Here is a 57,671-nt window from a genome sequence, read left to right as displayed (position 1 = left end):
GGAAACGCCTTTTTACTTAGCGTTAACAATTGTGATATAATGGAACTGCAAAGGAGGAGTGCCCTATGAATTTAGCTATTCGAGGTCAACAAATCGAGGTTACTGACGCTTTGAAGGACTATGTCGACAAGAAGCTCAGCAGGCTTGAGAAGTATTTCGATGCACCCCCCGCCTCAGAAGGAAATGTGACACTTGGAGTTACTCGAGGTTTGCACAGCGTGGAGGTAACGATTCCGCTTCCTGGAGTGATGCTCCGGGCCGAAGACCGCAGCAATGACATGTATGCATCCATTGATGCCGTCGTGGACAAGCTGGAACGCCAAATCCGCAAACACAAGACCAAGCTCAACCGCAAGTTCCGCCAGGAAGGAAGCCTGAAGATGCTGTTCACGGAAGAAGCCGCGACCGGTACCACCGGCCTGCTGCCGACGATGACGGAGGAAGAGCACGACGATCTGGAAGTGGTCCGCACGAAGCGCTTCACCTTGAAGCCGATGGACGTGGAAGAAGCCATTTTGCAGATGAACATGGTCGGACATAATTTCTTTGTTTTTTCGAACATTGATACTCAGGAAGTGAATGTTGTTTACAAACGGAATGATGGAAAATACGGTTTGATCGAACAAAATGAAGGCAGCACGTATTAACTAATGACGGTCCGTTGTAATAATTTTCATAATGATGTAAATATTTAATGAATTTCATGTAAAAAAAGAGCCCCTATCCTGCAACGGATTGGGCTCTTCTTGCGTATATAGATAGAGGCGGTTTGTAAGGCTGGTAAGTTGTTGCGGCATCTCTTACAAACTGTTACAATTTATGCAAACCCGTTTTTATCATCATTACCGGTTTAAATACGATTAGAATGAACTTCAAGCAGTTACATTTTGTCTGTATGAAGTCGATTCTGTCCGGATCAATTTCAACAAGCAGCAGATTTTCAATACTCCTGTATGAATCGATTCTTTATGAATCCATATCATCCAGCCGTTGTCTGTGTGAATTGGTTCATCAAGAGTCTATTTCATTTGAACATAACCCTGAAATAACTGAAGTTGATTCTAACAATTGTTTTGCGCGAAAGGGGTTAACCATGCTAGGTATTGTTAAAAAAATCTTCGGTGACGTCAACGATCGTGATGTCAAGCGTCTGATGAAGACGGTCGATCAGATTAACAAAATAGAACCGGAATTCGTCGCTCTCTCTGATGAGCAGCTGCAAGCCAAGACGGAGGAGTTCCGCCAGCGTCTGGAAAAAGGGGAAACCCTCGACGATCTCCTTCCTGAAGCGTTTGCCACCGTACGCGAAGCCTCCAAGCGTGTACTAGGTAAGCGTCATTACGACGTTCAGCTGGTTGGCGGTATGGCACTGCACGAAGGCAGAATTGCCGAGATGAAGACGGGTGAAGGTAAGACCCTGGTCGGTACCCTCCCGGTATATTTGAACGCTCTGCTTGGACAGGGTGTGCACGTCGTAACCGTCAACGACTATCTCGCTCAGCGGGACAGCGCGGAGATGGGGCAAATTTACGAATTCCTGGGCATGACGGTCGGGGTCAACCTGAGCGGCATGGACCATTCGGATAAACAAGTGGCGTATGCCTGCGACATCACGTACGGTACGAACAACGAGTTCGGTTTTGACTACCTGCGTGACAACATGGTGCTGTATAAGGAACAAATGGTACAGCGTCCGCTGTACTTCTGTACGATTGACGAAGTGGACTCGATCCTGATCGACGAAGCGCGGACCCCGCTGATTATCTCGGGACAAGCCCAGAAATCCACCGAGCTGTATTATGTGGCCGACCGCTTTGTGAAGCAGCTGCAGAAGGAAGAGGACTATACCGTTGATATCAAGGTCAAATCCGTTGCTTTGACGGAAAAGGGTGTTGCCAAAGCGGAACGCGCTTTTGGAATCGAGAACCTTTACGACCATAGCCACATTACGCTGAACCATCACATCGTTCAAGCACTGAAGGCGAACGTCATCATGCGCCGCGACGTCGACTACGTCGTGACGGAGGACGAAGTGGTTATCGTCGACGAATTTACGGGCCGCCTGATGGCCGGACGCCGTTACAGCGACGGTCTGCACCAGGCGATCGAAGCGAAGGAAGCCATCGAGGTTCAGAACGAGAGCATGACGCTCGCGACAATCACCTTCCAGAACTACTTCCGGATGTACCGCAAGCTGGCCGGCATGACCGGTACGGCGAAGACGGAGGAAGAAGAATTCAAGAAAATTTACGGCCTGGAAGTGCTTCAGGTGCCAACGAACAAGCCGAACCAGCGGGCGGATATGCCGGACATCGTGTATAAGAGCGTGAACGGCAAGTTTAAGGCGGTTGTCGACGAAATCGTCGAACGCCATAAAAAGAACCAGCCGGTGCTGGTCGGTACGGTATCCATCGAGAACTCCGAGCTGGTTTCGGAAATGCTGAAGCGCAAAGGCATCAAGCACCAGGTGCTGAACGCCAAATACCATGCCGAGGAAGCGGACATTATTTCCCGCGCCGGTCAGCCGGGAACGGTAACCATTGCCACGAACATGGCCGGACGGGGTACGGATATTTTGCTGGGTGACGGTGTGTCTGATGTGGGCGGTCTGCATATCATTGGTACGGAGCGCCACGAATCCCGCCGGATCGATAACCAGCTTCGCGGCCGTGCCGGACGCCAGGGTGACCCGGGTTCGACGCAGTTCTACCTGTCGCTGGGCGACGAGCTCATGAAGCGGTTCGGTGCGGACAACGTACTGAACATGATGGAACGCCTCGGTTTCGAGGAAGACCAGCCGATTGAGAGCAAGATGATCACCCGTGCGGTCGAATCCGCGCAAAAACGCGTCGAAGGCAACAACTTCGACCTGCGGAAGGTCGTACTCCAATACGACGACGTCATGAACCAGCAGCGGGAGATCATTTACAAGCAGCGCCGTGAAATCATGGAATCCGACAACATCAAGGATATCGTCATGGAGATGATCAAGCCGGTCATTGACCGTGCGGTGGAAGTGCACTGTTCCGACGATATTCCGGAAAACTGGGAGCTCCAGGAAGTGGCTGATTACGTGAACAGCAAGCTCCTTGACGAAGGCTCGATTACCCGCGACGATCTGTGGGGCAAAGAGGTTGAGGAGATTGAAGAGTTCATCTTCGATAAGGTGACGAAGAAGTACGACGAACGTGAAGAACGGATCGGTTCCGAGCTGGTGCGCGAGTTCGAGAAAGTAATCGTGCTCCGCTCCGTCGACAGCAAGTGGATGGACCACATCGACGCGATGGATCAGCTCCGTCAAGGTATCCACCTCCGTGCATACGGCGGTACGGATCCACTCCGCGAATACCAATTCGAGGGCTTCGAGATGTTCAACACGATGACGGCCAGCATCCAGGAGGAAGTGGCCATGTACGTGATGAAGGCCCATATCGAAGCGAACCAGGAGCGCCAGGCGGTTGTGGAAGAGAGCAAAGTTTCCACGAATGGCGAGCCGACCGAGAAGAAGCCGGTTCAAGTCGGCGATCAGATCGGACGCAACGATTTGTGCCCTTGCGGCAGCGGCAAGAAATACAAACACTGCCACGGTCAAGAAGCATAAGATAGTATCGAAGTAACTTCTACAACAATTCATACAACAGCCGTTTCTTAGGCAACCCTAAGAAACGGAGCCAGAACTCCCTTAAACCGGGAGACCCAAGCGGGTGCTGCTCTGAAGAAGAGGGCGGCCGCAGGGTCTTTCCGCTTAAGGGAGTTTATGTCGATAAAGAGGTGAAGAGTAAACCATGTTAGATCCAAGCGTTAAGCACGACCTGCGGGAAATCGCAACGAAACTCACCAATCTTAGGGGGTCTCTTTGACTTAGATCTGAAGCAGGAAATGATCTTAAACTTCGAAGAGAAAATGTCGGCTCCCGACTTTTGGGATGACAACGAAAAAGCTCAATCGGTTATTGCGGAAATGAACGCGGTCAAATCATCGGTTGACGAGTATGAGAAGCTGCAGCAGGAATACGACGACGCCTCGATGATGGCGGAGCTGGCCGACGAGGAAGGCGACGAATCACTGGCCGCCGAAATCGCGGATGCGGTGGAGTCGTTAACCAAGAAGCTGGATGATTTCGAGCTCAAGCTGCTGCTGAACCAGCCTTACGATAAAATGAACGCCATTCTCGAGCTGCATCCAGGCGCCGGCGGGACCGAGTCCCAGGATTGGGGACAGATGCTGCTGCGGATGTACACCCGCTGGGCAGAGAAACATGGCTTCAAAGTCGAAACCCTGGACTACCTGCCAGGGGACGAAGCCGGGATCAAGAGCGTTACCCTGTTGATCAAAGGCTTTAACGCTTACGGCTATCTGAAAACCGAAAAAGGCGTGCACCGTTTGGTGCGTATCTCGCCGTTCGACTCGTCGGGACGCCGCCATACGTCGTTCGTCTCCTGCGATGTCGTCCCGGAGATTACCGAGGACGTCGACGTGGAGATCCGGACAGAGGATCTCAAGATCGATACGTACCGGGCCAGTGGCGCCGGCGGTCAGCACATTAACACGACAGACTCCGCGGTCCGGATTACCCACATCCCGACGGGCGTGGTGGTGACCTGTCAGAACGAACGCTCGCAGATCAAAAACCGGGAGCGTGCGATGACGATGCTTCGATCGAAGCTGTACGAACGCAAACTCGAAGAGCAGCGAAAACAGCTGGATGAAATCCGAGGGGAACAGTCGGATATTGCCTGGGGCAGCCAGATTCGCTCCTACGTGTTTCACCCCTATAGTATGGTAAAGGACCACCGCACCTCAGTGGAAACCGGCAATGTCGGCGCTGTTATGGACGGGGACCTGGATCCGTTCATCGACGGTTATTTGCGCAGTCAAATTAAGGTGGAAACCGAATAAAACCAAGTGAATTCCTACACGCTATTTGTGTAGGAATTTTTTGGTGTAAAGGACTGATTTTAGCATTCGTCATGCTTGGCTGCTTCATGGCCGATTTATTTTAGTTAAGGAGAGAAAAACGTAATGTCTCAGAAGTCATCGAACCGCAGAAAGGCATCGCTGCCCATGAGCGGACCCCAGCGCCACGTGGTGGATACGCTGCTCATCATTATCGGTTCCTTTATTATCGCTTTAGGATTTAATTTGTTTTTCCTGCCGAACGGGATTGCTTCCGGCGGGGTATCCGGGATTTCCGTGTTGGCTGAGGCCTGGTTTGGCATGGAGCCGGCCTTTACCCAGTGGGCCCTCAACATCCCGTTGTTTATCATGGGCGTCCTGCTCCTCGGAAAAAATTATGGCATCCGCTCGCTGCTGGGCAGCGTGGTGCTGCCTTTGTTCGTCTTTTTGACGAAGGACTGGCCGCTGCCGACGAGCAACCCGCTGCTCGCCTCGATTTATGGCGGAATCGCCGTGGGACTCGGGATCGGGATCGTGTACCGGGGACGGGGCTCCACTGGCGGACTGACGACGCTGGCCCAGATTATCCAAAAGTACAGCGGACTCAGCTTTTCCCTGAGCGTCGTGATCCTGGACGGATCGGTCATTGTTTTAGCCGCCTGCACGCTGTCGCTGGAGAAGGCGCTGTACGCGCTGGTGGGACTGTATGTCACCGGCAAGGTGATCGACGCTATTGAGCTGGGCTTTAATTACTCGAAGGTGGCTTATATCATCTCAGACCATATCGAGCCGATAACGGCGGCGGTGCTGAAAGACCTGGACCGTGGCTGTACCAAGCTGAACGCCACCGGCGGTTATACCGGAACGGACCGGACCGTGCTGATGGTCGTCATCGGACAGAGCGAGACGACGCGGCTAAAGACGCTGGTGCAGTCGGTGGATCCGGAGGCTTTTGTCATCATCACCAATGCGCATGAGGTGCTGGGTGAAGGCTTTAAGCTGCAGGGCAGCTGATCTGTACTCGGATTTTCCCAGCCTTACGTGAGCCAACTCATTCGGAAAATGGATAAAAAATAGCCAACTCATCGGAGTTGGTTATTTTTTATGGGCGTTTATAACATCATTGATTTTTATATAAGAAGACCGGCAAACCTTTTATTATGGTCAGCGTTATGTATTATGGGTTTCGAAATACAGTACTAAGCTGCAGACAAGGGTGTAGATGCCTCAACAGAATTGATTACTTTAATTTAAACAATAAAATACATTTTTTAAACTTTTTGGATATTAATGATTATATAATTAAGTAGTATAAATCAACTAGAGAAAGTGAGAGGATTAACATTAACAAAGTCGCGTTGTTTTCAGCATCAATTCTAATATTGGGTTCTCTTGTTGCTTGCAATAATGAACAGAACAGTTCCTCAACGGGTCAGGATAAAACAACAAGCGCTCAGGTAACAACGCAACCTGGTCAAGAAAATAAGGAGAGTAATGAGGGGACGACCCAGGAGACTAAATTTTGGTCATCAGCAAACAAAGAAGTAAAGCTTTCCGAAACAACAGATGGAGTCATTGTAGACGTTAACGGCAGCCAAAAGAAATTCGATTGGAAAATACTTAGTGGAGTATCTGAACCCAAAGTGTCGTATGTTGATCTCACAGGGGATGGCAAAGAAGAAGCAGTCATCATTCTTGTTACGGGACATGGTACTAATTTAGATACGAATGAAGCCCATGTTTTAAACGGAGAAAACCTTACGGAAATAAAGATACAAAGTGCTGAGGAAATTCTTGCGGATTTGGAAACCGAAGTTAACCAAAAGGGCGATGAACTGCTAATTAAGGCTAAAGCTCAAGGGAAAGAATACAAATTCAGTAAAAAAGTCAGTGATTTAAAGTTAGTTAATCCAGATGATAAATTTGAAAACAAACTTTACTTTGGTGATATGATTTTAAATAATGTAAAGGATCAGAAACTGGCAGTTGATATAGGCGGATTTGTTAAACCCACTAATGGCGTGCTGCCTGAATACGTATGCACTGTTCATGTAACGTATAAATATGACCAAGCCCTAAATGAGTTTGTTGCAGATCAAATCGAAATTACCAATCCTTATGAATAAAAAAGAAGCTGGCCCAAAATGGTCAGCTTCTTTTGCATATTAAAGATTAGTGTTGGTAATTGAAAAACATGTGTTCACCTTTCAGGATTTTAGAAGTAACAACTACCCATGTGCCGCTCATTTTATATAAGAGCTTCCCATTTTCAGTTTTGGAATTCGCATTGAAAAGATCGACTTGGGTATAAAACAGTTTATCGCCGATTGGGTTTGCGAGGGTACCGACATTTTGAGCGACGGAAACACAGTTTTTCCAAACTTGACTTGATGTATCTGGTTTGAGGCATTTTGCCAAGTTAGGATCAGTTTCATTGAAACAAGAGAAGGCTGATGGATAAAGTACAACCTCTTCGACAGTATTCAGATTTTTGAATTCGTATGTTGTATCATTCTTTCGGTTGATAACAACCCATGCAACACCAACACGCGATTCCGAGTCATTTTCAGTTTCGCCATAAAGTGTTCTAGCCAACAAATCGACGCTGTCCCGTCCGTAAAGCTGATTTCTCGAAGTAAGTGGATCACCAATTGCCATAAATATTACCTCCTATAAAGTGAAAGTGTAGTTCGTCTTAGCGGCGTCTCACTATATAAAGAGATATGGAGCAAATGATGTACAACCAACCTCTGTTTCTTTTAATCGAACGTTTCCCGTATAGTGCAACAAATCGTTAGCTCTGGTGCTTACACCGAAAAGTAGCACATTACACGGGAAATAGATGCATTATTCCACTTATCCATTTGAAAGAAGCATTATTCGCGGATATTAGATGCACTTTTGCGGCTATTGGGAAGATTGAAGGTGGAATATATATATACCATTGAAAAGGGAGGGATGAACAGATGGTCAAGCTTAGACCGGAAATCGCAAACCAGGGGAATTACGGGATCGACGCGCCAACCGTCATTCGGAATTTGGCCTGGATCGGCGCACTGCCGCTCATTGCCGCCATCCTGCTCCTGCGTTTGCATGGGATGCTCTGGTCCATCGCGGCGGGATTGCTTTTGCTCGGTGGCCTGTTTTGTTGGCTGGAGGCTCTTCTGATGCTGTGGAGCAGCAAGCGGGGAAAAGGGATCATCATCCGGAATCTCATCGAACAGCTGGATATTGGTAAACGTGACAGGATCCTGGATGTGGGATGCGGCAGAGGTTTCGTGCTGAACTCTCTGGCCAAGCAGATCCCTGGCGGGAAAGTCATAGGCATCGATATTTGGAATCCCCGTGACCAGTCGGGGAATGACCCGAAGGTTACGCTGCATAATGCGGAGCTGGAAGGCGTAAGAAGCCGGGTGGAAGTGATCCATGCGGATGCGCGGGGGCTCCCGTTTGACAACGGCACGTTCGATAAGGTCGTTTCCAGCCTGGCGATTCATAATATTCAAGGGCCGGAAGAGAGACGCAAGGCTATCGAAGAAATGGTGCGGGTGTTAAAAAGGGGTGGCCAAGCAGCGATCCTGGATTTTCAGCATACTCGGGAATATGCGCAGTTTATGGCCGATTCCGGCATGCGGGATGTGCGGATATCCGCATTGTATGTTCAAATGTTCCCGCCTGTCCGCATCGTTACCGGCATCAAAAAGTAAACTCCGAAACAGACATAAATGCTGCGAATGGCGAGAGACATGTCATCTTTCAATAGGAATGAATCTGAACGGACCTTTGAGATGGGTCTTTTTTTATGGTAAATAGAAGGATTCATAGGTTTCGATGATGAAGTATCGGAGTGGATAAGCCCTTACAGGATAAGGGAAATTCGTTCCAAAGTGTTGTATTTATATAAAAGCGGTCGTATAATAATACATAATTATTCATGATTTATACAGAAGCGGCAATAGAGAGGGGAACGCGGGAATGGGAGAACACGGTACTGGGGAGAAGGTAAAAATAGCGATCGTCGGTTCGACCGGTTACGGCGGGGTTGAGCTGATCCGGCTGCTGCAGGGGCATCCCAATGCAGTCATTACGTCAGTGATTTCATCATCGAGCGCGGGAACGCCGATTTCGGAAGGCTTTCCGCATTTAACGGACATTATCGTGCAAAATTTGGACGGTACCGATCCGAAGGAAATCGCCGCCAAGGCGGATGTCGTCTTTACGGCTACCCCTTCGGGCGTCAGCTCCAAACTGGTACCGGGCCTGCTGGAAGCGGGGCTTAAAGTCATTGATTTGTCCGGGGATTTCCGGATCAAGGACGGCGCCACGTACGAAAAATGGTATAAGCACACCGCGCCGGATGCGGCTTATTTGGACAAAGCCGTTTTCGGTTTGTGCGAACTGTTTGGGGAAGAGGTCGCCGGCAAGGACTTTATTTCCAATCCCGGCTGTTACCCGACAGCTACCTTGCTCGGTCTGGTTCCGGCCATCAGCGCCGGCTGGATCGACCCGAACAGCATCATCATCGATGCCAAGTCCGGCGTATCGGGCTCGGGACGCGGAACGAGCTTAACGTCGCATTTTGCGGAAATCAATGAAAATTTCAAAGCTTACAAAGTGAATAAGCATCAGCATATCCCGGAAATTGAGCAGGTGCTTGGCCAAGTGGCCGGCGAGCAGGTGACGGTGACGTTTACGACCCAGCTGGTGCCGATGACCCGGGGTATTATGAGCACGATGTATGCGAACTTGAACGGCGTGTATAATGACGAAGATTTTGTGGAGCTGTACCGGCAGTATTACCATGGACGGCCGTTCGTGCGCGTGCGCGATACGGGCATTTGGCCGGCGACGAAGGAAGTGTTGGGCTCCAATTATTGCGATATCGGTTTTGCGGCGGATCCCCGGACGGGCCGGGTCACCATTATTTCGGTCATAGACAATATCGTCAAAGGTGCGGCTGGCCAGGCGATTCAGAACCTGAATCTGATGATGGGATGGGAGGAAAATCTCGGACTCGGCTATACTCCGGTGTATCCGTAAGCGGGATGAACATAGACATGGGACAATTAACGACGTTTACGCAGGTGAAGGACGGATCGATCGTCACGCCCAAAGGTTTTTCCGCGGGGGGCGTACACTGCGGTCTGAAGAAGACGGATCGCCATGACCTTGGCGCGATTCTGTGCGAGGTGCCGGCCGTCGCTTCGGCCGTGTACACCACCAATGTATTTCAGGCGGCACCGCTGAAGGTGACGCGCGAGAGCCTGCAGAACGGCACGCTGCAGGCTGTCATCGTTAACAGCGGCAACGCCAACGCGTGCACCGGGCAGCAGGGCGAAGCCGATGCCTATGACATGCGGGCGGCCGCAGCCCGCCATCTCGGCGTGGCGGAGCAGGACGTGGCTGTCGCGTCCACGGGCGTGATCGGCGAGCTGCTCAAGATGGACCGCGTGAACGCAGGCATCGAATCGCTGCCGCCGCGGCTCAGCAGCGCAGCAATGGGCGCGGAGGACTTCTCGCAGGCGATCCTCACCACGGACCTCGTGAAGAAGGAAGCCTGCGTATCGGTGTTGGTGGACGGCAAAGAGGTGACGATTGGCGGCGCGGCCAAAGGTTCGGGGATGATTCATCCGAACATGGCGACGATGCTCGCTTTTATGACGACGGACGCGGCTATTGACCAGGAAGCACTGCAGCAGCTGATGCGGCAGGCGACGGACGTAACGTTCAACATGATTACGGTGGACGGCGACACGAGCACGAACGACATGCTGATCGCCATGGCCAGCGGGCTGGCGGGGAACGCGGTGCTGACACCGGCGCATCCTGACTGGGGGCCGTTTGCCGAAGGGTTCACGTATGTGTGCCGAAGCTTGGCCCAAGCGATTGCGCGGGACGGCGAAGGCGCGACGAAGCTGGTCGAGGTTAGCGTCGCCGGCGCAGTCAGCGACCTGTCGGCACGGGCGATTGCCAAGACGGTGATCGGCTCGAGCCTGGTGAAATCGGCCGTGTTCGGCGCCGATGCCAACTGGGGACGGATCATCGCTGCCGTCGGACGCGCGGGCGAGCCGGTAAATCCGGAGACGGTCGACATCCGGCTGGGCGATATCAGCGTGTTGGAACAATCGCGTCCGGTCGCTTTTGATGAAGATAAAGCTTTGGTTTACTTGAAAGGGGACACCGTCCGCATCGTCGTGGATCTGCACGGCGGGGCAGGGCAAGCCACTGCCTGGGGCTGCGATTTGACTTATGACTACGTACGGATCAATGCGGCTTACCGGACATAAGGCGAAGGCAGCTGCAGGGGAGAGTGAATGCATATGAAGACGCTGGAGAATGAGCAGGGCTCCCATATAGGAGCGGATGGCCAGCAGACTTTTGTCATGAAGTGCGGGGGAAGCACGCTGGCGGCGCTGCCGGATTCCTTCTTTGAGGATCTGAAGCAGCTGCAGCAGCAGGGCGTGCAGCCGGTTATCGTCCATGGGGGCGGGCCGGCCATTTCGGATAATCTCGCCAAGCTGGGCATCGAAACGGAATTCGTGAACGGCCTGCGCAAGACGACCGAGGACGTCCTCGACGTCGTGGAGATGGTGCTGGCCGGAACGATCAACAAGCAGATCGTGCGGCGAATCCAGAGCACGGGCGGCCGGGCTCTTGGCCTGTCGGGAGTCGACGGGGGACTAATCCAGGCCGAGCCGGTGGCGAATGCGTCCGAGGTTGGCCATGTCGGCGATGTTACCTACGTGGAATCGGCGATCGTTAAAGGCATTACGGCCATGGGCTATATGCCGGTGATCGCACCGGTCGGGGTGGACGCGTCCGGGCAGCGTTACAACATTAACGCCGATACCGCGGCAGGTGCCGTCGCTTCCCACCTGGGGGTCGACCGGATGATTGTGGTCACGGACGTGCCCGGCATCATGAAAGCCGTGGACGGCAAGAAGCAGGTGCTGCCGTCGGTGACGGTGCAGCAAATCGAAGACATGATCGCCAGCGGCGATATTTACGGCGGCATGATTCCGAAGGTTCGGGCCGCGGTGAGCTGCATCCAGGGAGACGTGCAGGAAGTCGTCATCGTGGACGGCAGCGAACCCCGAGTACTGAGCAGGGTGCTGCAGGGCGAAGTGTTGGGTACCCGCATCGTGCGGGATTAAAATAAAGGCATGACGATATGATACAGGGGCACAGGGATGAACCTGCGGCTCCGGGAGAAGGAGTGATTAGGGATGAGTGCAAGCGAACAGGCAAGCTCATTGTTTCAAACGTACGCCAGATATCCGATCAGCCTGGTAAAAGGGCAAGGGAGCTGGCTGTGGGACGACAAGGGGAACAAATACCTCGATTTTATGTGCGGTCTGGCGGTGACCAATCTGGGCCATGCGCCGCAGAAAGTGACCGAGAAGCTGAAAGCCCAGCTGGATGAGCTGTGGCATGTATCGAACCTGTTCCACATTCCGAATCAGGAGAAAGTGGCCTCCCTGCTGACCGCTAACAGCTGCGCGGATGCGGTGTTCTTCTGCAACAGCGGCGCGGAAGCGAACGAAGCGGCTATCAAGCTGGCCCGCCGTTATCATCAGAAAGTGAAAGGCACCGGACGCTTCGAAATGATCACGTTCCATCAATCCTTCCACGGACGCACGCTGGCTACCCTGACGGCTACCGGCCAGGACAAGGTGAAGGACGGCTTCCTGCCGCTGCCTGCCGGCTTCAAGAGCGTACCGCTGCATGATCTGGACGCGCTGAAAGCGGCCATCGGCCCGGATACGGCAGCGATCATGATCGAGATGGTGCTGGCGGAAGGAGGCGTGCTCGTCGTGCAGCCGGACTTCTTGAAGGAAGTGAAGGCGCTGTGCGAGCAGCACGGACTTCTGCTCATCATCGACGAGGTACAGACCGGCATGGGACGTACAGGCAAGCTGTTCGCTCATGAGCATTACGGCATCGAGCCGGATATTTTCACGCTCGCCAAAGGCATCGCCAGCGGGTTCCCGGCTGGGGCGATGCTCGGTAAAGGCTATTTGAAAGATGCGTTTACGCCGGGCAGCCACGCCTCCACCTTCGGCGGTACACCGATCGCGACGGCGGCGATGATCGCCACGATCGAGACGATTCTCGAGGACCAGCTGCCGCAGCGCGCCGCGGACATGGGCGAGTATTTGATCCAGCAGCTGAACGAGAAGGTGGCTGTGCATCCTTTTGTCAATGAAGTGCGCGGCTTAGGGCTGCTCATCGGCATCGAATGCAGGGAGCCGGTGAACGACATCGTGCTGGAAGGGCAGAAACGCGGCCTGCTGTTCGTGACCGCCGGACCGAACGTGATCCGCCTGCTTCCGAACCTGTATATTACCAAAGAAGAAATCGATCAGGCCGTCGGCATGATTGCCGAGCTGATCCATGATCATACCGCTGTGAACAAAGCGTAGCAGGGCAGCATTAGAGCATGCAATGACAAAGGAGGACGTAACGATGTTGAGCCAAACCGGGCTGCTGCAGGATATCGACCTGAAGGGAAGAGACCTGCTGGAGCTCGACGATTATACGCCGGAAGAAATTCAGTACTTGATCGATCTGGCGATCGAACTCAAGCGCAAGCAGAAGAACGGCGAGGAATACCAGCCGCTGAAGGGTAAAACGATCGGACTTATTTTCGAAAAATCGTCCACCCGTACCCGGGTGTCGTTCGAAGTGGGGGCGTTCCAGCTCGGAGCCCACGCGCTCTTTTTAAGCAAAAACGATATTCAGCTCGGACGCGGGGAAATTATCAGCGATACGGCGCAGGTGCTGTCGCGTTACCTGGACGGCATCATGATCCGCACCTTCGGGCATCACAATGTGACGGATCTGGCGAAATACGCCTCCGTTCCCGTGATTAACGGCCTGAGCGATCTGGCGCATCCGTGCCAGGTGCTGGCGGACTACCAGACGATCTATGAGCAAAAAGGCCAGCTGAAAGGCCTGAAGCTCGCCTACATCGGCGACGGCAACAACATGGCCCATTCCTTGATGATCGGCGGCGCCAAGCTGGGCGTGAACGTATCGATCGCAAGTCCGGAAGGGTACACCCCAGATCCGGCCGTAGTGAAGGCAAGCCAAGAGATTGCCAAGGAGAGCGGTGCGCAGATCGTGGTTACGAACAGTCCGGAAGAAGCGGTGAAGGACGCGGACGTCATTTATACCGACGTATGGGCCAGCATGGGCTTTGAGGAAGAGCAGAAGGTCCGCGAGGCGGCGTTCAAAAATTATCAAGTCGACGAGAAGCTGGCGCAGCTGGCGAAGGCAGACTATCTGTTCATGCACTGCCTGCCGGCACACCGTGGGGAAGAAGTGAGCGAAGGGGTCATCGACGGCAAAAACTCGGTCATTTTCGACCAGGCCGAAAACCGTCTGCATGCGCAAAAAGCGCTGATGGCCGCATTGATGGGGTAAACCTATTGGACTCGGATGTATCGGTGCCGGATAGCCCGGAGGTTTGGATATCCGGTTCCTCAGTTTTTTAGATTAGTCAGGAGAGGGAGTTAAGACATGGCAAAGGAAAAAATCGTACTTGCGTATTCCGGAGGTCTGGATACGTCGGTCATTCTGAAATGGCTCAAGGAAACGTATGATGCCGAAATCATCGCGTTTACGGCCGATATCGGGCAGAGGGAAGAGCTGGACGGCTTGGAGGAAAAGGCACTGGCTACTGGCGCCTCGAAAGTATACATCGACGATCTGCAGGACGAATTCGCCCAGGATTTCATCTTCCCGATGTTCCAATCGGGAGCGCTGTATGAGGGGCAGTACCTGCTCGGCACGAGCATTGCGCGCCCGCTGATCGCCAAGCGTATGGTGGACATCGCCCGCGCGGAAGGCGCGACCGCGATTGCGCACGGAGCAACAGGGAAAGGGAACGACCAGGTGCGTTTCGAGCTGGCGGCTGCGGCCTTGGCTCCGGACATCAAAGTCATCGCTCCATGGCGGCTTGAGGAGTTCCGTAACGAGTTCCCGGGACGCGCGGAAATGATCGCTTTTGCCGAGAAGCACGGCATTCCGGTCACCGCCTCAGCGGCGAAGCCTTATTCGATGGACCGCAATTTGCTGCATATCAGTTATGAGAGCGGCGTGTTGGAGGATCCTTGGTTCGATGCCAGCGCGCCTGAAAATAAAGACATGTACCTGCTCAGCGTTTCCCCTGAGGATGCGCCGAACGAAGCGGAATACGTGGAGCTCGATTTTGTACAGGGGAACTGCGTCGCCATTAACGGCGAAAAGCTGAACCCGCTGGCCGTGATGGATCGTCTCAACGAGCTCGGCGGCAAACACGGCATCGGCCGCGTGGATATGGTGGAGAACCGTTTCGTCGGCATGAAGAGCCGCGGCGTATATGAAACGCCAGGAGGCACGATCCTGTTCACTGCGCACCGCAAAATGGAGTCGATCACGATGGACCGCGAAGTGATGAACCTGCGCGACAGCCTGATCACCCGTTACAGCACGCTCGTGTACAACGGTTTCTGGTTCGCACCGGAACGTTTGGCACTGCAGGCGCTCGTGACCGAAAGCCAGAAGAACGTGACCGGTACGGTACGCGTGAAGCTGTACAAGGGCAATATCATCGCCGCTGGCGTGAAGAGCCCGGTCAGCCTGTACAACCCGGACATCGCCACGATGGAAGCCGATCCGACCCAAGCGTACGATCAAGGGGATGCTACCGGCTTTATCCATCTGAACGCCCTGCGTCTTAAAGTCGGCACAGGCGTCGAACAAAGCAAGTAATTTTTCATGATATAATCAACAGCAAAAGCATGTCGTAGGGGGGCCGTTCCTTGTCGGTCACGGGAAGGAGCGGCCCTCTGCTGTCAAGCAAGAGGGGAGAGAACGATAGTGGGCAAACTGTGGGGAGGGCGCTTTACAAAGCAAACCAACCATCTGGTAGACGAATATACGGCTTCGATCGGTTTTGACCAGGCGCTCGCCGAGGAGGATATTCAAGGCAGCCTGGCACATGTGACGATGCTGGGCAAATGCGGAATCGTTCCGCAGGAGGACGTGGAGACGATCAAGGCGGGGCTGCAAACCGTGCTGGAAAAAATCCGCCGCGGCGACATCGAGTTTTCGGTAGCGGACGAGGATATCCATATGAACGTGGAAAAAAATCTGATTGCCGAGATCGGCCCGGTTGGAGGCAAGCTGCATACGGGACGCAGCCGGAACGATCAGGTGGCGACCGATATGCACCTGTATTTGCGCAAGCGGGTCGTCGAGCTGGCCGGTATGCTGCATGAGCTGCAAAAATCGCTGATCGGACAAGCCCGGGACAACCTGGATACGATCATCCCGGGATATACGCATCTGCAGCGGGCGCAGCCGATTCTGTTCGCCCATCATCTGATGGCGTACGTCTCCATGTTCCAGCGCGATATCGAGCGGCTCATGGACAGCTACAAGCGCATTAACGTCCTGCCGCTCGGCGCCGGCGCCCTGGCCGGGACGACGTTCCCGATCGACCGCCATTTCGTGGCGGAGCAGCTGCAATTTGACCGGGTCTACGAGAACAGTCTGGATGCGGTAAGCGACCGCGATTTTATCGTGGAGTTCCTGTCCCACGCGTCCATCATCATGATGCATCTCTCCCGCCTGTCCGAAGAGCTGGTGCTGTGGAGCAGCACGGAATTTAACTTTATCGAGCTGGACGACGCCTTCTGTACCGGCAGCAGCATCATGCCGCAGAAGAAAAACCCGGACGTGCCGGAGCTCGTTCGCGGTAAAACCGGCCGCGTGTACGGCAACTTGATGGGTCTCCTGACCGTCCTCAAGTCGCTGCCTTTGGCGTACAACAAGGATATGCAGGAAGACAAGGAAGGCATGTTCGACACAGTGGCCACGCTGGAAGGGGCCCTGCAGCTGTTTGCGCCGATGATCGCCACGATGAAGGTGAACAAGGGCCGCATGCGCGAAGCGGTCAACCAGGACTTCTCGAACGCGACGGACATCGCCGACTTCCTCGTCGGCAAAGGGCTGCCGTTCCGCCAGGCGCATGAAGTCATCGGCAAGACGGTACTGTACTGCATCCAGCAGGGCAAATATTTGCTCGACCTGACGCTGGAAGAATTCCAGCAGTTCTCGCCGCTGTTCGACGACACCATCTATCGGGTGCTGCAGCCGGAGACCGTCGTGAACGCCCGTAATGTGTACGGAGGCACGGCGACGGATCAGGTGGCTGAAGCGATTAAGCGCGGCGAAGTGCTGCTCAGCATGACGGAGCAGTGGCTTGCCGAGCATGTGTAACGATCGCCATAACAGGTTTGGTTGAGCCGGGTTCGGCTTCAGGCAAATTGTAAGCATGGATTCGAAAATAGCAGGCAATAAAAAGGCGCTTCCCTTTGGAGGCGTCTTTTTTTCGTTCGGTCCCTCTTATTTTCATTTGCCGTATTTACAACGTAACAATGTTATGTTACATTATTTCTGCGAGGAGGATGTGCAATGAACGATGAAGAGATTTCCAAAAAGGATCTCTTGGAGCTGACTGGGATTTCCTATGGACAGCTGTACCGCTGGAAGCGGAAAAACCTCATTCCCGAGGAATGGTTTATCCGCAAGTCTTCCTTTACGGGACAGGAGACCTTTTTTCCGAAGCAAAAAATACTGCAGCGCATAGACCGCATTATCAATATGAAGGACGGCTTGTCCCTCGACGAGCTGGCCGATGTGTTTTCGCCGAGCTCCGGCGAAATATCGATGACCCATGGCGAACTCCTGAAACGTAACATTGTTACAAGTCTGACGCTGGATTTGTTCGAACAGGAGCTGGGGAAGCAGGATGCGCTGACGTTCGCCGACATTTTCTCGGTCTATGTTCTGGAGAAGCTGCTGAAGAGCGGAGAGATCACCCGGGAAGAAGGCAAAATGCTGCTTTCCCTGATGCGGGAACATTACGCCAAGGTGGCAAGCAAACCGTGCGAGCTGGCGCTCGTCCGCAAAATGGGTGTGCCGCTGCTCCTGCTGGTCGAGACTACTGAGCATTTATATGTGGACCGGGATGCCAAGTGGGTGTTCCGCCTGCCTTTAAGAGGCTGTATCGAGGAATTGAAATTGAAAATCAACCAATCGGAGGTTTGAGGCGATGGAGCGGGAACAAAGACATGACATGTCGATGTCGGGCATCGGGACGGTGGCGTCCGGCGTGTATAAAACGGTAAGGATTGATGGGATCAGCCGGATCAATGGTGATATAGACTGCATTGCGCTGGATTCCAACGGCACCCTGAGCATTTCGGGTTCAGTGCTGGGGGAAACGGTCAAGATCAACGGGACGATGACGATTGACGGCGATTTATCGACCGAGCGTCTGGTTATGGACGGCATGGGAACCGTCAAAGAGATGACAAACTGCAGCGAATCGGCTACGATCAACGGCAAGGTTACCCTGGATAAGGGGCTCAACAGCGAGAAGGTGGAAGTGTCGGGCAGCCTGAAATCGAGAGGGGACGTCCAGTGCGAGGTGCTTTCGGTTCATGGCGGGTTTGCGGTGGATGGGCTACTGAACGCAGGCTTGATCGACTTGAAGATGAGCTTGCCCAGCAAGGCTAAGGAAATCGGCGGGGATCACATTACGGTGCGCAGATTGAAGAAGACGTCCATTCTGCAGCAGTTGGCCCAGGTCTTCAACAACCGCCTGAAAGCGGATCTCATTGAGGGGGACTTCGTGGACCTGGAATATACGGAAGCGGATATCGTCCGCGGCAGCGAAGTGCGGATCGGCCCCGGCTGCAAAATCGGCAGGGTCGAATACAAGGTCGACCTTAAGCGGGACGGAGACGCTCAAATCGGATCGACGAAGCGGATTTGAAAAAGGCTCTGAAGCCGACTGGCTAAGCAGAAAAGATCAATAGATCCAACACAGATGCATGAGGAAACATTCAAGGAATGCCCGGACGACCGGGTATTCATAAGGAGGAAGAGGTCATGACGACAAATGGAAACCGCCACGGGCTTGGCGATATGAAAATTACGGGCAGCGGCAGCTCGGGGGGCGGATCTTTTAACCAGGTCAAAATTATGGGTGACGCGGAAATCAGCAGCACGGCGGACTGCGGGCTGTTTAAATGCCTGGGCACGGCACAGGTGAACGGCTCCCTGATCACGGAAACGGCATCCATCAACGGATCGCTGAACGTCCGGGAGAACCTTCAGGGCGGACTGCTGAAGTCTCAGGGCGAGGTAAGAGTGTCCGGGGATCTGCAGTTGAAAAGCGTCAGCATCAACGGCGAACTTGATGTCGGCGGCAATGTGTCTTCGGATTTCGTCAAGATCAACGGTGGCCTCCGGGCGGCATCCGGCCAGACGGAGGAACTGCTCGTGCGGGGCGTGGTGGAAATCCCGGGCATGCTGAACAGCGAACAAGTCGAGATCAAGATGTATGGACCGAGCCGGATCGGGGAACTCGTGGGTGCCAAGATCACCGTCAAGAAAGGGCTGGGGATTCCCTTGATCGGCAAGATGACTTCCCATTACGACGGAGGGGAGCTCAGCGCGGAGAGCATAGAAGGCGACGTTGTTTATCTTGAGAACACCAAAGCTGACGTCGTTCGGGGCAGAAGGGTGAACATCGGCAGCGGGTGCGAGATCGGACTGGTGGAATATAAAGACGAATTCAAGCAGGACACGGCGGCAAGCGTTGGCCGGTTTGTCCGGCTGGGATAGGGTATTTTAAAAACAATATAAAGGGGTAGTGCGTAGCATGGCAGTGAAAAAGAACAGGCTGGGTCTGATCGTCGCCGGTCTGCTGCTCGGCGTGCTGATCGCGGCGATGGACAACACGATCGTCTCCACCGCAATGGGGACGATCGTCGGCGAGCTGGGCGGTCTGGACCAATTCGTCTGGGTCACCTCCGCCTATATGGTGGCAGAGATGGCCGGTATGCCGATCTTCGGCAAATTGTCCGATATGTATGGAAGGAAAAGATTTTTTGTGTTCGGGATCATCATGTTCTTGCTAGGTTCCGTTTTGTGCGGGACGGCGCACAGCATTACCGAGCTGAGCATTTACCGGGCGATTCAGGGAATCGGCGGCGGGGCGCTGGTGCCGATTGCGTTTACGATCGTGTTTGATATTTTCCCGGTCGAGTCCAGAGGTAAGATGGCGGGCATGTTCGGCGCCGTTTTCGGGGTGTCGAGCTTGTTCGGACCGCTTCTCGGGGCGTATATCACCGATTATCTGGAGTGGCGCTGGATTTTTTACATTAACCTGCCTTTGGGCATCGTAGCCTTTTTGCTGGTGGTGCTGTTCTATCATGAGTCTCATGAGCACTCCAAGCAGAAGATCGACATTTGGGGAGCAGCTACGCTGGTGGGCTCCGTGGTCAGTCTCATGTTTGCGTTGGAGCTGGGCGGCAGCAAATACGCCTGGGATTCGCCGGTCATTATCGGACTGTTCGCCGCGTTTGCCGTGCTGCTGATCATATTCCTGGCTGTGGAGGCCAAGGTGGCCGAACCGATCGTGTCCTATGACATGTTCCGCAAAAGGCTGTTCGCCTTCAGCAGTGCAGCGGCCTTGTTCTATGGAGCGGCTTTCATTACCGCAGCGGTGTATATTCCGATTTTCGTGCAAGGGGTCATGGGTGGAAATGCGACTAACTCCGGATTGATACTACTTCCGATGACGCTCAGTTCCGTGGTAGCCTCGCAGGTAGGGGGCATGCTGTCCTCCAAAATGTCGTTCCGCAGCATCATGATCCTTTCGGCAGTCATTTTCGGCGGCGGCATGCTGCTGCTCGGCACGATTACGCCGGAGACGACACGGACGATGCTGTCCATCTATATGCTGGTAGCCGGCTTTGGGATGGGATTTTCGTTCTCCGTACTTGGGATGTCGGCTATCCAGGGCGTGGACGCCAGACAGCGGGGCTCGGCCAACTCGACGATTTCCTTCCTGCGCTCGCTGGGGATGACGGTGGGAATTACGATCTTCGGCATCATTCAGCGCAATGACTTCAATGACCGGCTGAGCAGCACCCTGGGCGGGGCTTCCGGTCAGAATATGCCGGCCACGATGGATCCGCAGCAGATGCTTTCGCCGGAGCGAAGAGCGCTCATTCCGGCACCGATCATGGAGAAAATCAGCAGCGCGCTCTCCGTTTCCGTAGACCACGCCTTCCTGTGGGCGGTCATACCGGCGGTGCTTGCCCTGGTTTCGGTCTCCCTGATGGGCGGATCACGGCTCCAGATGTCCCAGATGGGACCGGGAGCGCGCAAGGATGGGGCGCATCACTAGTGAAAGCATGATTTCAACCTTCCTGCATGGAAGTGAAGAAGCTGGGGCGAGCCCTGGCTTTTTCTTTTGCTTTTAGTAAGTACGTATTTGTCAGGTTCACGATGTTGTATGTATCTATGTAGCTCTAGTCCTTAGCGGAGTGATCAGATAAACCAAGGATTCGCTTCTTGAAGCAGCCGAAACAACGAGAGGTTTTAAAGGGCCTGCATATCGAAGACGGATCCATTCGCCGTCGATTACACGCATGATGTCCTGCATATATTTTCCGTTAAAAGCAATACGAAAGGCTTCCCCTTCAAAGTCCAGTACAGGAATGGTTTCAAGAACATCACCGACTTCCGGCGTATTGGAGCTTAATTCCAAGGAATGGAGTGATCCCTTCAGCAGAACGGCTTGTCCACCCGCAACCAGATTGACCCGTTCGATCGATTTGAGAAAAGCTGCTGCAGAAATCCGTACTTCTGTTGTATATGTGGCGTTGATCATGGTTTCCATGAATGGGAAGGATCCGCTAATCAGAGGAATGTATGCCGTGAGATCTTGATTCTGCATCATCATCCGGTGATTACTGAAGGAGATCCGCAGTTTCTCTCCGGCCAGCAGTTTGGAGGCATCCTTTAAATACGCGGCAGGTATGACCGCCTCCACGTCATTGCTCGCATGGCCTTCAAGCCGGGTTGTCCAGGATGCCAAGCGCACACCGTCAGTAGCAACCAACTGCATAGAGCCATTTTTAATGTGCAATAGGGCCCCTGTTAATACAGGTCTGGCTTCATTCGATTTGGCGGATGCAAAAACGACTCGAAAGTGTTGGGCAAGAGATGCTTTCTTTCAACGCCAGGCGAATCAACCCGCCTAAAACGGGGTATAAAAGTGTAAAAGAAGCGAAAAGGAGTGAGCGTCATGAAAATCATTATTACGCAGGCGGAAGCGGTAGAGAAAGGCATCTGGGGCGAAGTCATGAAGATGTTCGGCGTCGAGGCCGAGGAGGAAGTGTGGCCGAGCGAGGAATACATTTTGACAGAAGAGCAGGCTCGCCGGATCGGGATCATTCAGTAAAATTCACATCTTAATGTGTAGAAAAAAAGGGTGTCTCCAGCGGTTTCGTTAAACCGGCGGAGGCACCCTTGCTTTGTTTGGATTATAGCTAAATATCCATTATTCCCTTCAACAGCATTAGAAGTTCGGCCCGCTTAAGCCGTCTTCCACGATTTGCTCTTCGGAGCCTGGAGTATTGTTACCTTCTCCCGAGTCCTCGGTATGAACTGCGATCAGCCGGCTTTGCGGGCGGTACGTGTCGTGGGAAATACGTTTACGCGAAACTTCCTTGCCGTTGACCTTCTTGATTTGATAAGTCTCGACGACATAACCGGGTTTGCCGCTCTGCAGGATCTCCTGGCCGCCCACAGGAAGGGTCGGATTCTGCACGAACTTCTCGGTGACAGGGAGGGTTTCGACCGTGCGGGACTCGATGTCGTAGGAGACATTTTTCGGGAAGGTGCCAAAAAATTTGACGATCAGGTTCCGGTCTTCGACGGCGGCCTGAATCAGCAGCGATTTGCCGGTATTGTTCCGGAAGCGGAAGTTAATCGAGCCTTCGGCAAACGTGGCGTCCTGTCCTTTCGGCAAGTAGCTGACCGGCAGGGAGTGGTTACGCCGTTCGACGATTTCGAGTCCGGTCCGGACCGCCGCATTATACACCGTGCTGGATACCTGGCAGATGCCTCCGCCTACCCCGGGAACCAGCTTCCCGTTCAGGATGACCGGCGCCTCGCGGAACCCGTATTTCTCTTCCGCCTCGGCAATGACCTTGCTGTAATCAAATACGTCCCCCGGCTTCAGCACCATCCCGTTCACCGCCTTAGCGGCGGCATCGACGTTGTATACCCTTCCCGGCCCGCTCGAGCCGAGTCCAGTGGAGAACTCGATGATTTTCCGCTCGATTCCTTCTTCCTTAAGATTGCCAATCGTTACGTTCGGCACCATTCGGTACAGGGGAAGGTCCAGGCTGAGCTTGGGCTTTTCACCGCCGGCAATCAGGGAGAAGTCCTTAGGGATCAGCGCCGTCATCTGCTCCTTGAGCGTGTTCCAGTCAATCCGTGAGACCGAAACCTCCGGCGTGTACACGACCTCATCTTTGCCTGTAATCCGCCGCGTGGCTTCCACTGGAAGCCCAAAATGCTCCTGCTCCCACTCGGGAGTGAATTTCTCCTTCAGCACGGAAATGTCCCAGTGGGGCACGATGTTCCAGTCCGTTTGAAATTGCCAGCGGTATTGGAGCTGGTCCAGCCAGCTTCCTTCATGCAGTTTCGCAACCGCCTCTTTAAAGGCGTCCGCTTCAAACGAGACTCCGGCTTCCTTCAGCGCCAGCTGGGTATCCGGGAAGCCTTTGGCATCCACGGACAGCGTCAAAGGAATGCTCTCCATCTGCTTGAGCCGGGCGTCCAGCAGCTTCAGCGCTTCATCCGTCTTTTTGCCTCCGAGCGGGTAACCGGCAACCTGGACCTTATCCGGAAGGGTGTTTTGTCCGATATAAAGATGTACCCACCCGGCGGTGACGGAACCGATCAGCAGGATGCTGGCGATAATGATCAGGCTTAAATGAACTTTTTTCATAGGGTTCCCACCTTTTTCGCTTCGTCTTCATCGTGATTGATGCTATCCTTCCATATATATGTAGGCAAAGTGGAAAAATTTCGGGTACTCAAAAGGTAACAATTTTGTTACAATGAAACACATCGTGATGATTCCTACGTTTTTTTAAAGGAATTAGCTGGAATGTGTCGAATTTATAATGGCTAATTATGTAATTAGGAAGTGATGAACGAAGTGATTGAAATGCAGGACGTGTGGAAGACCTACCAGAATGGAACCCATGCATTGCAAGGCGTATCGGTCAAAATCGATCGCAATGAATTCGTATACGTTGTCGGACCGTCCGGCGCAGGCAAATCGACATTTATGAAGCTTATCTATAGAGAAGAAGTGCCGACCAAAGGGCAGATCTCTGTGAACGGTTTTAATATCGGCAAGCTGAAACAGCGGAAAATTCCATATGTCCGCCGGAATATCGGCGTCATATTTCAGGATTTCCGCCTTCTTCCGACGCTGTCGGCATACGAAAACGTGGCTTTTGCCATGGAAGTCATCGAATCGCCGAAGCGGCAGATGAAAAAGCGCGTGATGGAGGTGCTGGAGCTGGTCGGACTGAAGTCCAAAGCCGCCCGCCTTCCGGCCCAGCTGTCCGGGGGAGAGCAGCAGCGGATCGCGATCGCCAGAGCCATCGTGAACAGCCCGGCGGTCATTATTGCGGACGAGCCTACCGGCAACCTGGACCCCGAAACCTCCTGGGGCATCATGCAGCTCCTCGATGAGATCAATTTCCGCGGAACGACCATCGTCATGGCCACCCACAACAAAGAGATCGTGAACACGATGCGCAAACGCGTCATCGCGATCGAGCACGGCAACATTGTTCGCGACCAGCAGAGAGGGGAATACGGATATGACTTTTAACACCTTCTTGCGGCATTTGCGGGTCGGGTTTAACAGCATATTCCGCAACGGGTGGATGTCCGTGGCATCCGTTACCTCCATCGTGGTGTCCCTGTTCGTGCTCGGGGTATTTATCATTTTGGTGCTCAATGTCAACGCTTTGGCCGACAAGGCCGATAAACAGGTGCAGATTCGCGCCTATCTGAACCTGAACGTCGATCAGAAGCTGCGTGAGAAGGTTCAGAACGAAATCTCCGCAATGCCGGAGGTCAGTAAGGTGCAGTTCATTTCCAAAGAGCAGGGTCTCATCGATTTCCGCAACAGTATGGGAGACGAGGGGAAGGACCTGCTGGAAGGCTTCAGCAAGGATAACAACCCGCTTCCGGACACGATTATGATCGATGTGATCGAGCCGACGACGGTTCCGTTCGTCGCCCAGAAGATTGAGGCGCTGAACACGAGCCATACGGAGCAGCCGATCATGAAAGTGAAATACGGCAAAGGCACGATCGAAACGCTGTTCAAAGTTACGCGCTTGGTGCGTAATATCGGGTTTATTTTCGTGGGCGGCCTGGCCGTCATGTCGATGTTCCTGATCTCCAACACCATTCGCGTCACGATTCTCGCCCGCCGCCGGGAAATCGGCATCATGAAGCTGGTCGGGGCGACGAATTATTTTATCCGCTGGCCGTTTTTCGTGGAGGGCACCCTGATCGGGCTGATCGGGTCCGTCATCACGGTGGCGCTGCTGTTCGTCGGTTATGACCGTCTGGCCGCCTCTATCGGCTCGGATTTCACGCTTCAGGTGTCACTTCTCCCGCTGAGCCAGCTGTGGCAGTGGGGAGGATTATTGATTGTTCTCGGCGTGCTGATCGGCATGTGGGGAACGACCCTATCTATTCGCAAATTTTTGAAGGTATAAGAACAAGGACGGACGATTAGCAGCTGACGGAAAGTCTTGGTTATACAGGAGAAACTTTTGGAAAAGGACGGGGAACGCAAGTTGAAAAAGATCGCCACATGTTTGGCCGTAGTTTTGATCGCAGCGGCTGTATTTCAGCCCTCGGAAGGTCTGGCAAAGAAGAAAACGGTCGATGAGATCGACCATGAACTGAAGGTGCTGCAGCAGCAGGCGCAGTCCGCCAAGCAGCAGAAGAGCAAGGCGGAAGCCCAAAAGCAGGAAGCGCAGCATTACAAAAATAAAACGACCCAAAACCTGCAATATGTCATGGACCAGATTAATACGGTGAGCAACACGATGACCAAATTGACGGTTCAAATCGACGACACGCAGGACAAGCTCCATCAGACCGCGACCGAGCTGGATGCCGCCGAAGACCGGATCCAGGCGCGGGAGAAAATGCTGGAATCGCGGGTACGCCTCATGTATACCGACGGCAACGTATCCTACTTGGAGGTGCTGCTCTCTTCGACCAGCTTCTCCGATTTCCTGGAACGGGCCGACGCGCTCAAGGAATTCGTGGACCAGGATAAGGATTTGCTGGAGCAGCACAAGAAGGACAAGGCGTTGGTGCTGGCCAAGAAGAAGGAACTGGAGTCGGATTACGCCAAGGCCAAGGATTTGTATGCCCAGATGGAAGACCAGAAGGCGATCCTGGCCGAGAATGAGAAACAGAAGCAAATACTGATCGCGCAGTACGACCAGAAGATTGAAGAATCCGACGACACCAGTGAAGAGCAGGATCAACTGCTCGTCTCGCTCGTCAGCAAGCGTGCTTCCCTGCAGCAGGAGAAGAACAAGCTGAAGGCCGAAGAAGCGGCAAGAAAGGCGGCGGCAGCCAAAGCGGCCGCTGCGAAGAGAGCAGCTGCAGCAGCAGCGGCTGCGGCCAAGAAGAAGGCCACTACGACGTCGGTCGAAAGCTCGGGCGGCTTCTCGGGTAGCGGCGGACCGCTGTATATGCCGGTGAGCGGAGCCCGCATTTCTTCGTCTTTCGGCCGAAGAGTCCATCCGGTCACGGGTGAAGTCGGTAAGATGCATAAAGGGGTGGACCTGGCCGTTCCGCAGGGAACGCCGATCCACGCTGCTGAGACAGGAACCGTTACGCTGGCCGAATGGTGGAGCGGTTACGGGTACTGCGTCATCATTGATCATGGGGACGGAATGTGGACCCTCTATGGACATATACGTGAGGGCGGTATTAAAGTAAAGGTAGGCGAGCATGTCAGCCGCGGTCAGGTGATTGCAGAATCCGGCGCAACGGGACAAGTCACAGGACCTCACCTTCATTTTGAAGTCCGTCAGAATGGAACGCCTGTAGACCCGATGCCGTATCTGTAGACCGTATAAATATTCCGTACAAGCCGAACATATACTAGGATGGTTAAGTCTGGTCATTCGAGGTTCGGCCGGAAAATAAAAGGCGGTGAAACTTACTTTGAAGAAACGTACGGTCGCATTGTTGGTCGTCGTTGGTATGCTCCTGGGAAGCGTACTGACCCTCGCGTTAACAAGCGCAAGTTTTGCGAATCAGGCGTCGACGGGCCAAGGCGTGTTAGCCAGCGTGGTCAGCGGCGGCTTGAAGCAGGATGAAGCGAAGAAAATCGGTACGGCTCTGGATCTCATCCAAGGCAATTATTATGAGAATGTGGACCGGAGCAAACTGGTGGACGGCGCCATCAATGGCATGATGGAATCGTTGGAAGATCCGTACTCAACTTATATGGGTAAGCAAACGGCACAGGAATTTGAGGAGAGCATCGAGGGGTCGTTCAGCGGCATCGGCGCCGAAGTGTCCTCGGAAGACGGCAATGTTGTGATCGTGTCTCCGATCAAGGGATCGCCTGCGGAAAAGGCAGGGCTCCGGGCCAAGGACATCATCCTGACGGTGAACGGAGAATCGCTGAGCGGCCTTGAGCTGAACGATGCGGTCTCGAAGATCCGTGGTCCGAAAGGCAGCGAGGCGAAGCTGACGGTCCGCCGCAGCGGTGCATCGGCGCCGCTCAAGTATACCATCGTGCGCGACGATGTCGACCTTGAGACCGTCAACGCCCACATGGAACCGGGCAAGGTAGGCGTTATTGAAATTACCCAGTTCTCTCTGAACACGGGCGACCGTTTCAAGGAAGAGCTGGCGAAGCTCGAGAGCCAAGGCATGAAGGGCCTTGTGATTGATGTCCGGAACAATCCCGGCGGCGTGTTATCCGTCGTGATCGATATCGCCGAGCAATTCGTGCCGAAGGGCAAGCTGATCGTTCAGGTCGAAGACAAGAACAAGAAGCGCGAGAAGAGCGAGTCCAAGGGGTCGGGCAAAGATTATCCGATCACCCTCTTGATGAATAAGGGAAGCGCCAGCGCATCCGAAATTCTGGCAGGCGCCTTGCAGCAGTCGGCCGGAGCCAAGCTGATCGGTGAAAACTCCTTTGGTAAAGGAACCGTTCAAACGAGCTTCGACAAGCAAATGGGCGATGGCAGCCTGCTGAAGATTACGATCGCGAAATGGCTGACGCCAAACGGCAGCTGGATCCACAAGAAGGGAATCAAGCCGGATATTGCGGTGGACCAGCCGGATTACTTCTCGGTGGCTCCGATCAACAAGGACAAATCGCTGGAGTACAACATGAATAACACCGACGTGAAGAGTGCCCAGATTATGCTGGACGGCCTTGGCTACAAGCCTGGACGCAAAGACGGATTCTTTGATGAGAAGACCTTGTCGGCCGTCAAGTCGTTCCAGAGCAGCGCGAAGCTGAGCGCAAACGGCGTCATTGACGCGAAGACGGCGGAAGCGCTCGAGAACGCTCTGATCGAGCACATCCGCGATCCGAAATATGATAATCAATTGAACCGCGGGATCGACGAGGTACGGAAGGAAATTGCCGCTACCGCGTCGAATCGTTAAGAAGGCTGATCTTTAGCCTTCTTTTTTTCTTGCGTCTGATGTCTGTCCTGGATATGCGTAAATGTCATAGGGAAGGAGCGTGGTGACGGATTGGATGTCGCATTGGAACTGCTGTGGAAGTTAGGAGATGCGTTGCTACAGCTGCTGACGCAGCCGTTTTATTATATTTCGATCATTTTGATGGCGCTGGTGTACCGCAGGCAGGTGCTGCTGGAGAGAAAACTGTTCTCCGTCCGGCTGCACAGCTGGGGTCTGCAGACATGGCGGACCTTTTGGGGCGGTCTGCTGGCCGGGATTGGCGTCTCGGTTGCAGCAGCGTTTTTGGGAATATCGCTGACCACGGAAGCGGTCATCTGCATTTGGGTGGTGGCCATCGTCCTGCTGCTGTTCCGGGTAAGGTATTTGTGTTTTGCCTACGCTATCGGAATTTTGGGCGTGATTCAGTTTATTATGGGGCTGTTTTCTTCCTGGAGTCCGGACGGGTTCCTCAGAACGGTGAAGGATACGGTAGCGGGTTTGGATATTCCTGCCCTGCTTGCTCTGGTCGCGGTGCTGCATTTGGCCGAGGCGCTGCTCATCCGCCTGCAGGGGGCGTCTTTTGCCAACCCCCTCTTTATTGAAGGGAAGCGAGGCAAGCTCGTCGGAGGCTATCAGATGCAGGTCTTCTGGCCGATCCCTCTGTTTCTGCTGATACCGGGGGCCTCCGACGCGGCTCTGCCCTGGACGCCTTTGTTTGGCGGAAACGGATGGAGCGGCGGATTCAGCATGATGGCGCTGCCTGTGGTGATCGGCTTCAGCGAAATGACGCAGAGCCTGCTTCCGCAGGTAAAGGCGGAGCGGACCTTCAAACGCCTCCTTATATACGGGGTCGTTCTGCTGGCATTCAGCATCCTGTCGGCTTGGTGGAGCCCGCTCGCCCTTGTGGCGGCTTTGATTGCCTTCGTGCTTCATGAAGGGCTGGCCTGGTACAGCCGGTATGAGGAGCAGCACCGGAGCCCGGTATTTGTCCATCCTGCGCAGGGGCTGAAAGTGCTGGCCGTTATTCCGGGAAGCCCTGCCGAAGAGTTGGGCATTGCGGCCGGCGAATCGATTATGAAGGTCAACGGCATAGCCATCCGGTCCAAAGAACAGCTGCATCTGGCCATCCGTAAGAACCCGGCCTTCTGCAAGCTGGAAGTGCAGAACCTGCAGGGCGAGAGCAAATTCCTGCAGCGGGCGATCTACGACGGGGACCATCATCAGATGGGCGTCATTCTGGCTCCGGATCCGGATGCCGGCGTGGCGCTGGTGTTGAAGCCGGTCAATCTTTTCCAGCTGATCGGCATGAAAATCCATGCCCGCAGCAAGTCGTCCTCATCTGCATCACCGGATGCGAGGGAAGCGGATATGTAAGGTGTGAATGCAAAAAGCGTGGGAGCTTCTGAGCTCCCACGCTTTTTTTGTGTGTTATGAAGAGGCCATCCGGGCTTGCCCCAAGCAGGGTCCGGATCATTCCTGAAGCTGGCGGAGAACGATGATCTCCACCCGGCGGTTCTTCTGCCTTCCGGCTTCGGTGCTGTTATCCCCGACCGGACGCGTGTCGCCGTATCCGGCGTACTGGAATTCATCCGGGTTCAGCTGCTTCTGATCGAGGAAAAACCGCAGGACTGACAGCGCCCGGGCTCCGGACAGCTCCCAATTGTCCTTATAACCCGAGACATGCACGATCGGCAGATTGTCGGTGTGCCCCTCAATGCTGATCACCGTGCTCAGATTTTTAAACAAGCTTGCAAGCTTGTCCAGCACCGGTGCCGAACCGGGCTTTAGATCGGCTTTGCCGATATCGAACAAAAATTGATCACTCAGCGTAATCGAAATGCCTTGAGGCTCGTCCGCCACGAAAATCTGGTCCTGCAGCCGGTTATCCTTCACATACTGCGAGATGACCTGCATCAGGTTCTGGAGCTCCTGCTCCTGCTTGCGGAAGGCGAGCTCCCGCTCACTCAGTTCCTGAGATCCGCTTTCCTGTGGTTTTTTGGCCGTGTCGGGATTTCGGTGCGTATTCTTGTCCGCTGTGCCGGTGATGCCGGATCCTTTCTCAAGGATCGAATCGCCGTTTTTGAACGTATGCTGCAGGGATTGGGTGATCGCTTCGTATTTCTCTACGTCCAGCCGGCTCATCGCGAACATCATGACGAAAAAGATCAAGAGCAGCGTGATCAGGTCAGCGTACGTGATCAGCCACCGGTCCCGGCCGCCGTCTCCTTCGCCTTTCCTGCGGCCCTGGCGTCTATTCCGCTGTCTCATCGAAGAATTCCTCCTTCACGGCAGGGGCATGATAGCTGTCCACCGGTGTGAAGGAAACGAGCTTTTTACGCACCATATTGGGGTGCTCGCCGTTCTGAATCGCCAGAATGCCCTGCATTAAAAGTTCCATTTGCTGAATTTCATCGGCGCTGCGGGACTTAATTTTCGACGCAATGGGTAAAAAGATAATATTGGCACTGGCCACGCCGTATAACGTAGCGGTAAAAGCAACCGCAATCGACGGCCCGAGATCGGTCGGCTCGGACAGGCTGCCGAGGACGTGAATCAGCCCCATGACGGTGCCGATGATGCCCATGGTCGGGGCATAACCGCCGGCGGATTCGAATATTTTGGCGTAGTTTTCGTGCTTTTGCTCCACGGCGTCCATTTCGAGCTCCATGATCTGTTTGATCTGGGATTCTTCCGTTCCGTCGACGACCAGCTGAATGCCTTCGCGAAGAAACGAGTTGTGATGGTCCATCGCCATTCTTTCAAGAGAGAGCACCCCGTTGCGTCTGGCGGCCGTCGACATGCCGACCAGATCTTCGATCAGCTGATTCGTATCTTCGGACGGTTTGCTGAAGGCAAAACGCAGCGCTTTGGGAATGGTTTTGAGACGGTGAAGCGGAAAGCTGACAACGACAGCGGCAAAGGTTCCCCCGAATACGATCAGGGCGGCCGCTGCCTGCATTAATCCATTAATCTGACCTCCTTCCCATAAAAAGCCACCTACTAGCGCGGCAAGTCCCGCCAGGATGCCCAGTATTGTTGTGATTTCCATGTTGTGCTATCACTCCTGTTCATGAGTTAGGGTTTGCATACGGCACTTGATCAGAGTATAATAGACGGGAACAAATATTCTTATTTCAACAATGATTTCCTATAGCTTATATCGGGAAATCTCGACATATTGTTTAGAATATCTATTTTAGATGATAAGGGTGATGTTGGGCAATGAGTGATATTGTCGTCAGTACCAAGTCGTTTGAGCTTGAGTCGGAATACACACCACAGGGCGACCAGCCCAAGGCCATTAACGAGCTGGTGGAAGGCCTGGAGCACGAGAAGAAGCATCAGACGCTACTTGGTGCGACCGGTACAGGCAAGACCTTTACCATTGCGCAGACCATCGCCAAGGTGAACCGGCCGACGCTGGTCATCGCGCATAACAAGACGCTGGCCGCCCAGCTGGCGAGCGAATTCAAGGAGTTTTTTCCGAACAACTCCGTCGATTACTTTGTAAGTTACTATGATTACTATCAACCGGAAGCGTACATCCCTTCTTCGGATACGTATATTGAGAAGGATTCGAGCATTAATGAAGAAATCGATAAGCTGCGCCACTCTGCGACCAGCTCGCTGTTCGAGCGCCGCGACGTCATCATCGTGGCGAGCGTGTCGTGCATCTACGGCTTGGGTTCGCCGATGGAATACTCCAGCTTGCTGCTGTCGCTGCGCGTAGGCATGGAGAAGCCGCGCAACCAGATTTTGTCGCGCCTGGTGGACATCCAATACCAGCGCAACGACATCAACTTTGTGCGCGGGACGTTCCGTGTCCGCGGCGACGTCATTGAGATTTTCCCGGCTTCCAAAGGGGAACAGGCGATCCGCGTGGAGCTGTTCGGGGACGAGATCGAACGGATTACGGAGATCGACGTCCTGACGGGCGAGCTGATCGGTGAACGCGATCATATCGCGATTTTCCCGGCGTCTCACTTCGTAACGAAGGAAGAGACGATGCGTGTGGCGCTGGTCAATATTGAGCGGGAGCTGGAAGAGCGGCTCGAGGAGCTTCGCTCCCAAGGCAAGCTGCTCGAGGCTCAGCGCCTGGAGCAGCGCACGCGCTACGACATCGAGATGATGAAGGAAGTCGGTTTCTGCTCAGGGATCGAGAATTACTCGGGACCGTTGACGTTCCGGGAACGGGGAGCTACCCCATATACGCTGCTGGACTATTTTCCTGACGATATGCTGATCGTCGTCGACGAGTCCCATGTGACGCTGCCGCAGATCCGCGCGATGTACAACGGGGACCGGGCGCGCAAGACGGTGCTGGTGGAACACGGATTCCGTCTGCCGTCGGCGTTGGACAACCGCCCGTTGACGTTCGAAGAGTTCGAGAGTAAAGTGAATCAGATTATCTACGTGTCGGCGACGCCGGGACCGTACGAGATCGAGCACTGCAATGAAATGGTTGAGCAGATCATCCGTCCGACAGGTTTGTTGGATCCGGTAATCGAAGTCCGCCCGACCGAAGGGCAGATTGACGATTTGATCGGAGAGATCCGGGAGCGGATCGATCGCGACGAGCGGGTGCTCGTCACGACGCTGACCAAGAAGATGGCCGAGGATTTGACCGACTATCTGAAAGAGATTGGGATCAAGGTCCGGTACCTGCACTCCGATATCAAGACGCTGGAGCGAATGGCGATTTTGCGCGACCTGCGTTTAGGCACGTTCCATGTACTGATAGGGATCAACCTGCTGAGAGAGGGACTTGATCTGCCTGAAGTATCCTTGGTTGCGATCCTGGATGCCGACAAGGAAGGCTTCCTCCGCTCGGAACGGTCTCTCATTCAGACGATCGGCCGCGCGGCCCGGAACTCCGAGGGCTTTGTTCTGATGTATGGCGACAAAATTACGGAGTCGATGGACAAAGCGATGAAGGAGACCCAACGCCGCCGCACGATGCAGATTGCCTATAACGAGCAGCACGGGATCACGCCTCAGACGATCCGCAAGAAGGTGCGGGACGTCATCGAAGCAACGAAGGTGGCCGAGTCGAAGGCGGAGTATCTGACCGGTACCGGAGGCAAGATGTCGAAGAAGGAGCGCCAGTCGGTGATTCAGCGTCTGGAGGCGGAGATGAAGGATGCCGCCAAGAACCTGCAGTTCGAGCGCGCAGCCGAGCTGCGTGACGCCCTGCTGGAACTTCAGGCGGAGTAAACAAGAGATGGATAGGATAAGGGAACGGCCGTTTGAACGGGTCGTTCTCTTTGTGGATAAATCCCATAAATAGATCCTTTTAAAGGAGATGAGCGACCATTGGCCAGTGAGAATATCGTCATTAAGGGTGCCAGGGCCCATAATCTGAAGAATATAGATATCACGATTCCCCGTGATAAATTCGTTGTTTTAACCGGACTGAGCGGTTCAGGCAAGTCTTCCCTGGCTTTTGATACCATTTATGCCGAAGGGCAGCGCCGGTATGTGGAATCACTGTCTGCATATGCGCGTCAGTTTTTGGGGCAGATGGAGAAGCCGGACGTCGACTCCATCGACGGGCTGTCTCCGGCCATTTCGATTGATCAGAAGACGACAAGCCGCAACCCGCGATCTACCGTAGGAACGGTTACCGAGATTTACGATTACTTGCGGCTTCTGTTTGCCCGCGTGGGCCATCCCCACTGTCCGGAGCACGGCATTGAAATTACGTCCCAGACCGTTGAACAGATGGTCGACCGGATTATGCAGTATCCGGAGAAAACACGCCTGCAGCTGCTGGCACCCATGATTTCCGGCCGCAAGGGTGAGCATAAGTCTTTGTTTACCGACGTGGCCAAGCAGGGCTTTGTGCGCGTACGGGTGGATGGAGAGCTTCGAGATCTTTCCGAGAATATTGAACTAGAGAAAAACAAGAAGCATTCGATTGAGGTCGTTGTCGACCGGATCGTCGTCAAGGAAGGCGTGGAGGCACGTCTGGCGGACTCCATTGAGACGGCGCTGAAGCTGTCCGGTGGCCAGCTGCTGGTCGATATCATGGGCCAGGAGGAGCTGCGTTTCAGCTCCAATTTCGCCTGCCCGATCTGCGGATTCAGCATCGAAGAGCTGTCCCCGCGGATGTTCTCGTTTAACAGCCCGTTCGGGGCCTGCCCGGAATGCGACGGACTCGGCGTGAAGATGATCGTCGATCCCGAGCTGCTGATTCCCGATAGGGAGAAATCGATCGACGATGGCGCCTTTTTGGCGTGGACAGGCAGTACGTCTAACTATTATCCGCAATTTCTGAAATCGGTATGTGAGCATTACAACATTCCTCAGAATGTTCCGGTCAGCCAGCTGAAGGAAGAAGACATGAACAAGCTGCTTTACGGGACAGGGAACCAGAAGGTCCGTTTCCGTTACGAAAATGACTTTGGCCAGCGGAAAGAAGCGTTTGTGGTATTTGAGGGCGTCATTCCTAACCTGGAACGCCGCTACCGTGAAACGGCTTCAGAAGGCATCCGCGAATTTATCGAGAACTTCATGAGCGCGAAGCCGTGCGAAGTCTGCAAAGGTCACCGTTTGAAGAAAGAAGTACTCGCGGTAACTGTCAACGACTATAACATGGCGCATGTGACGAGTCTGTCCATCGGCGACGCGATGAAGCTGTTCGACCAGCTGGAGCTGAGCGAGAAGGAACGCTCGATTGCGAATCTGATTCTGAAGGAAATTAACGCGCGTCTCGGATTCCTCGTGAATGTCGGGCTCGATTACCTGACGATGAGCCGGGCGGCGGGGACTCTCTCCGGCGGAGAGGCCCAGCGGATCCGCCTGGCCACGCAGATCGGATCCAGCTTGATGGGCGTGCTCTACATTCTTGACGAGCCAAGCATCGGTCTGCACCAGCGAGACAACGACCGGTTGATTACCACGCTGGAGCATATGCGGGACATTGGCAATACGCTCATCGTCGTGGAGCATGACGAGGACACGATGATGGCCGCCGACTATATTATCGATATCGGTCCGGGGGCCGGCATTCACGGCGGCCGCGTCATCGCGCAAGGGACGCCGGAGGAAATCATGAAGGATCCGAATTCCTTGACCGGCCAATACCTAAGCGGACGCAAGTTCATCCCGGTCAATACGGAACGCCGCAAGCCGGATAACCGCTGGCTGGAGATCCGCGGAGCGAAGGAGAACAACCTGAAGAACATCAATGCTAAGATTCCGGTAGGTGTCTTCACGGCAGTAACCGGGGTTTCCGGTTCGGGCAAATCGACGCTCGTAAATGAGATCCTGTACAAAACGCTTGCCAGGGAGCTCAACAAGGCGGTCAAAGTCAGACCTGGCCAGCACAAAGAAATCCGCGGGCTCGAGCATCTGGAGAAAGTCATCGACATCGACCAGTCGCCGATCGGCCGCACGCCGCGTTCCAATCCGGCCACTTACACCGGTGTTTTCGATGATATTCGGGACATTTACGCGCAGACGAACGAGGCCAAAATCCGCGGTTATAAAAAGGGACGCTTCAGCTTTAACGTCAAAGGCGGACGATGCGAAGCCTGCCGCGGGGACGGGATCATCAAGATCGAGATGCACTTCCTGCCGGACGTCTACGTGCCATGTGAAATCTGTAAGGGCAAACGCTATAACCGGGAAACCCTTGAAGTTAAATACAAGGAAAAGAGTATTGCCGACGTGCTTGAAATGACGGTGGAGGACGCGACGGAATTTTTCAAGAACATTCCGAAAATCCACCGCAAGCTGCAAACGCTGCTCGACGTGGGCCTCGGCTATGTCACCTTGGGACAACCAGCCACCACGCTATCAGGCGGCGAGGCGCAGCGCGTGAAGCTGGCTTCCGAGTTGTATAGACGCAGCACTGGCAAGACGCTTTATATTCTGGATGAGCCGACGACCGGTCTGCATGTCGACGACATCGACCGTTTGCTGAACGTGCTTCACCGTCTGGTCGATTCCGGGGAATCCGTGCTCGTCATTGAGCACAACCTGGACGTCATCAAGACGGCCGATCACATTATCGACCTGGGACCTGAAGGCGGCAGCGGCGGTGGAACGATTATTGCCTCCGGTACGCCGGAGCAAATTGTGAAGGTCGAGCAGTCGTACACAGGCAAGTACCTGAAGCCGATCTTGGAGCGGGACACGGCGCGCAGCGAGGCTTTGAAGGTCACGAGCTAATGGTGCCCAGCTAGTTCCAATGCCGTGATCAGAGCCTGGTGTGGAACGATTACGCGAAATAAGGATGTAGATCAAATCATGTCTCCATTTCCGCCGCGAGGCGGGGGAGGCATGATTTTTTTGATATGAAGAAACCATAAGCTACGGAGATTCTATGTAAGTTGAACTAAAGAATACGATGCAAAGCAAGGGAGTACAATGATTCCGAAGAAGCGAAGCGGTCTAAGAGCTTTCCAAAGGAAAGTTGACATCGAAAGCATATACCTTGGCTTTCGGATTTTCTATCTTACGTGTGTTCATAAAATCAAGAAATCCGAAAACAAGAGTGATCGTAGGGACATTTTACGTACTTGCCCCCATCGTCCATGATCACAGAACGGGATGAACGGCACAATCCGGAAATAAGCGCCATTTTTCATAAAATGATGTCAGGCGGGGTAATAATATTAAGGATTAGGTTCCCATATAGGCCTTAATAAAATCCGATGGTGACAGCTCCAATTACCAGAAAAAGGCGATTTTATGACAATTTCAATTTTTTACATCCGAAGTCTTGCATCTCATCGCCCAGAACGATAACATGTAGAGAGATATGTAAATTGAGCGAAGCCATAAGAGGAGGTCCAACCATGTTGCTTGCAGAAGCTGCTGCATCGGCTGCATCCAAATTCAATACCTTTGACGTATTCATGATCCTGTTTACGGTTCTTATCCTGATCGGGGTTGTCCGTCTGGTGAAGCAACCGGTTAAGAACAAATTTGCAATCGGATTCAGCGTTATTTGCTTGCTGGTCTTTTTAGCTTCCGACTTTGCCATGATCCAGAACTGGATGAGCTAATCGGAACAACTCAATCGAAATAACGACGAATGAAGACACCTTTCGCTAACCGGCGGACAAGGGGTCTTTTTTTGTTAAGAGATAAGAAAGCACAAACTTCCGAGGTTAAGCATCCTGATCTCGCAAGAAAAACTTCCCCTGTACTCGATGGGCATTTTCCTATTAAATATAGGGCTTCCAGCAATTGTACATGCCGGATTTGTGTGATACATTGAGGCTATGATTCAGGGGAAGGGATGAGCTCCGAAGATCTGCAGATCAAGATAAAGATAAGGTCAGGTGAGGGAATGAAACCGACGGGGAAAAAGTGGGTCATTATGCTGCTCAGTACGATCGTGCTCGTCAGCGGAAGTGCGGCGGCCGAGGCGCAGAGTACAGGCAAGACGGCCACAGCGGCATCAAAGGCCGGACAAGCTGCGCAGAAAGCCAAGACAGCGGCAACAGGCGCATCTGCAGCAAAGACGGCCAACATCCAGGTGGCGGCCGATCCAGTACCGCAAATCGTCAAAAACATATCGCCTTCGGTTGTGGGCATCATCGGACGCTCGACGGATGCTACGCTGACGGGAGGCGTGACTAATCGCTACAATTTAGCGCACGGTACAGGAGTCATCGTGAAGTCGGACGGTTGGATCGTGACCAACGCACATGTGGTGAACGGACTGGAAGGTACGCTGGTCGTTACATCCGACGGTAAATCTTATAGCATTGTAGATTCATACATAGACGAAACAAGCGATCTGGCGCTGATCAAAATCAATGCCAAATCTTTAGTTCCTGCGGTCTTTGCCAAGTCCGCACAATCCGCGCAGGTGGGGGAGAAGGTCATTGCGATTGGCACGCCGATCTCCTTTTCCCTGCGCAACTCGGCGACGGTGGGCGTCGTCAGCGGCCTGAACCGGGGCGTGAACGCCTTTTACCGGCTGATCCAGAGCGATACGGCCATTAATCCGGGCAACAGCGGGGGGCCTCTCGTCAATATGCAGGGCGAGGTCATCGGGATCAACAGCCTGAAGTTTGCGGCGGTTGGCGTAGAAAATATGGGCTTTTCTATCCCGTCGGATACGGTGCAGTACGTGATGGGGCAATTGTTCAAGTATGGGGAAGTGAAGCGCCCGAGCCTCGGTTTCAGCATGGAAGAGAGCTGGTCTGCCATTGTCGGACTGCCGACGGACGATCCGTTAACTGTTACGAAGGTCTTCTCGGACCAGGCCAAAAAAACCGGCATTCAGGAGGACGACGTGCTCTACAGCATTAACGGCAAGCGCGTGACCTCGGTCGTAGATATCAACGAAATGTTCAAGTCTTTCCTGCCGGGGCAAACGGTAAAACTGCTCATGCAGAGCGGCGGGGACATCGTTGAGCGGAAGCTGGTTCTGGCGCAGGCTGGAGCCGAAGGTGACGATTTCGGTGACGAGAGCGGTCCGGGTGAGGAATTCTAATGGGGAAGAGGGGACAGGCACGGATGAAGGGAAGCGCGTTTCGTAAGATCGGGTCGGCGGCACTTGCCGGCGTCATCATGCTGGCAGCCGCACTGCCCGCATGGGCGGACAGCAGCTCGGATAAGCGGACTCTGCAGCTCAAGACAGGAAGCACGGCGGCAGTGATTAACGGGCAAACAGTCCAAATTTTGAAGCCGTTCAAGAAGAATGGAACCGTGATGGTTCCGCTGGGCGTGTTCAATAAGGCGTTCGGCAGCGAAGTGAAGCTGGAAAAAAACAATGTGGTCAAAATCGGGTACGGCCCTCATCAGATCAGCTTAACGATCGACAGCCAACTGGCCTGGGTGGACGGCCGCAAGGTGAAGCTGGACGCTGCACCGTCCATGGTGAACGGCACCCTGATGGTTCCTCTTCGCGTGGTGGCGCAAGGCATTGGAGCGCATATGAACACAGGCTCGGCCGGGGAATGGGTGATCAGCCTGACGCCTTCGGAGGGCGATGCCGGTCCGCAGGATCCGGGGATCGATACGGATGTAGGCAAAACGAAGATCGGCAACAGTTACTACGGCTGGACGATGAATTATCCGAGCGGCCTGATCGTCGGCAGCGGCGATGAGACCGAGAGTATTGCGTCTTTTAACGATGCAGAGGAAAAGTACTACATTGAAGTCCATGCCACCGATCAGGATGGGGATTTAAGCACCGATGAGTTGCTGGACCAGTTGGTGGAGGACGCCAAAAAGGGCGGCGAGATGGTGGTGGACCGGGAGACCTTCCCGAAAGCAAAGGTGCCGTATGCCCGCATTGTGACCAAAGACGGGGACGGAACCTTCTGGGAGTGCCGGATGTATTCGAGTCATAACCGTCTGTACGAGCTGTATTTTGCTGACCTGCAGGCGTCCAACTATAAGGACTTGAATACATATGCCGGACTGCTGAACTCCTTTGATACCAGCTTTAATCCGGCGGACAAAGCAGTGAAGGATCTGTCCACCGTCAAAAACGGAATGCGCGGCGTGTATAACGAGGATTACGGCATTGCTTTAGACATCCCTGCCGGCTGGAGCATGGATCATGCGGATATGTATTATGAAAGCAAGGACGGCAGCTACTTGAAGCTGAACGTGTCTTCTGGTCCAAAAGGCGACTCGCTCGAGCAGTGGGGCGGACAGATGAAGAAATGGCTGGAAGAATCTTTTGTCAAAAATTCGTATGAGGTCGTCGATACCTACCCGCTGGAGGTATCCGGAGAACAGGCGCTGGTGAACGAAGCCAGATATAATTACGGCGACGGTTGGATCCGCGAGTATGAAGTGATGATTCTGAAGGATGGTTACCGCTACTACGTGGAATATGCCGCTCCGGAAGACCAACCGGCGGATATGGCCAAATTCAAGGATTTGATGAAGGGCGTCAACATTGATTTTACCGTCGTGCCGGATTCGTTCGGCCATATGGAAGAGAATACGTTCCTGATTGATAAAGCCAAGAAAACGACCAAGACGTCCAAAACGTATCAGTACCAAATAAGTATTCCGCAGTACTGGACCGCGAACCGCGACCAGTTTGAGCTGTCGCCGGTGGAATACCAGTTCGTGGGCGGACGCCTGATGATCACGGCCGAGAAGAACAGCTCCTTTGAAGAAGCGGTCAGCCAGATGAAGGCGTTCTACAATGAAGCAGTGAAGTATCAGAAGGATTTGAAGCTGGAAAAGGTAGAGAACACCACATTTGCCGGCGAGCCGGCCGTCGTCTTTTCGATCCGTCAGGTGAAGGACGGCATTCCGTACAGCGCGCGCCAAGTTCTCGTTCAGCATAACGGTACGGTATACACGCTGTCCGCGTCCCTAAACGACGCTAACGCCACGGATATTCAGAAGAAGGCGCTGGATGAGACACTGAATTCTTTTACCTTTACGAAAAAAAATGAAGTCAAGACCACTACGAATGCCGATTAGAGCTGACCGGGTGGGGAATATGAGATAGCCGCTGCCGCATGAAGCGCAGCAAAAGTATTTTTTTGACCAGGAACCGGGATAGCCCATAGGCTGTTCCGGTTTTTGCTATGCCGGCGGACCAGGGATGTCATAGAGGCGTGATGTCCTATGCTGTGCCGTGCGTGTGTGGAATCTCCCAAGAGGTACGTCGGGTTTTACTGCAAATGGCTTTTTAATATCATGCAAGGCACGCTTGCCCATAGCCATGGTTTGCACTCTACCATACTGGGACAACCTGATCGTATGGAAATGCCAAAATGGCTGCCTTCCTATGGGAATTGAGATAATTCGTGGGGATGGTAGAAGGATCGGAAGATGTTTGGTACACTAGATAAGTTAAAGCAGCAGTCATGCTGGTTATTCATATCGTTAGGTCAGCACAGGAACGAGAATTCTAGAATGAGAACCGGCAGAGGGCCGGTTTGGGAGGATATAGATGAACAAACAGGCATTAAGAAGGGAAGACGTCGAGCTTCTGGCGCCGGCCGGTGACTGGGACTGCATGCGTGCGGCGGTGGCCAACGGGGCGGATGCGATCTTTTTCGGCGTGGAAAAGTTTAACGCCCGTGCCCGGGCGAACAACTTCCGGATGGCAGAGCTGCCGGAGATCATGTCGTTTCTTCACAGCTATGGCGTGAAGGGCTTTTTGACGTTTAACATTTTGGTTTTTGAAAACGAGCTGGAGGATGCCAAAGAGCTGATCGACGCCTGCATCGATGCGGGCGTGGACGCGGTAATCGTGCAGGATTTGGGGCTGGTGAAGCTGATCCGGGAAATTTCCCCGGACTTCCCGATTCACGGTTCGACCCAGATGACGATCACCTCGCCGGAAGCGGTGGAATTCACCAAGCCGTGGGGCATGGAGCGTGTCGTGCTGGGGCGCGAAAACAACCTGAAGCAGATTCAAAAAATCGGGGAACAGGCGAAGCTTCCGATGGAAGTGTTCGTCCATGGCGCCCTGTGCGTCTCCTATTCCGGTCAGTGCCTGACATCGGAAATGTGGGGCGGCCGCTCCGCCAACCGCGGCGAATGCGCGCAGGCCTGCCGCCTGCCGTACGACCTGATCGTGGACGGCGAGCAGAAGCCGATGGGCGATGTAGCCTATCTGCTGTCGCCGAAAGATTTGGCGGCCATCGATTTAATGCCGGAGCTGATCGAGGCGGGCGTCACATCCTTTAAAATCGAAGGGCGCCTGAAGAGCCCCGAGTACGTGGCCAACGTGGTCAGTAAGTACCGCAAGGCGATCGACCGTTATTTTGACGGCGATAACACGCCGACGAGCGAAGAGGAAATGCGCGAGCTGCAGCAGAGCTTTTCGCGCGGCTTTACGCACGGATTCCTCGAAGGCACGAACAACAAAAAGCTGGTGGACGGTACGTTCCCGAAAAGCCGCGGCGTGTACGTCGGCCGGGTCGAGAAGATTCTGCGCGACGGCGTGGTCTGCAAGATTGAAGCTCCGCTGAAGCGCGGTGACGGCATCGTGTTCGACGCCGGCGACCCGACGAAGCAGGAAGAGGGCGGACGGATTTACGACCTGCGCCGCAAAGGCGTCAAAATCGACGGAGAAGCGGGCGAAGGCTGGATCGTGGACGTCGTTCCGGGCCGGAGCGACGTGGACCTGCGCAAGGTGCATGTCGGCGACCGCATCTGGAAAACGAACGATCCGGCGCTCGACAAGCGTTTGCGTCAAACGTTCGAGACGGAGAAGCCGTACCGGGTGTTCCCGGTACATGTCAAAGCCGTGGGCCATGCCGGCGGCCTGCTGACTACCGTCTGGACCGACGTGCAGAAGGGCACGACGGTGCAGGTGGATTCAGAGATGGAGCTGGAAGTGGCCAAGAAGCGGCCGATGGATTACGCCCTGCTCGAGGAGCAGTTCGGCCGCCTGGGCGGCACCGTCTACCAGCTCGAGAAGCTGGACGTCGACCTGCAGGGCGACGTCATCGTGCCGATGCGCGAGCTGAACAATATCCGCCGCCAGGCGGTGGAACTGCTCGCAGGCGAGCGCCCGAAGCCGCCCGTGTACGTGAAACGGGCGGCGACCGTGTTCAGCGATGCTGCGCGCAGCGCATCGCCGGTGGCCCGCGGTGAGGCGAAGCTCACCGCGCTGTGCCGCAGCCTCCCGCAGGTTGAGGCTGCGCTCGAAGCCGGCGTAGAGATGATTTACGCCGACTTCGAGTTCATCAAGCAGTTCCCGGCAGCGGTGGAAGCCGTTCATGCCGCCGGCAAGCGGATCGCGCTGGCGACGCCGCGCATCCATATGCCGAACGAGAACGGCTACCACAAAAACATCCTGCGCCTCAAGCCGGACGCCGTGCTTGTGCGCAACACCGGGGCGCTGTACTTCTACCTGCGCCACCGGATGGAAAACCCGGATGCCGATCATCCGCAGCTGATTGGCGATTTCTCGCTCAACATCGCCAATCACAAAGCGGTGGATCTGTTCCTCGAAGCCGGCTGTGACCTGGTTACGCCGTCTTACGATCTGAACATCCAGCAGATGGTCGATCTGCTGGAGCGCTCCAATACGTCGCAGATGGAGATCGTCATCCACCAGCATCTGCCGATGTTCCATACGGAGCACTGTGTGTACTGTACCTTCCTAAGCGAAGGCACCGACTTTACGAACTGCGGCCGACCATGCGAATCGCACCGGGCGTCCCTGCAGGACCGCATCGGTATGTCCCACCCGGTCCGCGTGGACGAGGGCTGCCGCAACACGGTCTACAACGCCATCGAGCAGTCCGGTGCCGAGTACCTGACGAATTTCATGGATCTCGGCGTCTCGGCCTACCGCGTCGAGTTCCTGGAAGAAACGCCGGAACAGGTCCACGAGGTCATCGACCTGTACAACCGTGCCCTGCGCGGCGAAATCAGCGGCACGCAGGTATGGAAGACATTGAAGGCGACCAACCAGCTCGGCGTAACGCGTGGGCAGCTGGTGAAATAAAATACGGCAACAAGGCAGAATCACGCCACAAGGCGCGGATTCTGCCTTTTTTTGTTTTACCCTGAGATCAGTCGAAAGTGTATTCGCAATGGCTTGTTTTTCAAACTAAAATATTCATTTCCTCGTGCTGCCGGTATAGTGTATTGTATATATATGGAATTTGAATCGTGAGCTTCCGCTCTTCCAAACCTCCCTATACCTCTTTGACCTCACTCGATTGATATGGTTTCCCTATGATGATTTATACCGAAAAAGGGCGGACCAATATATCACCGCACGGATTGAAAGCATCATATATTAATAAGAATGAATGCGATTTTGGTTACAAGACTACCATTAGGGGGCCTTCAGTGTGAAAGTGAATCAATTACGCTTGGCAGATGCCGTGTGGATCGAACCTGTTGTTCATGGGGACAACCGGGGTTTTTTTATGGAGGGCTATAACGAGGCTGTGCTGCGTCAGCAGGGAATAACGCACACATTCATTCAGGATAATCAATCGCTTTCCGCAGAGGCAGGCGTCATCCGCGGCCTTCACTATCAATTGAACCCCAAAGCCCAGACCAAGCTAGTCCGCGTTCTGGGCGGTGCAATTTATGATGTGATTGTAGATGTCCGGCGAGATTCGCCGACGTTTGGAGAATGGATCGGGGTTATTCTAAGCGAATATAACAAGCGGCAGCTGCTCGTGCCCAAAGGGTTTGCCCACGGATTCTGCACGCTGGTTCCCGGTACGCAGGTTCTGTATAAGGTAGATGAATACTATTCTCCTGAGCATGACCGGGGCATATTGTGGAACGATCCCGCTCTTGGCATAGACTGGCCGGTCGCAATTCCGATCCTGTCGGATAAAGATCAGCGTCATCCGCTGCTGAAGGATGCGGAGCTTAACTTTTGATTAACGACCAGGAGGGATTAAACGATGGGAAGGAAAATGCTCGTTACCGGCGGGGCGGGGTTTATTGGCAGTAATTTCATAGTATATATGCTTCAAAAGTATCCCGATTTGGAAATCATCAATATGGATGCACTGACCTATGCCGGCAACCTCGAGAACCTTAGCTCCGTACAGAATCATCCCCACTACACCTTTACGGCAGACAATATTACGGATGCGGCAGCGGTGGATTTATGGTTTCAGCGAGGGATCGACGTCGTCGTAAACTTTGCGGCTGAATCCCATGTAGACCGAAGCATACTTGAACCGGATATTTTCGTGAAGACGAATGTGCTCGGGACGCAGGTGCTGCTCGATGCAGCCCGGAAGCATGGTGTGACTAAATTCGTTCAGGTGTCCACCGACGAAGTATACGGCACACTGGGAGACACCGGCCTCTTCACGGAAGAGACGCCGCTCGCCCCAAACAGTCCTTACTCCGCGAGCAAAGCCGGAGGGGACCTCATGGTTCGAGCATATTATGAAACCTTTGGACTGCCCGTGAATATTACCCGCTGTTCCAACAACTACGGTCCGTATCAGTTTCCGGAAAAACTGATTCCGCTAATGATTTCCCGCGCCCTCAGTGAGCAGCCGCTGCCTGTCTACGGCGACGGGTTAAATATCCGGGACTGGCTGTACGTTGAAGACCACTGCTCTGCCATCGACCTTGTCATCTACCAAGGCAAGCCGGGCGAAGTTTATAACATCGGCGGCAACAATGAGCGGACGAACCTTCATATCGTCAGAACGATATTGGAGGAACTGGGTAAACCGGAATCATTAATTACGCATGTTCAGGATCGGCCGGGGCATGACCGCCGTTACGGAATCGATCCCGCCAAAATAATGAGGGAACTCGGATGGAAGCCGCGGCACCATTTTGAATCCGGCATCAAAGAGACCATTCAGTGGTATCTAAATCATAAAGAGTGGTGGGCGCGAATTCTATCCGGCGAGTATCAGGATTATTATACAAAGCAGTACGGTCCGCGTTTGGGGGACGGCGTATGAAAGTCCTGGTGACAGGAGCCGGAGGACAACTCGGCCGAGATGTGGCCGCCTTGTTCCAGCAAGCAGGGCATCAAGTTCTGGGATGCGGGCGTTCCATGCTCGATATTACCAGTTGGGATGCATGCCAGCAGGTCGTCGCCGATTTTGGGCCGGACACGATTGTCCACTGCGCGGCCTACACCGCCGTTGACGCCGCAGAAACGGACATTGACGGGGCTTACCGGGTTAATGCGATCGGCACGCGGAATATAGCGACGGCGGCGGAGAGCGGAGGAGCCAAGCTGGTATATATCAGCACGGATTATGTTTTCAACGGAAGATCTTCTGTTCCTTACCGAGAATATGACGAGACCGATCCCCAAAGCATCTACGGCAAGACCAAACGGGCCGGCGAACAGTTTGTACAGAGCCTGTCTTCCCGTTACTTTATCGTCCGAACCTCTTGGGTGTATGGCGCACACGGAGCCAACTTTGTCAAAACGATGCTGCGCCTCGGTCAAGAGAAACCCATGCTCCAGGTCGTCAATGACCAGCTGGGTTCACCTACATTCACCGTGGATTTGTCCCGCTTTCTGCTCGAACTCGTCCAAACGGAGAAATACGGGATTTACCATGCCTCCAATGCAGGGCAGTGCACCTGGTTTGACTTCACCCGTGCTATTTTTGACGAAGCGGACAAAGCTGGTATTCAGATGACTGCCCGGCTTGAGCCCTGCACAACGGCTCAATTTCCCCGTCCGGCTCCCCGTCCTGCATATTCGGTCATGGATCATATGGCGATTCGGGTTAACGGGCTGAGTGATTTGAGGGATTGGCGGGAGGGACTGCATGATTTTATTCAGGATCTATCTACTAAAGATCAAGGAACAGAGTAGAATGGTTATCTCTAATGAAAGCTTCGATAAGGCTCCGCTCTCGGCGGTGCCTTTTTCTTTTCCCAACAATCCCCACCCCTCTTCATCGTTTGACGCTACTCCCGAACGGGTAATCTCTACTTAATTATCTTTTTATTCGGCTCCCAATTATTCAGACGCGCTCCCCTCACGCTGAAAGCTGCTGCAAAGGATGTGATACCGATGAGGAAATGGGTGGCATTGCTGGCGCTGGTCGTGGCGGCCGGCCTGATGATGTGGGTTCCCCAGGGAAGCTCCAAGGACATCAGCAACAATTTTACCGATTACCAGGTCATTTCCCACGCGATGGGCGGGATCCGCGAGCATGCGTACACCAATTCCTACGAAGCGTTTATTGCCAACTATGAAAAAGGAAACCGCGTGTTCGAGGTGGATCTTCTTCTGACGGCGGACGGCCACCTGGTGGCCAGGCATGAATGGACGCAGTACATGACCGAGCTGCTGGGGCAAAAGGATGATCTTCCGCAGGACAAGCAGTCGGGGAGGATGACCTACAGTGACTTTAAAACCAGCAAAATCCTCGGCGCGTACGAGCCGCTGGATTGGTCGGATATTCTGGACCTGATGGAGCATTATCCCGATATTTATATCGTGACGGATACGAAGGAACAGGAGCAGGCGGATATTCAAAAAGAGCTGGAGATTCTCGTGGATACGGCGAAAAAACGCGATCCCGCGCTGCTGGAAAGGGTCGTGCCGCAGATTTACGACCAGCCTATGCTGGAAATGGTGAACGGCATTTATGAGTTTCCGTCCATCATATATACGCTGTACGCATCCAAGGATACGGATCAGGAAGTCATCGATTTCGCCGCCAGCCATTCAATTGAGGCGGTAACAATCCCGGAATCCCGAGCCAAACCGGGCTTTCTGGCTAAGCTGAAGAAAGCTGGAATCACGGCTTATGTGAATACGATTAACGATCCTTCCGAAATCGATAGGCTGCAGCGAATGGGGGTTACGGGCGTGTACTCCGACTTTGTGACGGAACAAGAGCTCGGGGACAACCGCTGGCAGCTTGCGTTCGGGTGGTAATTGCATCCATATTGTTCACCCGATGAATCGTTTATGGCTTGAAAGATATGCTTCTCACCCGGAGCATATCTTCTTTTTTGCGTGCGGCGGATTGGCGAAAAAATGTTCGCATTTTATGCGAACGCAAATTGACACTCACCCGGTGCTGACATAGACTAGATTTATGAAGATTTGTCGTGGAGGAATGCCGTTTGATGCAAATGATTATGCCATGGAGGCATGTGTTTAAGCTTGACCCGGATAAGGAGATCGGAGACGAAGCGCTGGATGCGGTTTGCATGTCCGGCACGGACGCCGTCATGGTGGGCGGATCCAGCGGGGTAACGTTCGACAATACCGTGGAGCTGATGTCCCGCATCAGGCGGTATGAGGTCCCCTGCGTGCTGGAGGTGTCCGACCTGGAGGCGATCGTGCCGGGTTTTGATCTGTATATGATCCCCATGGTACTCAATGCTTCGGATTCGGCATGGCTGGTTGGCCATCATCAACGGGCGGTGGAAGAGTATGGGTACATGATCCCGTGGGAACTGCTCGTTCCCGAAGGATATATCGTCCTGAATGCCGATTCTACGGTTGCCCGTTTGACCGGAGCGCAGACCGGACTGGATGCGGCAGGAGCGGCGGCATACGCCCAGGTCGCGGATAAGCTGATGTCTTTGCCGGTCGTCTATGTGGAGTACAGCGGAACGTTCGGGGACATGGAAACCGTACGGCATATTCACCGCTCTCTGAACGGGGCCAAGCTGTTCTACGGCGGAGGCATCAAGGATGCCGATTCGGCCCGGCAGGCTGCTGCCGTCTGCGATACGATCGTCGTCGGCAATGTCGTTTACGAGGATTTGAAGCAGGCGCTGCTGACGGTTAAGGCCGTTAAAGAATAATAGTAAGCAGCATTAGAATTGTCAATGACACCCCATCAGTTTTGTGAATTTCTATAGCAGGAAGGAGCATGCACGCATGCAACCTATTGATATACAACAAGCAGTACAACGACTGAACCCGCAGCAGCGCCAAGCCGTGGAAGCCACGGACGGGCCGCTGCTCATTATGGCCGGCGCAGGCAGCGGCAAGACCCGGGTGCTGACGCACCGGATCGCTTACTTGATCGCAACCCGCAAGGCTCCGCCTTGGGGCATTCTGGCCATTACGTTTACCAACAAAGCCGCACGCGAGATGCAGGATCGGGTAGCCAAGCTGGTCGGCAATGAAGGCCGGGACATTTGGGTGTCCACGTTCCACTCGATGTGCGTCCGCATTTTGCGGAGAGACATTGAACGCATCGGGTTCACTTCGAACTTTTCCATTCTGGATTCGACGGACCAACTGTCGGTGATTCGTAACTGCATGAAGGATCTGAACCTCGACACGAAGAAATTCGAACCGAAGGCGATCCAGTCCGTCATCAGCACGGCGAAGAACGAACTCGTAACCCCGGCGCAGTATGAACAGAAGGCGGGAGACTATTTCGAAGGCTTGGTCGCCAAGGTGTACACGATGTACCAGAAGCGGCTCAAGGCCAACAACTCGCTGGATTTCGACGATTTGATCATGGCTACGATCCAGCTGTTTAAGGAAGTGCCGGAAGTGCTGGATTTTTATCAGAAAAAGTTCCAGTACATCCATGTCGACGAATACCAGGATACGAACCGGGCGCAGTACATGCTGTGCCGGATGCTGGCTGACAGCCATCACCGGATTTGCGTCGTCGGCGACAGCGACCAGTCCATTTACCGCTGGCGCGGCGCGGACATCAGCAACATTTTGAATTTTGAAGAGGATTATCCGGAAGCACGCACGATTCTGCTCGAACAGAACTACCGCTCGACCTCGACGATTCTGAACGCGGCGAACGAAGTCATTGGACAGAACACCGGGCGTAAACCGAAGAAGCTGTGGACCGATAAAGGCGAAGGCGCGAAGATTAAAGTGTACCGTGCCGACTCGGAGCATGACGAAGGGTATTTTGTGACCTCGGAGATCAGCAAGAACGTGAATCAGGGCAAGTCGTACCAGGATCATGCCATCCTGTACCGGACCAACGCCCAGTCCCGGGTTATCGAGGAAATTTTGATCAAGTCGGACATCCCGTACCAGATCGTCGGCGGCATCAAGTTCTACGACCGCAAAGAGATCAAGGATATGCTGGCCTATCTGCGCATGCTCTCCAATCCGGATGACGATATCAGCTTGACGCGGATCATTAACGTTCCCAAACGGAGCATCGGCGATACGACAGTGGCCAAACTCGCTGCCGCAGCGACGGAGCGGGGAGTTTCCATCTTCCGCGTGCTGGAGTTCGTTGACGATCTCGGCTTTGCCGGACGGACCCGCAATGCGCTGGTGGAGTTTTACGATATGATATCGGCTCTTTACCAGATGGTGGAGTTCTTGTCCGTCACCGAGCTGACTGAGAAAATGCTGGAGATGTCCCAATACCGGATCGACCTGCAGCGTGAAAATACGATTGAATCCCGGTCCCGCCTGGAGAATATCGACGAGTTCTTGTCTGTTACGATGGAATTTGAGAAGAATAATGAAGATAAGTCACTGGTGGCGTTTCTGACCGATTTGGCACTCATTGCCGACATCGACAGCATGAACGACAGCGAGGAGGACCGAGCGGATGCGGTTGTCCTGATGACGATGCATAGCGCCAAGGGGCTCGAGTTCCCGGTGGTGTTTATCATCGGCATGGAAGAGGGCGTATTCCCGCACAGCCGGGCCTTCCAGGATAATGAGGAGCTGGAGGAAGAGCGCCGTTTGGCTTACGTCGGGATTACCCGCGCGGAGCAGCAGCTGTTCCTCTCCTGCGCGCAGATGCGTACCTTGTTCGGCCGGACGACGGCGAACCCGCCATCCCGCTTCCTGGATGAGATTCCGGAGGAGCTGAAGGAGGATACGGTCGTTGCCCGTGACCGCTACCGCCGGGGAGGCAATATTGGCGGTTCTTATGGCGGCAGAGGCTTTGGAAGCGGAGGCAGCAACTTTGGAAAAAGCGCGGCGCCATCCTCGCTGAGCGGTTCCACGGCTACTTCCGTGGGCAGAGAGAGCCGGGTGACGGTGACCACATCCACTCCAGCCAAAATGGCAGCCGTAGGCAGCACATCGGACCTCACCGCCCTGAAGGCAGGGGACAAGGTCTCCCATGGCAAATGGGGTGTCGGGACGGTCGTTTCGGTCAAAGGCAGCGGCAACGATACGGAGCTGCAGATTGCCTTTCCGGCGCCGGTTGGCGTGAAACGCCTTCTGGCCGGATTTGCCCCGATCACCAAAGTGGAAAATTAAAATTATGAATCTATAGACGGAGGGATGACCCTGCATGGATCCGAAGTTGACCATGGAGCAGCTCGTAGCCGAGCTGAATAAGCACAATTATCAATACTACACGCTGGATGCGCCTGCCATTAGCGATAAAGAGTACGACGCTTTGTACGACCAGCTCGTTGCATTGGAGAAGGAGACCGGCGTGACGCTGCCGGATTCTCCGACACAGCGTGTAGGGGGAGAGCTGCTCAAAGGATTTGTCCAGCATCGTCATCTGGCTCCGCTGTGGAGCCTGGATAAGGCCCAAAATATCGAACAGCTTGGCAGCTGGAACGCAAGGGCTGTAAGGCTGGTTCAAGACTATAACAAGAAAAACCCGGATAACCCTTTGCCGGAGCTGAGCTATGCGGTGGAGCTGAAGTTTGACGGGCTCACGCTCAATTTGACCTATACCGACGGAAGATTGGTTCAGGCAGCTACACGCGGGAACGGCGTGGTTGGCGAAGGCATCCTTCCGCAGATTAAGACGATCAAGTCCGTGCCGTTGAGTATCCCTTATAAGGGTGGAACGATTGAGGTGCAGGGAGAAGGGATTATGAACCTCTCTGTACTGGAAGAGTACAACAAGACGGCGGCTGAGCCGCTCAAGAACGCCCGGAACGGAGCGGCGGGGGCGCTGCGCAACCTGAACCCGAAGGTGACTGCCGAGCGCCGTTTGAATGCCTATTTCTACAACGTAGGCTATTCGGATAACATCCGATTCGACAGCCATAAGGAAATGATGGAATTTCTGCGGGAAAATCACTTTAAGGTCAACCCGTACATCACGTATTTCGATAACTTCGACGATGTGATGGAGCAGCTGGCCGAAATTCAGGAGCGCCGATCCAGCCTGGACTATCTCATAGACGGAGCCGTCATTAAAATCGTCGACATGCGCACGCGCGAGGCGCTCGGTTATACGGATAAATTCCCTCGCTGGGCGGTAGCCTACAAATTCGAGGCGGAAGAGACGACGACCGTGCTGGAGTCCGTCAGCTGGAACGTGGGCCGTACCGGCAAGGTTACTCCGCTCGCCCGGGTAGAGGCGGTGGAGCTGGCTGGCGTTACCGTTCAGAACTGTACGCTGAATAACGTTGGGGACATCGAACGTAAGAACCTGAAATATGCGCTGGGTACGCGCGTGTTTATTCGCCGTTCCAACGACGTCATTCCGGAGATTCTGGGTAAGGTGACCGAAGAAAACGACGGCGGTGAAATTATTTACCCTGAGCATTGCCCGGCATGCGGTTTCCCGCTGGAAATGCGCGGCGCGCACCTCTTCTGCAACAATAAACTGGACTGCAGACCCCAGATCATCGGGCGGATTACGCATTTCGCCTCCCGTGACGCGATGGATATCGAGACGTTCAGCGATAAAACAGCCGGACAGCTGTACGACGAACTGAACGTGCGCGAAGCGGCGGAGCTGTATGAGCTGACATTTGAGCAGCTGGTGAAGCTGGATCGTTTTGGCGAGAAAAAGGCGATGAATCTGCTGGAGGCGTTTGAGAAAAGCAAGGGGAGGGACCTCGCTTCCTTCCTTTATGCACTGGGTATACCCAACACCGGTAAATCCACTGCCAAAATGCTGGCGGATCATTATCGGGATCTTCACGCCGTGATGAAAGCCGACGTAGAGGAGTTAATCGCCCTTCCGGATGTCGGCGGCATTGTCGCTGAGAGCATCGTGAACTTCTTTGCTGATCCGTTTGTGGTGGCAGGTATCGAGAAAATGCTCTCCCTTGGTGTGGAAGCGCAGGCGCCTGAGGCACCTCAGACGGTTAGAAACGACTCCTTCTTTAGCGGGAAGACGGTCGTATTGACCGGCACGCTGCACCAAATGACCCGCGATGAGGCGTCGGCGCAGCTGGAGGCGCTTGGAGCAAAGGTGACAGGCAGCGTCTCTGCCAAGACGGACCTGCTCATTGCCGGGGAGAAAGCCGGCAGCAAGCTGGCCAAAGCCAAGCAGCTCGGCATTCAGGTGATCGAGGACGAGAACGAGCTCATCCGTCTTTTGAATGAAGAAGCGAACGATTTATAGAACCGTGACCAAGAAAGTCCTGACTCATTGAAAAATGGGTTCAGGGCTTTTTTTTCTTTTTTTCTCATGCCGACATTGTTGGTTTTTTTTTCTGCTTGCGGTGAAGTTTAAGGGAATGTTAAGGATTTCGCGGGTGTTTGTTAAGAATTGTCTGGTATCCTTTTGCGCATAGGTGGGTGATTTTCCACTATGCAGAGAGGAGGCCTAAGTTTTGAGTAAACGGTTAACGGTTCGGGCTGCTTATCTGTATATAATGACGGGAAGCGCTTTGTTAAGCGGTATCGTTCTCTTTTTGACATACCGTGTCTTTGCGTGGTCCTATGCACATGTTTCGCCCGATTCATTTTTTGCCAGGCTAGCCCGTGGTCTGGTGAACTATATTGGTAAAACGCCGATTGCCGCTGCTGTTTTTTTCGCCGTGTTTGCTGGTTTGTTCATGCTTCGCTCGCAAAAACTTGCGGATGATATGAAGCAGATCGTGAGAGCCGCGGAGGAGCTGGCAGATCGAGGATCCTTCAGTGAACTGAAAGTTGCCTCCGGTGGTGAGTTGAAGACATTGGTGAGCCACTTACAGGGCATTCATAGAGGGAGGACAACATCTTCAGCCGATCGACTATCCACACCGCCCATCCCAAATGAAACGACTCCGCTTCTGGACAACGAAGAGGTCATGGCAGTCATTTTGCGAATAAAATCTCTGCTCCGTACATTGGAGGCTGCGGATTCGGGCAGTCAGCAGTCGCCGGATTTCGATATGGAATCCGTGAAACGGGAAGCGCAAGGATTGGAAAGGCTTCTGGAAAGCCTGATGACGGCGTCATGAACAGCCTGCAGGCAATGGTTTGGCGTAAGGTGATGAGGGGGCTCTACCTCTCGTTCGATGTCGCGGTCATCGGTGCAGTGATCGTACTGGCAGGTCTGTTTTATGTATATGTGTACGGAGGCATCGTCGTGGGGCGTCATCCCGAGAAACTGGTATTGCCGGAGTCGAGCATCCTGGTGGCCTCGGACGGGACCAAGCTTCGAAAAATACAACTGCCGCAGTCGGGCTACAGGGTCAAGGCGCATCTGGAAGATATGCCTGATTTGCTGCTGGACACTTTTTTGGCCGTGGAGGACCGGAGTTTTTATGGACATGATGGACTGGATTACAATGGGATTGCGCGTGCGGTATACACCAACTCGATCCATATGCGGATTTCGGAAGGCGGCAGCACCATTACGCAGCAGCTGGCACGAAATCTGTATCTGAACCGGGATCGAACGCTGCTGCGCAAGCTGAACGAGGCTTCCATCGCTTTTGCGCTGGAGAAACGCTTGTCCAAGCATGACATTTTGGAATTGTATTTGAATGCGATTTATATGGGGGATGGGCAATTCGGCATCAAATCTGCGGCGGAGCATTATTTCGGGGTGACGGATCTGAAAAAGCTCAGTATGGCGCAAATCGCCTCCTTGGCTGCCATTCCAAAGGGACCGTCCATTTACAATCCGTTATATAAGGGCGACCTGCCCGTACAACGGCGAAACGTAGTGCTTGGCATTATGAAGCGGCAAGGTCTGATTACCCGTGATGACATGATGTCTGCTATGAATACGAAATATCAGCCGCCGGCGGATGTTAATCCTCCTATGTTCGGGGCCTCTTATATAGATGCTGCTCTCAAGGAAGCCGCGCAGCGAACAGGCAAAACGTTGGAAGAGTTGAAGACGGGTGGGTATACCATCATAACGGGAATGAATATGGCTGCACAGGCTGCGCTGGAAGATACCTTCGCCAACCCGGATTTCTTTCCGCCGGACGGCAAGGATCAGCAGGTTGAAGCAGCGATGGTGATTATGGATCATCGGACGGGGGAGATCGTGGCGCTGACCGGAGGCAGGCATCCTGCTGCAGGCAGCTTGAACCGGGCCGTGATCGATGCCAGACAGCCGGGTTCCGCCTTCAAGCCGATTGTCGCTTACGGTCCGGCCCTTGAGAGCGGTAAATTTTCGCCGGACAGCATGCTTCAGGATCGCAAGATAGCTTACGGGAGCTACAGGCCACAGAATTTGGGCGGAGCCTATCAGGGGCAAATGACCATGAGGCAAGCGTTGCAGCAGTCTGTAAATGCTCCGGCCGTATGGTTGCTGCAACAGGTAGGGATTACAAAGGCGATACAGTTCGCGGCGAAGCTTGGCATTTCACTTGCCTCGGAGGATGCTAATCTGTCCATTGCGCTTGGCGGCGTTCATTCCGGTGTCTCTCCCTTGAAAATGGCGCAGGCGTACAGCGTGTTTGCCAGCGGAGGTACTTATCGTGAAGCGCATCTCGTACGGCAGGTTACGGATTCAAAAGGTCGGGTGCTGTATGCCTATCGTCCGGATGAACGCCCGGTCATCTCGCATTCGACGGCGGAACATATGACGAGCATGCTGCGCGGCGTCGTGAACGAGGGCACAGGCATGAAAGCGAGGATGAACCGGCCGGTAGCGGGCAAAACGGGCACGACGCAGCTTGGTTTGCCTGGCGTCAGCAGCAAGGGGAACCGCGATCTTTGGTTTGTCGGCTATACGCCGGAATGGACCGGGGCTGTATGGATGGGGTTTGACAGAACGGATGCGGATAATTACATGACCGCAGGCAGCGGGAAGGCCGCTGCCTTGTTTTCGGCGGTCATGAGGAGGGGCTTGAACGTTGATTGAGGGCCTGTAAGGAGCGAGTTATGTCCGTTTGGCGTCTGGAAGCCAGGCGTTTTTATCGTAGCCTCGCTCTTCCCAATAGCCGATATGGTCGTCTTGGATCAGCTCGATCCGGTTCAGCCACTTTACGGATTTATAGGTATACATTTGGGGAACGATCAGCCTAACCGGACCGCCGAGGTCACTCGGAATCGGCTTTCCGTCGTGCAGCACGGCCACCAATATGTCGTCCATACGGGCCTGTTCCAATGTTAAAGAGTCCGTGTAGACCCCGTCACCCGAATAAAACTTCACGGTCTGTGCAGCGGATTGAACCCCGGCTTCATCCAGCAGTTTTGTAAGGGGAATGCCTTCCCAAGTGTTATGGTACACCGACCACCCGGTGACGCAGTGAAAATCGCTGACCTGAACGACGCGCGGGAGCTTAACGAATTGTTCCCAGTTCCATTGCAATCGTTTTTTGACAAGCCCATCCACGGTAAAGGACCAGTTGGCGTTATCAAATGCGGGAATGGGGGTTACGGTGTATATGCGGAAGTTGCCTTTAGCCCCTCCACCGACCGGAGTGAGGGATTCCGCTGCCGGCGTGGGTGCCGGAACCAGATGATTGGCGTCCTTTTCGAGCAGCTCCTCCATGTTTTGCTGTGATGAGCCGCTACTGCTGCCCAGCCATTTGATAAAAGAAGGCCCGAACGCTACCGCCAAACCTACCCCGATCGCTGATCGGATAAAAGCTCTGCGCGTATAAAGCGGCTCGTTTGCAGCGTATGTGGTGGTTGGCCGGTCAGCTCCGGACTTCACCGTCCGCCGATGAGGCTCCTTTAGCCACTGGGTACGGGTAACCGAGTGATAAATGATATAGGGCAGACCCACCCAAGTAAAAAGATCATGAATCGTCAGGGCTGGATTGGACCATGCCGGACCGAATGCCCGGAACTGCCACAGAACCACCCCGGAAAGAAACCATCCGACCAGCAGGAACAGTACGATGATGACATTCCACTTCTGCTTGGGACGGTCCTTGAGCAGCTTCCAGTGCTTGCCCGCCAGAAAGAGGTAGTAGACGACGGGAAGGAGCAGGGCTAAACCGACACCAATATGAAGCCACTTCAGCCAGACCCTGCCTCCGCCAAGCACCTCACGCCAGAAACCAAGGGGAAGAATGACTCCGCTGAACCCCAGAAAAGCAACCATCCATGCGTTCCAGCGGTGAATGGCAGCCAGCTTCTTGCCGATGCCTTTGCGGATCCGGTTCAACCAATCGTTCATTTGTTAGCCTCCTTTTAGAAAACACGAAGTAACGATGCTGAGAGTATTGACCTTCTAGTCATGATCCTTTGGGTAAATAAGCACACGGTGAGAAATCAAATGCCTCAAGAATAGCATTCCTAGCTTGGCGATTCACTGTTAATGTAAAATAGGTTACGTCGGTAATGAAGAGAATTGGCTAACTATAAGTAAGTAAATTTTACCACAACATAAATTTAAAAAAACTGTTGCATAATATCCGTTATCCGTGATATATTATTTCTTGCCGCTAAACAAGGCGGTGATTCAAATCTTCTCAATGCTTGCTAAATAAGTGTTGACACGATATGAATGACATGATACAATATAATCCTGCGTCGGATTTGATAGAAAAATGTCAAACGCAGCGATCAAGTTCCTTGAAAACTGAACAAATGGATGATGTTTTAAATTGAGATTAAATCAATCTCGTCAGATTCAAAATGAGCTTTATCAACTTTCTTGGAGAGTTTGATCCTGGCTCAGGACGAACGCTGGCGGCGTGCCTAATACATGCAAGTCGAGCGGACT

43 protein-coding genes, 1 rRNA gene and 1 pseudogene are annotated in these 57,671 nt (G+C 53.8%); 39 read left to right on the top strand and 6 right to left on the bottom strand.

Annotated features, from left to right (window positions below):
* The first annotated feature begins 65 nt into the window (after nt 1-65).
* From hpf to CJP46_RS20150, 5 genes are all read left to right on the top strand, one after another.
* The gene (hpf, locus tag CJP46_RS20170) at nt 66-647 is read left to right on the top strand and encodes a ribosome hibernation-promoting factor, HPF/YfiA family (protein WP_094597439.1); all 582 of its coding nucleotides are present in this window, start codon (nt 66-68) and stop codon (nt 645-647) included.
* 446 nt (nt 648-1,093) lie between these two features.
* Nucleotides 1,094-3,601 carry a preprotein translocase subunit SecA gene (secA, locus tag CJP46_RS20165; RefSeq protein WP_094597438.1) on the top strand — a complete coding sequence of 836 codons (2,508 nt, stop codon included), beginning with the start codon at nt 1,094-1,096 and terminating at the stop codon, nt 3,599-3,601.
* A 184-nt stretch (nt 3,602-3,785) separates the two neighbouring features.
* Nucleotides 3,786-4,899 (top strand): peptide chain release factor 2 gene (gene prfB, locus CJP46_RS20160; protein WP_143813005.1). Its coding sequence is split into 2 segments (ribosomal slippage): nt 3,786-3,857 and nt 3,859-4,899, totalling 1,113 coding nucleotides; the frame shifts between segments, so codons are not numbered across the junction.
* A gap of 123 nt (nt 4,900-5,022) precedes the next feature.
* On the top strand, nt 5,023-5,910 hold the full coding sequence (locus CJP46_RS20155; RefSeq protein WP_094597436.1) for a YitT family protein: 888 nt from the start codon (nt 5,023-5,025) through the stop codon (nt 5,908-5,910).
* Nucleotides 5,911-6,278: 368 nt separating this feature from the next.
* Nucleotides 6,279-7,022, top strand: coding sequence for a hypothetical protein (locus CJP46_RS20150; RefSeq protein WP_179281245.1), 744 nt, complete (start codon nt 6,279-6,281; stop codon nt 7,020-7,022).
* Between the two features lie 46 nt (nt 7,023-7,068).
* Here the strand turns inward: CJP46_RS20150 and CJP46_RS20145 are convergent, their stop codons facing one another.
* The gene (locus tag CJP46_RS20145; protein ID WP_094597434.1) at nt 7,069-7,554 is read right to left on the bottom strand and encodes a cell wall hydrolase; all 486 of its coding nucleotides are present in this window, start codon (nt 7,552-7,554) and stop codon (nt 7,069-7,071) included.
* Nucleotides 7,555-7,862: 308 nt separating this feature from the next.
* On the opposite strand from CJP46_RS20145, the gene CJP46_RS20140 reads away from it, so the two are divergent.
* From CJP46_RS20140 to CJP46_RS20085, 12 genes are all read left to right on the top strand, one after another.
* Nucleotides 7,863-8,603: a class I SAM-dependent methyltransferase gene (locus tag CJP46_RS20140; RefSeq protein ID WP_094597433.1), complete on the top strand. Its 741-nt coding sequence runs from the start codon at nt 7,863-7,865 to the stop codon at nt 8,601-8,603.
* Between the two features lie 268 nt (nt 8,604-8,871).
* Nucleotides 8,872-9,936 carry an N-acetyl-gamma-glutamyl-phosphate reductase gene (gene argC, locus CJP46_RS20135; protein ID WP_094597432.1) on the top strand — a complete coding sequence of 355 codons (1,065 nt, stop codon included), beginning with the start codon at nt 8,872-8,874 and terminating at the stop codon, nt 9,934-9,936.
* Nucleotides 9,937-9,953: 17 nt separating this feature from the next.
* A complete protein-coding gene (gene argJ / locus CJP46_RS20130; RefSeq protein ID WP_094597431.1) occupies nt 9,954-11,183 on the top strand; it encodes a bifunctional glutamate N-acetyltransferase/amino-acid acetyltransferase ArgJ in 1,230 nt (409 codons plus the stop codon).
* A gap of 33 nt (nt 11,184-11,216) precedes the next feature.
* The gene (argB, locus tag CJP46_RS20125) at nt 11,217-12,050 is read left to right on the top strand and encodes an acetylglutamate kinase (protein ID WP_094597430.1); all 834 of its coding nucleotides are present in this window, start codon (nt 11,217-11,219) and stop codon (nt 12,048-12,050) included.
* Nucleotides 12,051-12,122: 72 nt separating this feature from the next.
* Entirely contained in the window at nt 12,123-13,319 is a 1,197-nt protein-coding gene (locus CJP46_RS20120) for an acetylornithine transaminase (RefSeq protein ID WP_094597429.1), read from the top strand.
* 46 nt (nt 13,320-13,365) lie between these two features.
* The gene (gene argF / locus CJP46_RS20115) at nt 13,366-14,322 is read left to right on the top strand and encodes an ornithine carbamoyltransferase (RefSeq protein WP_094597845.1); all 957 of its coding nucleotides are present in this window, start codon (nt 13,366-13,368) and stop codon (nt 14,320-14,322) included.
* Between the two features lie 96 nt (nt 14,323-14,418).
* Nucleotides 14,419-15,651, top strand: a complete 1,233-nt coding sequence (locus CJP46_RS20110) for an argininosuccinate synthase (protein WP_094597428.1) — start codon at nt 14,419-14,421, stop codon at nt 15,649-15,651.
* Nucleotides 15,652-15,759: 108 nt separating this feature from the next.
* Complete coding sequence (argH, locus tag CJP46_RS20105; protein ID WP_094597427.1) at nt 15,760-17,163, top strand: argininosuccinate lyase; 1,404 nt, start codon at nt 15,760-15,762, stop codon at nt 17,161-17,163.
* Nucleotides 17,164-17,358: 195 nt separating this feature from the next.
* On the top strand, nt 17,359-17,994 hold the full coding sequence (locus CJP46_RS20100) for a YhbD family protein (RefSeq protein ID WP_094597426.1): 636 nt from the start codon (nt 17,359-17,361) through the stop codon (nt 17,992-17,994).
* A 4-nt stretch (nt 17,995-17,998) separates the two neighbouring features.
* Complete coding sequence (locus tag CJP46_RS20095) at nt 17,999-18,724, top strand: polymer-forming cytoskeletal protein (protein ID WP_094597425.1); 726 nt, start codon at nt 17,999-18,001, stop codon at nt 18,722-18,724.
* Between the two features lie 116 nt (nt 18,725-18,840).
* Nucleotides 18,841-19,578, top strand: a complete 738-nt coding sequence (locus CJP46_RS20090; RefSeq protein WP_094597424.1) for a hypothetical protein — start codon at nt 18,841-18,843, stop codon at nt 19,576-19,578.
* 37 nt (nt 19,579-19,615) lie between these two features.
* On the top strand, nt 19,616-21,148 hold the full coding sequence (locus tag CJP46_RS20085; RefSeq protein ID WP_094597423.1) for an MDR family MFS transporter: 1,533 nt from the start codon (nt 19,616-19,618) through the stop codon (nt 21,146-21,148).
* Nucleotides 21,149-21,262: 114 nt separating this feature from the next.
* On the opposite strand, the pseudogene CJP46_RS37590 reads toward CJP46_RS20085, so the two are convergent.
* A pseudogene (locus tag CJP46_RS37590) lies at nt 21,263-21,961 on the bottom strand (DNA polymerase III subunit beta); the annotation flags it as partial.
* Nucleotides 21,962-22,051: 90 nt separating this feature from the next.
* On the opposite strand from CJP46_RS37590, the gene CJP46_RS36595 reads away from it, so the two are divergent.
* Complete coding sequence (locus CJP46_RS36595) at nt 22,052-22,207, top strand: hypothetical protein (RefSeq protein ID WP_163882621.1); 156 nt, start codon at nt 22,052-22,054, stop codon at nt 22,205-22,207.
* Between the two features lie 117 nt (nt 22,208-22,324).
* Here the strand turns inward: CJP46_RS36595 and CJP46_RS20075 are convergent, their stop codons facing one another.
* Nucleotides 22,325-23,764, bottom strand: a complete 1,440-nt coding sequence (locus CJP46_RS20075; RefSeq protein WP_094597421.1) for a VanW family protein — start codon at nt 23,762-23,764, stop codon at nt 22,325-22,327.
* A gap of 213 nt (nt 23,765-23,977) precedes the next feature.
* Here CJP46_RS20075 and ftsE point away from each other — a divergent pair, with 213 nt between their 5' ends.
* The 5 genes from ftsE (at nt 23,978) to CJP46_RS20050 (ending at nt 29,895) form a co-directional block, all read left to right on the top strand.
* Nucleotides 23,978-24,664: a cell division ATP-binding protein FtsE gene (gene ftsE / locus CJP46_RS20070; RefSeq protein ID WP_094597844.1), complete on the top strand. Its 687-nt coding sequence runs from the start codon at nt 23,978-23,980 to the stop codon at nt 24,662-24,664.
* Nucleotides 24,654-25,565 (top strand): permease-like cell division protein FtsX, encoded by a 912-nt coding sequence (ftsX, locus tag CJP46_RS20065; RefSeq protein WP_094597420.1) that lies wholly within the window; start codon nt 24,654-24,656, stop codon nt 25,563-25,565. Before ftsE ends, ftsX begins: the two co-directional genes overlap by 11 nt.
* An 81-nt stretch (nt 25,566-25,646) precedes the next feature.
* Nucleotides 25,647-26,942 carry a murein hydrolase activator EnvC family protein gene (locus CJP46_RS20060; RefSeq protein ID WP_094597843.1) on the top strand — a complete coding sequence of 432 codons (1,296 nt, stop codon included), beginning with the start codon at nt 25,647-25,649 and terminating at the stop codon, nt 26,940-26,942.
* A 136-nt stretch (nt 26,943-27,078) separates the two neighbouring features.
* Nucleotides 27,079-28,503: a S41 family peptidase gene (locus CJP46_RS20055; RefSeq protein ID WP_094597842.1), complete on the top strand. Its 1,425-nt coding sequence runs from the start codon at nt 27,079-27,081 to the stop codon at nt 28,501-28,503.
* Nucleotides 28,504-28,593: 90 nt separating this feature from the next.
* Entirely contained in the window at nt 28,594-29,895 is a 1,302-nt protein-coding gene (locus CJP46_RS20050) for a PDZ domain-containing protein (RefSeq protein WP_094597419.1), read from the top strand.
* A 96-nt stretch (nt 29,896-29,991) separates the two neighbouring features.
* Here the strand turns inward: CJP46_RS20050 and CJP46_RS20045 are convergent, their stop codons facing one another.
* Together CJP46_RS20045 and CJP46_RS20040 are read right to left on the bottom strand one after the other, a co-directional pair.
* A complete protein-coding gene (locus CJP46_RS20045) occupies nt 29,992-30,789 on the bottom strand; it encodes a flagellar motor protein MotB (RefSeq protein WP_094597418.1) in 798 nt (265 codons plus the stop codon).
* Nucleotides 30,773-31,570, bottom strand: a complete 798-nt coding sequence (locus CJP46_RS20040; RefSeq protein WP_094597417.1) for a flagellar motor protein — start codon at nt 31,568-31,570, stop codon at nt 30,773-30,775. The genes CJP46_RS20045 and CJP46_RS20040 overlap by 17 nt, the downstream gene beginning before the upstream one ends.
* Before the next feature lie 173 nt (nt 31,571-31,743).
* Between CJP46_RS20040 and uvrB the strand changes: the two genes are divergently transcribed.
* The 15 genes from uvrB to CJP46_RS19965 all read left to right on the top strand — a co-directional run bounded on the left by uvrB (nt 31,744) and on the right by CJP46_RS19965 (nt 55,856).
* Nucleotides 31,744-33,735: an excinuclease ABC subunit UvrB gene (gene uvrB / locus CJP46_RS20035; protein ID WP_094597416.1), complete on the top strand. Its 1,992-nt coding sequence runs from the start codon at nt 31,744-31,746 to the stop codon at nt 33,733-33,735.
* Nucleotides 33,736-33,834: 99 nt separating this feature from the next.
* On the top strand, nt 33,835-36,696 hold the full coding sequence (gene uvrA, locus CJP46_RS20030) for an excinuclease ABC subunit UvrA (protein ID WP_094597415.1): 2,862 nt from the start codon (nt 33,835-33,837) through the stop codon (nt 36,694-36,696).
* A gap of 629 nt (nt 36,697-37,325) precedes the next feature.
* Nucleotides 37,326-37,535, top strand: a complete 210-nt coding sequence (locus CJP46_RS20025; protein WP_094597414.1) for a hypothetical protein — start codon at nt 37,326-37,328, stop codon at nt 37,533-37,535.
* Between the two features lie 287 nt (nt 37,536-37,822).
* Nucleotides 37,823-38,977: a S1C family serine protease gene (locus CJP46_RS20020; protein ID WP_094597841.1), complete on the top strand. Its 1,155-nt coding sequence runs from the start codon at nt 37,823-37,825 to the stop codon at nt 38,975-38,977.
* Nucleotides 38,977-40,935 carry a copper amine oxidase N-terminal domain-containing protein gene (locus CJP46_RS20015; RefSeq protein ID WP_256992438.1) on the top strand — a complete coding sequence of 653 codons (1,959 nt, stop codon included), beginning with the start codon at nt 38,977-38,979 and terminating at the stop codon, nt 40,933-40,935. The genes CJP46_RS20020 and CJP46_RS20015 overlap by 1 nt, the downstream gene beginning before the upstream one ends.
* 475 nt (nt 40,936-41,410) lie before the next feature.
* Nucleotides 41,411-43,924 (top strand): U32 family peptidase, encoded by a 2,514-nt coding sequence (locus CJP46_RS20010; RefSeq protein ID WP_094597412.1) that lies wholly within the window; start codon nt 41,411-41,413, stop codon nt 43,922-43,924.
* A gap of 352 nt (nt 43,925-44,276) precedes the next feature.
* Nucleotides 44,277-44,822 (top strand): dTDP-4-dehydrorhamnose 3,5-epimerase, encoded by a 546-nt coding sequence (gene rfbC / locus CJP46_RS20005; RefSeq protein WP_094597411.1) that lies wholly within the window; start codon nt 44,277-44,279, stop codon nt 44,820-44,822.
* 24 nt (nt 44,823-44,846) lie between these two features.
* Nucleotides 44,847-45,875: a dTDP-glucose 4,6-dehydratase gene (rfbB, locus tag CJP46_RS20000; RefSeq protein ID WP_094597410.1), complete on the top strand. Its 1,029-nt coding sequence runs from the start codon at nt 44,847-44,849 to the stop codon at nt 45,873-45,875.
* A complete protein-coding gene (rfbD, locus tag CJP46_RS19995) occupies nt 45,872-46,750 on the top strand; it encodes a dTDP-4-dehydrorhamnose reductase (RefSeq protein ID WP_094597409.1) in 879 nt (292 codons plus the stop codon). Before rfbB ends, rfbD begins: the two co-directional genes overlap by 4 nt.
* A gap of 201 nt (nt 46,751-46,951) precedes the next feature.
* Nucleotides 46,952-47,824, top strand: a complete 873-nt coding sequence (locus tag CJP46_RS19990) for a phosphatidylinositol-specific phospholipase C/glycerophosphodiester phosphodiesterase family protein (RefSeq protein ID WP_094597408.1) — start codon at nt 46,952-46,954, stop codon at nt 47,822-47,824.
* Nucleotides 47,825-48,018: 194 nt separating this feature from the next.
* Nucleotides 48,019-48,705 (top strand): heptaprenylglyceryl phosphate synthase, encoded by a 687-nt coding sequence (gene pcrB, locus CJP46_RS19985; RefSeq protein WP_094597407.1) that lies wholly within the window; start codon nt 48,019-48,021, stop codon nt 48,703-48,705.
* Between the two features lie 76 nt (nt 48,706-48,781).
* Nucleotides 48,782-51,109 carry a DNA helicase PcrA gene (pcrA, locus tag CJP46_RS19980; protein ID WP_094597406.1) on the top strand — a complete coding sequence of 776 codons (2,328 nt, stop codon included), beginning with the start codon at nt 48,782-48,784 and terminating at the stop codon, nt 51,107-51,109.
* Between the two features lie 34 nt (nt 51,110-51,143).
* Complete coding sequence (gene ligA / locus CJP46_RS19975) at nt 51,144-53,171, top strand: NAD-dependent DNA ligase LigA (protein WP_094597405.1); 2,028 nt, start codon at nt 51,144-51,146, stop codon at nt 53,169-53,171.
* 211 nt (nt 53,172-53,382) lie between these two features.
* Nucleotides 53,383-53,994, top strand: coding sequence for a hypothetical protein (locus CJP46_RS19970; protein WP_094597404.1), 612 nt, complete (start codon nt 53,383-53,385; stop codon nt 53,992-53,994).
* The gene (locus CJP46_RS19965) at nt 53,991-55,856 is read left to right on the top strand and encodes a transglycosylase domain-containing protein (protein ID WP_094597403.1); all 1,866 of its coding nucleotides are present in this window, start codon (nt 53,991-53,993) and stop codon (nt 55,854-55,856) included. The genes CJP46_RS19970 and CJP46_RS19965 overlap by 4 nt, the downstream gene beginning before the upstream one ends.
* A gap of 18 nt (nt 55,857-55,874) precedes the next feature.
* On the opposite strand, the gene CJP46_RS19960 is transcribed toward CJP46_RS19965, so the two are convergent.
* Nucleotides 55,875-57,122, bottom strand: coding sequence for a molybdopterin-dependent oxidoreductase (locus CJP46_RS19960; RefSeq protein ID WP_094597402.1), 1,248 nt, complete (start codon nt 57,120-57,122; stop codon nt 55,875-55,877).
* Nucleotides 57,123-57,599: 477 nt separating this feature from the next.
* Here CJP46_RS19960 and CJP46_RS19955 point away from each other — a divergent pair.
* Nucleotides 57,600-57,671 (top strand): 16S ribosomal RNA (locus CJP46_RS19955); the annotation flags it as partial.

It is taken from the genome of Paenibacillus sp. XY044 (assembly GCF_002257645.1).
Lineage (GTDB): Bacteria > Bacillota > Bacilli > Paenibacillales > Paenibacillaceae > Paenibacillus_AQ.
This window is presented reverse-complemented; position numbering and strand designations above follow the sequence as displayed.

Excerpts from the sequence above, each read along its gene's own strand:
- hpf (WP_094597439.1), top strand. The coding sequence starts at position 66 with ATGAATTTAGCTATTCGAGGTCAACAAATCGAGGTTACTGACGCTTTG.
- secA (WP_094597438.1), top strand. The coding sequence starts at position 1,094 with ATGCTAGGTATTGTTAAAAAAATCTTCGGTGACGTCAACGATCGTGAT.
- CJP46_RS20155 (WP_094597436.1), top strand. The coding sequence starts at position 5,023 with ATGTCTCAGAAGTCATCGAACCGCAGAAAGGCATCGCTGCCCATGAGC.
- CJP46_RS20145 (WP_094597434.1), bottom strand. The coding sequence starts at position 7,554 with ATGGCAATTGGTGATCCACTTACTTCGAGAAATCAGCTTTACGGACGG.
- CJP46_RS20140 (WP_094597433.1), top strand. The coding sequence starts at position 7,863 with ATGGTCAAGCTTAGACCGGAAATCGCAAACCAGGGGAATTACGGGATC.
- argC (WP_094597432.1), top strand. The coding sequence starts at position 8,872 with ATGGGAGAACACGGTACTGGGGAGAAGGTAAAAATAGCGATCGTCGGT.
- argJ (WP_094597431.1), top strand. The coding sequence starts at position 9,954 with ATGGGACAATTAACGACGTTTACGCAGGTGAAGGACGGATCGATCGTC.
- argB (WP_094597430.1), top strand. The coding sequence starts at position 11,217 with ATGAAGACGCTGGAGAATGAGCAGGGCTCCCATATAGGAGCGGATGGC.
- CJP46_RS20120 (WP_094597429.1), top strand. The coding sequence starts at position 12,123 with ATGAGTGCAAGCGAACAGGCAAGCTCATTGTTTCAAACGTACGCCAGA.
- CJP46_RS20110 (WP_094597428.1), top strand. The coding sequence starts at position 14,419 with ATGGCAAAGGAAAAAATCGTACTTGCGTATTCCGGAGGTCTGGATACG.
- CJP46_RS20100 (WP_094597426.1), top strand. The coding sequence starts at position 17,359 with ATGAACGATGAAGAGATTTCCAAAAAGGATCTCTTGGAGCTGACTGGG.
- CJP46_RS20095 (WP_094597425.1), top strand. The coding sequence starts at position 17,999 with ATGGAGCGGGAACAAAGACATGACATGTCGATGTCGGGCATCGGGACG.
- CJP46_RS20090 (WP_094597424.1), top strand. The coding sequence starts at position 18,841 with ATGACGACAAATGGAAACCGCCACGGGCTTGGCGATATGAAAATTACG.
- CJP46_RS20085 (WP_094597423.1), top strand. The coding sequence starts at position 19,616 with ATGGCAGTGAAAAAGAACAGGCTGGGTCTGATCGTCGCCGGTCTGCTG.
- CJP46_RS36595 (WP_163882621.1), top strand. The coding sequence starts at position 22,052 with ATGAAAATCATTATTACGCAGGCGGAAGCGGTAGAGAAAGGCATCTGG.
- CJP46_RS20075 (WP_094597421.1), bottom strand. The coding sequence starts at position 23,764 with ATGAAAAAAGTTCATTTAAGCCTGATCATTATCGCCAGCATCCTGCTG.
- ftsX (WP_094597420.1), top strand. The coding sequence starts at position 24,654 with ATGACTTTTAACACCTTCTTGCGGCATTTGCGGGTCGGGTTTAACAGC.
- CJP46_RS20055 (WP_094597842.1), top strand. The coding sequence starts at position 27,079 with ATGCTCCTGGGAAGCGTACTGACCCTCGCGTTAACAAGCGCAAGTTTT.
- CJP46_RS20045 (WP_094597418.1), bottom strand. The coding sequence starts at position 30,789 with ATGAGACAGCGGAATAGACGCCAGGGCCGCAGGAAAGGCGAAGGAGAC.
- CJP46_RS20040 (WP_094597417.1), bottom strand. The coding sequence starts at position 31,570 with ATGGAAATCACAACAATACTGGGCATCCTGGCGGGACTTGCCGCGCTA.
- uvrB (WP_094597416.1), top strand. The coding sequence starts at position 31,744 with ATGAGTGATATTGTCGTCAGTACCAAGTCGTTTGAGCTTGAGTCGGAA.
- CJP46_RS20025 (WP_094597414.1), top strand. The coding sequence starts at position 37,326 with ATGTTGCTTGCAGAAGCTGCTGCATCGGCTGCATCCAAATTCAATACC.
- CJP46_RS20020 (WP_094597841.1), top strand. The coding sequence starts at position 37,823 with ATGAAACCGACGGGGAAAAAGTGGGTCATTATGCTGCTCAGTACGATC.
- CJP46_RS20015 (WP_256992438.1), top strand. The coding sequence starts at position 38,977 with ATGGGGAAGAGGGGACAGGCACGGATGAAGGGAAGCGCGTTTCGTAAG.
- CJP46_RS20010 (WP_094597412.1), top strand. The coding sequence starts at position 41,411 with ATGAACAAACAGGCATTAAGAAGGGAAGACGTCGAGCTTCTGGCGCCG.
- rfbB (WP_094597410.1), top strand. The coding sequence starts at position 44,847 with ATGGGAAGGAAAATGCTCGTTACCGGCGGGGCGGGGTTTATTGGCAGT.
- rfbD (WP_094597409.1), top strand. The coding sequence starts at position 45,872 with ATGAAAGTCCTGGTGACAGGAGCCGGAGGACAACTCGGCCGAGATGTG.
- CJP46_RS19990 (WP_094597408.1), top strand. The coding sequence starts at position 46,952 with ATGAGGAAATGGGTGGCATTGCTGGCGCTGGTCGTGGCGGCCGGCCTG.
- pcrB (WP_094597407.1), top strand. The coding sequence starts at position 48,019 with ATGCAAATGATTATGCCATGGAGGCATGTGTTTAAGCTTGACCCGGAT.
- pcrA (WP_094597406.1), top strand. The coding sequence starts at position 48,782 with ATGCAACCTATTGATATACAACAAGCAGTACAACGACTGAACCCGCAG.
- ligA (WP_094597405.1), top strand. The coding sequence starts at position 51,144 with ATGGATCCGAAGTTGACCATGGAGCAGCTCGTAGCCGAGCTGAATAAG.
- CJP46_RS19965 (WP_094597403.1), top strand. The coding sequence starts at position 53,991 with ATGAACAGCCTGCAGGCAATGGTTTGGCGTAAGGTGATGAGGGGGCTC.
- CJP46_RS19960 (WP_094597402.1), bottom strand. The coding sequence starts at position 57,122 with ATGAACGATTGGTTGAACCGGATCCGCAAAGGCATCGGCAAGAAGCTG.